Origin of the sequence: Alteromonas sp. 14N.309.X.WAT.G.H12, assembly GCF_036697315.1 — a bacterium.
Taxonomy (GTDB): Bacteria; Pseudomonadota; Gammaproteobacteria; order Enterobacterales; family Alteromonadaceae; genus Alteromonas.
This window is the reverse complement of sequence record NZ_JBAHZB010000002.1, coordinates 137,384-195,054: the sequence shown is the minus strand read 5'-3', so window position 1 is coordinate 195,054 and position 57,671 is coordinate 137,384. Positions and strand designations below refer to the sequence as shown.

The window sequence follows — 57,671 nt, the reverse complement described above, 5'->3', positions numbered from 1 at the left end:
TGTGTCTGATTACGATGGTGACGGCAACATGGATATTGTTATATCTCCAGGGGGGGGCGATGGCGGCAACCCAAGGCGGCCTATCTATTTCAGCGTGGATAAACAACGCCATATCACCAAGGGCGGTACATTTTCACACTTTAGTGCCAGCAGAGGACGAGCTATTAAATTTCTAGAGGCCAACGGTGATAATAAGTTAGATTTATTCACCACGGGGTTTGCGCCAAAAAACGTGAAGTCTTTGACGACAAATCAACTGTACTTTAATTCAGGGAAGAACTTTTCCCACCCACTAACCTTACCTATTCCTCATGATGCATTATCATTTAAAACGCTGATCACCGATGTGAATAACGACAATATCTCCGACATTATTACCTTTGGTGGTAGAGATATGACCTTATCAATAGGTCAGGGCAATGGAATATATGTTGATGGCACTGAACAAGTCCTAGGCGAATTAGCTAACATTCATAACGTGATTAATATTGCGGAAATAGATTATGACAACGACGGTGACTTTGACTTGTTTCTAACCCGCAGTCCATATCAATTTCAACAGGAGTCTTATTACGACCCTAAAAATAAAAACTTTGCGTTCTTCGTGTTCAGAAAAAAATTCATGTATGACGACATAACCATTGAAGGAGAGGATCTGATTCTTGAAAACATTCAGGAAACCTGGGCGACATATGATATTCAGCTTGGCAGCGAAGAGAATGTTGTTGAAGCCGAACGCACGGCGTCCAATATGGGGGGGCGTCTTGAGATTAAACCGCAAGACGCGATGGGCTGGCCGGAAGGTCAAGCGTTAAAAGGTTTACATATTGGTTATATGGGGAACGGTAAATGGCGCGTGGGCGGTGCAGTAAAGTCACGATTGTCGGCGGTCATAAAAAATGTCGTGAATCATCCTGAGGAAATGAAGAGAAAGCCCTTACCGGCGCGTTTATTAGAAAACCGTGACGGGCGTTTTGAAGATGTAACCGATAATTTAGGTATTAATATACAGGAACAAACCACCAGTGTTGCGGCGGCAGATTTCAATAATGACGGCTTTATGGATTTAGCCATAACGCCTTATGGTAATATGTCGCTTCCCGTTGAACATTACGTCTTGATGAATGAAAAAGGCAAAGGCTTTAAAAAGCTTCCACACGTAGGTTTAACCTCCGACGAAATAGGCGCTACCGGGGTTGGAATAACGGCTTTCGATTATGACCAAGATGGCCGGGTTGATGTGGTATATGGCAATGAAAGAGGTCGTTGGTATTTGGCTAAAAACCAAATTCCAAAGGATGTGTTGGGTAATTTCATCAAAGTAGAAGTTGGCGCATCCAAGGAACAACAGGCGCAGCCAACAGGCGCGAAAGTGACTATTACAGCCTGTGGTAAACAGCAAACGCAACATGTAGGTACTACGGGTGATGGTTTCCACCATATGCTTAATAGCAAAATGCACTTTGGTATTGGTGAATGTAACCATGTGGAGAACGTACATGTCATTTGGGCGAATGGAGAAGAAAAGTCTGTAGACAATATTGAAGTAGGAACAAATATAAAGCTATAGACTATGTACGGTTTATGTATAGATGCGCTGGATCGTGACGTTATATAAGCATGAGTGCTAATTGTCACCTTTGAAGTGTGCAATATTAAACGAGAGAAATGAGCGAATAGCGGACTGTGGTTGGCACAGCCGAGGCGGTCCGCTTCGATCTAATATCGTTGTTCATCGAACAAATTTAAACCATGACTGGTGTACTTATTATCTGAAATCGGGCGCTAAAATACATAGATGAAGGTATACAGATACCGTTACTAGAGCCTTTTGATATAGAGGGGTATCAGCAAGTCTACTTACTGTTCCCTCAAATTGAAAAACTCGAGCCTTGACTGGATATTGTATTTAAAAAGCGGGTAGCTTTTATCTCATATCTTCTGGCTTTTGCCACACTCGGATATATTCCACTTCGAAATCTACAACACCGTCATGCTTTTTACCTTCAGGGCTATTTTTTTCTAAGTCTTCTAAGCTGTTTGGGTAGCCGTGCCAAGGGAAGGTTTCCATATCTAGCCACAAATTAATAGGGCGGGTGGCAACATAGCCATCATAGTCATCTGGAAGACCTTCACGATTTTGTTTCGCCCAGGCCGTTACTTGTTCCGGGGTTACCGATGAAAAGAGTTCACCATCAATGTAGTAGTTTACACCGTGCTCGCTCCACTCTATGCCGTATACATGGAAATCATCGGCCATTCTAAAACCCAGTTGTTTTCTTTCCGTGTAGCTAGGCTTGCCGCCTACGGGTTTCTCCCAATCGCGAATTGACCACCAAAGTTCGCTGTCTAAGTGTTCTTTGTTAGGATCTTCACGACTATCGCCAAATGACTCGAAAAAATCGAACTCCATTTTTGGTCCCATGGCCCAAAACGCACTGCTTATCTCGGCATCGGCAGATTTACTTTTTATTTCGATGTATCCATAAGTGAACGAGCGGCGACCGATAAAGCAGGGGGTGGTGATGTTCTCGTGTTTCATGGGTTTACCAAATGTCGGCTTTCTAATCTCGTCAGTGAATGGGAAGTCTGGCTCCCAGCGCGCTTCAAGCATTAACCTTCCGTCTTCCAAACGGTAGTTGCGACCTGAAAATTGCGAAGGAGCTCGGCCCTTCCACACCCATTTATCGGGGTTGTCAGGATGCACATACTGTGGTTTACCATCTTTAAATTTGCCAACAATGAACCATCTGTCCTCGTCGATTTTATCAGCATCAAATTCGTCGCTTATTTCTGTGTTTAGTACCCACCCCCCTTTATTCATAGGGTCGGAAAGAGGGAGAACGGTGTCTGCTCTTGTATGATGAGATAGACATACACTCAGCAGGCACGTGCTCAAACAGACATTTTTTAAGTTTTTAGTTTTCATAAAACACTATCAACAATTAATACATTGTTTATTTTTTTCTTTCAAAGAAACGAACATAATCGACTTGTATTTGTTCGGGTAAGGCGCTGTCATCTATGGCTTGGGTGTTACCTAGAAATGTACCTAAACCGGTAAGCCAAATATTTACATCGTTGTGTTTATAGCGGGCTGCTGGAAACGCCGTTTCGCTTATCAGTTCTCCATCGAAGTAATAACGAAGGTGGGTCTCGGTAAATTCCATACCATAGATGTGAAAATCTGTAAGGGTCGTGCCATCGTTGAAGCGTATTTGTTTGGTACCTACCTTATTCTGTGTGCGTCCTTCATCTTCGGTGCCAGGTTTAGGTTTCCACTGATGAGCGTCAGTTTGAAAATGCGTAGGATCGATTGAATCGTTTTCGAAGGGGTCAAGCTCGATATGGCTATTGAGGGGAGAGGCAAGTGGGTCGAATGTCAGGCTATCACTATTTTCAGTTTTCTGGAGATATCGCATCATCCAGAAAGAGCTATGCCAACCTGCGCCAACTGGAGTCTTCAAGCGGGCTTCATAAAAGCCATAGCGAAAAAGGCGTTTAGAAATAATTCCACCACCAGAATATTGCACGACGCCAGCAGGTTCATCACCTTCTTTTTGACCTGGTTGTAGCCAATTGTTTTTAGGGCAAAGGACGCGCTCTTTTTTCAGCAAAATGCGATATACACCTCCGGAGACTACATTATTTGCTTTTTGTTGCTTGCTCCAATGCTTGCAGTCTAATCGATATTGCCATTTACTCTCATCAACAGCTGAACCTTCAAACTCATCATACCAAGTCAATTCGTATTCCTTAACCGTATCGGCTATCAGAAAGGGGCTTACATCTTGGCTATCCTCCATATTACATGCGCTAAGCAAGGCTCCTGACAACATAACTATCGCGCACTTCTTCTCTGCTACCATCCCATATCTCCACAAGCTTTTCAATTGTAAATAAATTGTACATTACATGTATTTAAACATATTATGATTGGTTGTGGTAATATTTTTCATATATCAAATAAAATGAGAGAAATGGGTGAGAAAAAAGTGTATTCAGATAGCAGCAAATTTCTTGGGTTTTTAATAAAAGAGACGGTGGATAGCTTAGTGAATAAAGGATTATTTACTTTTCAAAGGCCCAAGATCGCTTAACGACTAAAAAAAGATTTGAAATAAGCAAAAGATTCACGGTCTCACAGTCTTCTGTGAAAGGCCGTCTTTTAACACAGCGATACTTCTTTTCGTCTTACCAATATTATCTAAAACAAAGGCTGAGGCGGGCCATCTTTTTATCGCTTTCTATTAGGTTGCCGAAAGTCTAAGCCGTTTTTCAACAATAATGGGCATATCCTTACGCACTGCGGAAATGCGTACGCGCACACTCTTCGGATCATCAGACACCGCTTGATACCTCACCGACCGATCGCCGCTTATGCGGGTTAAATAAATGGTGGAACTATCCAATAGTTTTACGCCTTTGCTACTTACCAGTTCTACTTTAACGTTGTGGTAGTCCGGATGAATGTTGTAGTGAATGGTAAACGCACCCTTGTTCCCTGAAGTGTTACTGGAAGAAAGGGAAACATCTAACGGTACGTCTTTGGGGGGCTTAAAGTGTTGCAGCATCACCGGGTGCAGTGCCGGAGAGAGGGGCGGAAACTGGGGGATTTTACTGTCGCTGTAATCATGATACTGACAGCCTAGGCTCGATGCCGAAAACAGTACGCAACAGTACCCTAGAAAAAAAGTAAGTTTCATCATCGTTGTGCCTAATTAGTGTGTCGAGCGAAAAAGAGTGGCGTACCCGCAGTCAAAAACGCGTAGAAACACCCCGAGAGTGGTTTAGTCAATCCCGCAAACCCAGGAGCGATACGGTTTCTTTCATCAAATTTGGTGGCGACGAGCAACCCAGTTAACCAAAACGGTTAATTTCTAACCTAGCAAACAGGCGGCGTTATGGTCAAGGGCTATTCTCTTTGTGGCAGCTGGCCGAGGCTTTGATAGCCGTTAGGGGGCGCGGTATCGATGTGGGGGAGTAGGCAATGAGGTAGCGCCTACGCGCCCTACACTTCATGGGTATTATACAGTAGTATAACTTTTAGACTGTGGTATTTAAGTCTTTCATTTATGCGAACTTCTATTTAAGCGTGGTATTAAAATTGAACATAAATATAGCTGCAAGTCGTTGTTATGGGTATGGCGTGTTGTCATTGCTTTTTCTTCTAACCAGTTTTGCCCAAGCAGCGAGTGACCCCACTTATGAAGAAGTTGAATGGGTGGCGTTAATGCCAGAAAGTGATCTTGAAGCCTTGCTTGAACCACCGGAATTTTTAGGCGAAATTAAAGACGGCAGTGAGCAAGATTCTGTTGCTGCGCTATCGGAAATGGAAGGGAAAAGCGATAACGCCCAGCGTTTTCAGCAGGCCTTAACCTCTACCCGCGTCATTGACGATTTTGATCAGAAAAAAGTGCGTATTCCAGGCTTTATTGTGCCCCTTGATGCCAATGACGAGCAGCAAGTGGTGGAATTTTTCATTGTGCCTTACTTCGGTGCCTGTTTACATATGCCTCCGCCTCCACCCAATCAAATGATTCATGTTACCTTTGAGCAGGGCGTGGATTTAGAACGGCTCGACATGGCGTTTTGGTTTGAAGGCACCATTAACATTGAAACCACCAGTAATGACACCGGCATCGCCGCGTATGCAATGACTTTGGAGAATCTTAAAGAGTATGATTTTTAGCGCCAAGCATCGCTTTTGGCATGAGTTCGCAAACAGAATAAACAAAGCCCTTTTTTAAGGGCTTTTTTGTGATGGGAGCCAGCGTTGTGATTACGGAGAAGCAAAGCATAATTTAGCTAGTACATTAAGAGGCTTTAAATGTCCTTAGGTTTACAACTTATGCAGGCTGTTCTGGAAAAATTGTATACTGAACAGAGAACTATACTTAGTAGGCTAAACTATATTTCAGGAAATCTTTGTTGTCAGAATGAACAAACAGATGTTATTTTGTTAAATAAAAGGCTAACTATAAGGATGTAGAATGCGTTTCCACGATGTATTAAGCGTATTGTCCAAATCTTCCCCTTATGCAGTTTCTACTGAACGAAAAGACGCCATTTCAGCTGAGCTTGATGAAGTAAAGAAATATCTTTATATCGAAACAGATATTCAAAAAGACTTCGAAAAGTACCTTACTTCATTATCTGCGTGCAATAAAAAAATTATTTTTCTTTGCGGTAGTAGTGGGGATGGTAAGTCTGAAATCTTGACTCAATATGCATCAAAGTTTTCTCACAAAGCTACCTTTCATCTAGATGCAACGCATAGCTTTGAACCTGATGAGTCTGCAATATCAACCCTCGATAAAGTTTTTAATGACTATGAAAATAACGAGAAAGCGTTAGTAGTTGGTATCAATGTAGGCATGATGGGGAATTATGTCGAAGAAGGTAACAATGACAATGTACGCGCCGCAATCGCTAGTTACTTAAACTCGAAAGAGTCAACTTCAGAGTATGTGTTTTTAAACTTTGAGGACTATCCAAAGTTTATTTTAACCAGTGCTGGTCACTCTTCTGACTTTGTTAAAGCAATTTTGCAACGCATTACTAAGCATGAAGACAATATTGTACGGCAGTACTTTGATAAAGAACAAGCGAGTCATGACGGCAACAAGGTTCTTTGCACTAATTACCAGTTACTTTCGATTCCACACGTTCAAGATCGAATTATTGATGTACTCTTTAAAGCCCGACTGATTAAAGATCAGTTTCTTACTGCTAGAACGCTGTTGGACTTTGTTCACACATTGTTATCACCAGAGGGGGATCTGTTTGATAATATGTTCAATGCCTCTGATAACGAAATCTCATCCAAAATAGTAGATTTTGACCCTGCGAATGTTAGAACCGAAAACGTAGATAAGTTTCTTTTAAGTACTAGTTTGGGTTTGTTCGATAATCGTTTCGAACAATTTACTTCTTACCTGTCCTCTGAATTTGGGATTCGCCAATCTAAGAATTCTCACTCATATCTAAGGCTATTCTATCTTCTTGGGGAAGCAGACCTTGCTAACAACTATCACAAAGACTTTATTAAAGATTTTGAAGAACCTCTATTAGATAAGTACGCCAAATTGTGGAATTTACACACCCGCTATGTAGGTGATAAACAAGAAAAGAAAGAGCTAAAAGCCTTTTACAAAGAGACGATATTCTCTGCAATCCACACTTATATCAACAGAAACGCTAAATCGATAGCTAAAGGCAAGTTTCTTATCTCATCACATAATGGCTACCAAATTATGACAGATGTCGATATGGAGCCAGATTTCGATGCAATTCAACATGCACCGCCAACAAGTACATCTTACTTTGTAGCGCATATATCCGTTGAAGGTAAAAGTGTTTCAATGCAAGTTAATATCAACCTTCTTAATATGATGAATAGAATTATCGGCGGGTATAGGCCAAACAAACACGACAAAAATACAATCGTTATTCTAGATGACTTTGCTGACCACATAGCTGACATCGCATCGAGCAAAGATAAGCTCACCATAGTTAAAGACGGCTTAACAATGAGCCTACGTTATGACGATGATGAAATAGAAGTAAGTGGGGTTTAAAGATATGTTCAAACTCAAAGCAGAGCTAAAACCTCAAAACAACAAACTGACGTCTTTTTTTCCAATCAATACAAAGGATAGGAAAGGAATTTTTGATTGGGACATAGTACTTGGTCATTTCGTAAAGTACGCTTATCGAAAGAGTGTTGCGAACAACCAATTTGAGCAATTCAAATTAAAGTGCAAAGAGCGCTTCGAATCAAAACTGGACGAACCAAAGTTCTGGCAACACCTTGAGAAAATGTATTTCAGTGGCGATGAACTATATAAAATTAGTCCTGAGCTTTTATTATTCAAAGCACAAGACATTAAAGGTAGTTCAGCAAATAAAAGGTTAGGCGATTTATTCTTGAACTTATTGCAGGACCATCATTTGCAAAAATCGCCCAGTTTAAGCCTGAATTTTCTAGAGAAAGAAATCGTTGAGACGTTCAATAGTTTTACAGTCCCAGGGTCAAAAACTGGAACCGTTTCCAAAGCGGCAACAGAAGCGCCTTACCTCCCTTTTCTAAGAGATTTATTTATTGAAGACTTAGATTTCATTGCATCGAAGCCAAAGTACTTTATAGAAAACATAACGGACTTTTTAAAGCTTTACGCTTTTCTTTATACCGCGCAGATCACACTTAATCTGAGTGAGTGGAGGGCAGGCGTACCTACAGCAAAACCATGCTATTTCATTCTCGATACCGAAAAAGCTTCAGATGAGCGCAGCTATGTAAAAAGTTACGGCTATCGTCAGTTAGCTAAAAATTTCGATAAAGTTTTCCCATACTTGGCAATGAATGAGAGCCTTCAAGACGGTGCAGCTATTAAACAGCCACTATGGTCTATTACTAGTCTTCAGGATACGCAAGTAACACTAGATGCACTAAATGCTTATGCAATTGATTTCAAAGAAGAGCGACAACTGGGGACTGAAATAAATGAAGCAAGTAGCGTAGCAGATGCCGTCGATAACCTGCTTACGCTTTTCTATGCGCAATTTGGCAGGAGTGAAACACGCCACGACGTAAATGTTAATTTCTGCAAAGCCATTGAGTCAGAGCTATGTGGCCACTTTGTTCAGAGCCGAGGAAGAGCGGGCCGAGTTTTAGTATTTAATCAAGATTATATATTGCTTTTGACCAATATAGGCATTGGGAAGAGGGATCGCCTACGACTTCATGAGTTACTTAAAGAGTTTGAAGCTAGAGGTATCTTTTTTGATAAGCAAACACAAAAAGTGCTTGTAGAATTTTATGAGCGCATAGGTAACGTAGAGAGAATGAGTGACAGTGGAGATGCAGTTTATGTCAGAAAAACAGTTTGAGGATTTTTTAGCTGAAAAGCTTATAAACTGGGGCGCTGAGCATTTCTACAAAGGTTATCGTTACCAATTCCAGTCACCAGATAAGGGCAACAGTAAAAAACTATTTGACGCGCTTTGCGCCAGAAAAGCAGGTTTCATTACTATCAGGCAAGTTGAGATTCCCTTTATTCAAGTTGGGGAATATAAGCTTTTAATTGTCTTACACAGTGAAGAAAAAGGCGACGGCTGTAACGAAAACTTTATTTCTCATATTCGAGATGTAGTCGCTTCCCAGCAAAGTGAAGTGAAAGACTCCTGCCTTCTAATTATCCATAACTCAATGCTTGATACATTGATAAATTCAGCAGAGAACATCGCACAGCCAGGCTGGGTTTGGCACCCGCTAAAAATTAAAGAAGCATTAGAAGGGGAAATCGACCCGTTAAACGATAATAAGCTCGTTACTCAATGTTTACTAAGTCATCGATTTGAGCAAATTGTTGATGATGGTGCAACGATGTTTGGGTTTGAAGAGCTCTTTAATGCTCTTGTTGATGATGGTGAAATCAGTTTCCATGAAATAGCTCTGCTAAACGACCCTCTTCTAAAAGGTTGGGACTCTCCAAATCAGATTGCGAACAGGCTTGAGCAAAACAAGCAAATGTATGAAAAGCTCGACTATATTACGCACCATTTTCCAACAAGCTTGGAGGAAAAACTTGGGGAAGAAGATTTTAGCCCGTCTTTTGTTAAAAAGTATTTCGATGAGCAAGACCCAGAAGCATGGAAGTTCAATTTAGAGTTAGAAGCATGCTTGCAAGAACAAAAGAAGAATAAAGAAAACCTTCTAGAGCTTGAAAGAGAGTCTATTTCAGAGGGTAAATTACTAGTAAGAACGCAAGCAGATACAAAAGCAGGGCGGCGCACTAAGAACATCATTTACGTGATGCCAGAGGGTAGAAATACCTTCGAGCTTGAAATCAGCTTCATTGGCGGAAAAGTAGAGAAAAAAGAGTGCAAAATTCTCAACGCTAGCCAGCCAAGTGTTGATTTCAGTAACCCCGATAATGCGGGTGGAAAGCGCAGCCGCATAACTATTTCAGGCATTTATCATGATACTGCTACCTTTTTTACGTTCCGCGTTAAACGAGATAAATCCGCTGAAAACCACAACTTTAAGGTATTAGTACTTAAAGAAAACGAGTTTTATCTAAATTCAATAGAAAATAGCTTCCTCATAGACCCCAAGCGCCAGCTAGTTATTATTCAAACCGAAGAAAACAATCTTCAAATTGCCGAGCATGGTAAGGAAGAAACGCTCACTGAAAACGCGCAAGAGTTTGAAAACAGCACCGTAGGTGTAGTTGATTTTGAACAAATAGCGTCAGAATCTGACAATGTTGAATTTGTAGTAAAAGGAAAAGAAACACGGCTAAGCCTCAGTATCGAAGGATCCGTAGCAACTGATGCGCTATCACTACCGCTAATGTTTAATCAAGAGCGTTTTAATAAACTGTTTAGTGACGACTATTTTGCGGTATTTAATAAACGTAAGAGCAAGATCCAACTCGACAACCATGAAATAGCACCCAAAGGAAAGCGCTTAACTCTTTTACAGTGGGAGCAAGAGCTTCTTGATAACAATAGCTTGTATTGCCCTGCATCTGAAAATTTGCATGTGGCAGTTGCAGATATTGCTGCAAGTTACCCTGAACTGTCGTCAGCGTATTCTACCTATTTTACCTACCTGACCAATAATAATACATTGCCAAGTTTGAGCGGGTGGGGTGAAACTTACCAAAAGCTTGTTGAACATGTAGTGCGCACTTACAACGAAGCACTAAGAAGCATTCAGTACGATACTTTACTAAGTCAATCACAAAAGCAGTTAGTTAATATCGGTTTTGCAGAGTTCAACGGTGTTGAGTACATAACGCCATATCATCCTATGGTTCTAGCTTACCACCTGTATCTTGTGCAAAGGGTGGTACAAGACGAAACCAATAGCTTTAAGCAGTTGCCAAAAGTCACGCTTTCTAGATTGAACGCTCAAGGGTTAATGCCATTTATTTATGACCCAAATAATGAGTTCGGGTATTGCCAGTATGAGACAGACGATAGCATGTGGTTACGTATTGTCCCTCATCAAGAAACTAGTTACGGTTATGTACAGAAACTGGTAAGAGATAAGGTATCTGAGTTCAGAGATGCGTTTTCAAGTCTTTTTGAAAATGGCGAACGATCCAAGTTAATAATCAATTCCATAAACAATGGCCAAAACAAGGAAGTCTTTCTTGGCCTAGTGGACTTTATCAAGCAATACAAAAATAAAGTCTGCCAGATTCACGTAAATATTTATGATGATGAAATAGAGTATTGTGAGTTTGATCGTTTCTCAGACACTGCAAGTTACGACGTTATAAAAGCAGAATATGGCTTAAGCAAAGGAAGGGATAAGGACATTGCCGATACTGTAATTGACCTACTTAGAACAAGGTTGACTTACAGTAAGTTCGAAAACGAGAAGTTAGAAGACGGTACTTTTAAGCCTCATCATTACGCCCATATTTCCTTTTTTAAGAATAACGACAAAGTACAGTCTAGAGATCGCAACGTTAATGAAGAATTAAGCGGTGTTGTTGCTGAAGGCTTATTAGCCGGCGAGGCATCTTCTAGTGAGGAAGACAGTTATTCAACCGCCTTTGGCCTTAAAGGTATCGAATATGATGATAAGCCTCACCTGCAAATTGCAGAACGCTTAAATGGGCTTATAAAACCCGCGCGTAAGCCCGATGAGCAGTATTCCCGTTCTAAATCTACAGCATTAGTAGTAAGCGGTAAGTTTAGAAAGCTTCTTCAATGTGCCTATTCGAGTTCAATTTGGACGACAATTATTGACCCCAAAGTGACACTGGACTTCTTTGATAATGATAAAAACGTGGTGCTAATTCATTATTCAGATAACTACACCAACTCAATAAATTATGATGCGATAACCGTTACTGAAGAATCTGATTTATACAAAAAAGTCCTTGAGCGTGATCAGGGCGGCATCATTGAAGAGTTCAACGCATTCAATGGTGAGTGGCTTCTCAAAATGATCACCGCCAACGACAATGAGCGTAAAGAAAAGCGCGGAATTATTGGTGCTTACAAGTTTGTAAACTGCTTGCTTAATCAGTCTGATATTACTTGGGTTCCACTTTCAGTTGCCGAGATGTTGAGAGTTGCAGGTAACATTGGCTTGAAAATGTCAGAAAGTGACTTTTCAAAACGTAATATTGCGGGAACCATTAAGGGCGCTATTTCAGACGACGTTCTATTTGTAGGCTTTAAGCAAGATTCAATGGTGTTACTGCCTTTAGAAGTAAAAACAGGTAAAAAGCAAACACACAACAAAGGTGTACAACAAGCCAAAGAGCTGAAGCGATACCTTGAAGAAGACGTGTTGAAAGGAGACAGCTTAGCTGCTCAACTTTATCGAGGATTATTTGTAAGACAGCTGCTGATGCAAATAGATAAGTACAAGTTGTACAACCTGTACAGCGATAACTACTTCGATGAATTGCTTTCTCGTCGTGAATGGTGGCTACAGGGTAAGTATGCTATTGCTGATTTAGCAAATTATCCTGAAGGCTTCCTAGTATCGCATGTCGAAAATGACACTTTTTTTGAGCCTGCTTTTGAGTTGAAAGAAAATATACTCAAAATAGAATTGCCAATAGGCAACCTTTCTACATTTATAAAAACACCGTTATCACAACTTTTCGAACAGCAGCCCGAAAAGCTTTGCCATATAGCTAGTAAATACATTTTAAGAGGTTCTACACTACTTGTTGGTGGCGAAATACAGTCAAAAGAAGATACTTGTGTAAATGTAGGTGAGCAGAAAACTGACTACAACCCCAATGCTGAGCCGTACACCGAAAAGCCAGAAGAAAATGTAGCTGATGAACATAACGTGGAATCTAGCGAAACCTTGAAGGTGCTAGTTGGGCATTCAGTACAAAATCAAGAGCCAGTTTTTTGGGAGCCAACAAATACTGCCAAATTCATGAATACCAACTCTGGCATTATTGGAACAATGGGCACAGGTAAAACTCAGTGCACGAAATCTGTTGTTACCCAGATCCATCGTAATCAAAAAAATAATGTCGATGGCAAGCCTATAGGTATCCTCATTTTCGATTACAAATCGGATTATGTAGATGATAAATTCATCAATGCGACTAGCGGCAAAAAATACAATTTGTTTAGGCTCCCCTACAATCCACTGAGTTTATTTGGTTCTACGCCAATGCTGCCGGTGCACACTGCGCGCGGGTTCTCAGAAACAATGGGAAAAGCCTTTAATTTGGGGCAAAAGCAACAGCTGAAATTAAGACAACTAATTTCTCAAGCATACGATTTAGCGGGAATTAGTAAAGCAGATCCCTCAACATGGAATAAGCCAGCACCAACCATTGCAGATGTGTGGGCATTGTTTTTGGACAGCGAGCCAGCTGAAGATTCACTTTATGCGGCACTTGAAAGCCTTCACGAGCTAGAAGTATTCGAAAGCGATGTCAGTAAATGCACTAGTTTGTACGGACTGATAGACGGAATTACGGTAATTGAGTTGGCAGGTTACCCAAGCGAAATTCAAAGCCTTGTTGTTGCGTTAACACTCGATCTCTTCTATTCGCAAATGCAAAAGCAAGGAAAGCCGTTAGTCCAAGGCGACTTCAGACAAGTCACAAAGCTCATCCTAGTGGATGAAGCAGACAACTTTATGTCTCAAAATTTTCCTAGCTTACGGAAGATTCTTAAAGAAGGTCGTGAGTATGGCGTTGGCGTAATCCTGTCTACCCAAGATATTACTCACTTCAAGACAGGTGATAACGACTACTCTGCTTACATATTAAGCTGGATTGTTCATCGCGTTTCTCAAATAAGAAATCAAGATATCAAATCACTCTTTAATAAAGACGATAAGACTGATCAAGAGTATCTGATGAAGTCGATACGTGAGCTAGAAAAGCACCATAGCCTGTATGTAGATGGTGATAAGAAAATAACGAAAATAAAAGATAGAGCTTTCTGGGAAATAATAAAAAATAAGGAATAAACATGGCATCTTTAAATGATTTTAATTATTTAGAAACAAAATGCTTAAGTTACTTTGAGATGGCGTCAAAGGAGATTAATTTTAAGATATCTGACCTAGATAACGTAAAAAAAGCTAGGATTGGATTTTATTTCTTGCTCTTGGAGCAGTTGACAGGGATTAGTGATTTCTCGGAACTATGTGAAAAAATAACGGACACTGAGTTTAACAGTTTTTTAGGGGCTGATAAGTTAGATGATTTTGGTGTGGATGCAGTCGATATTGATGAAGATGAGAAAATAATAAGGCTTTTCAGTTTTAAGTATCGTGGAAACTTTTCTACTAAAATGCAGAGGATGAACGAAGCGCTACTTTCATCAAAATATTTTAATTTGGTTGCATCGAAAAATACACAAAATATAAGTGGGAAGTTGCGTTCATTTACGAGGAAAATAATCGATGCTCTTAATAGTAAGAAAGAATGGGCAATAGATTTCTATTTTATCAGTAATGACGGAGAAGAATTGAAAAAGGATGCTCACTTATCAAATTTTTCTGCTCAATACGATATAAGGTTTGTTCCCATTGCGCTCCCAAAATTAAAACAAATATTTAGTATAAGACCGAATCCTATTAATGCAGAGGTTAATCTTTTAAATGACGCCATAATGACTTATTGCGAAACTCAAAATTCGACTGACAAAAACTTTATTGTAAGAATGTCGTGTAGCGAACTGATAAGAATTACATGCTCGAACGAGGAATTGAGACTCAATGCGCAACTTGAAGACTACACAGTATTACAGGATGTAGATTTAGACTTCGGAGTATTATTTGACAATGTCCGTGGTTTCGTCACTAAATCAAAATTTAACCCTAATATAGCGGCTTCACTTGCAGATTCACCGAACAAGTTTTTTCTTTTCAACAATGGAATAACGATAGTTGCAAAAGACATTTCAACGAAAGAAATTAACGGCCGCACCAGTACAAAAGTGAAAATCGGAGATTTTCAAATTCTTAACGGCGGACAGACACTGCGCACAATTCATAAATTTAACCGGGATGATGGTTCAAACATTGATGGCGAGCTTTCGGAGGCACAGGTATTGGTACGTATATTTATGGTAAGGGAGGATGATAAATCACTTATAAACGATATTGCAGAATTCACGAATAGTCAAAATAAAGTACAACCATCAGACTTAAAATCATTGAGGCATGAGCAGCTATTAATTGAACGAATTCTCGACGACAACGAAATTGTATATTCTAGAAAGACTGGAGATACAGGATTAAATGCTTCTAAGGTCTATAGTACCAAAATATCCATGGAGACCCTGGGACAAATACTATACTCAATTGGGGGGAGTCCAGAGAAAGCGACTAGTGAAAAGCAAAAAATATTTAACGAACATTATGAAAGGGTTTTCGTAGATGAGTTAAATATTAAGCAAATCCCTGATATAGTTCGCCAGTTTGAAAGTGTAAAAGATGAGTACAAAAAATCTGATTTTAAAGGAGTAAATATTAAGTATTTTTATATTATGTTTTTACTTTATCGGTTTGAAAATTCAGAGATAGCGACGTTAATTGAAGAGCTTGAATATGTATTAAATACATTCGAGGTCGAAAACGAAATGTCGGATGTGAGGAAAATGGGTAGAACTGGTTTCAAAGATCAATTGATCCAACACTTACAAGCGGTTATTGTTTAAAGCCAATATTAAAAAAGCCTCATATGATCTCTCCATAAATGAGGCTTTTGGGATCTCAACCTATTGCGCAATAGTTTTACCCGACCACAACTAGCATATCTACTAGGTTTTTTGTATTTCTTATTGATGCGATACCATGCTCAACGTGAGCCGCCCATGCTTGTTGAAGCTGCTTACCTTCTAAATCAGGGTAGGTATGCTTCAACAAAAGTTCTGTTATTTCTTGGGTGCGCCCTAACCAAGTAATTTTGTCCAATGTAAGGCTACCGTTAGTAGTGTAGTCCGTTGCTGGGTCATATCTAAAATCAGATTCTATCGAACGGAAAAAAGCGATACGCGCTGATACATTAGGGGTTACCCCCGTGTAGCCTTTCAATTTTTTGAGTTGCTCTTCTACAGTACGTGATAATTGCATTCTATTAGGTAGCATTAGGCAATCTCCACTTTTTGAGTTTCCCAGAAGTAACCTTCGACTACTGAGGAGCAGCGCGTGGCTTCGTTAAATTTAATTTCAAACGCATGCGACACTTCAGGCTGTAAAATAGAATAGAAATCAGCATCAACTTCTGTATCTGTAGACAAGAGAATGACTTGCTCGCCAGCTTTTGGGAAATAGTGCTTTATTAACTTGTCTCTATGCTTAGAGTCGAGCCTGCCAAGTGGAGTATCTACAACAACAGGAAGTACTTTTCCTGATAATTTGCCAAGGGCTTCTAGTATTGCGAAAGCAAAAATTTGTTTTTCACCAGCAGAAAGCGACTTCCTATTAACTTCCAATCCGTCGAGGTCGACCAGTGCTACATCGAAAGTTTCTGGATTTATTTTAGCTGTTAGCTTCAAGTCTTCTTTTCTAGCAAGCTTTCGATAAGCTAAAGCGAATAGCTCTTCAAGTTGAGCAACCCTTAGCTGTGTTAACTGCTTAGAAAACTCCTGCAATGCACCTTGTGTTGAGTTCACTCGTGCAACCGCTTTTTGTAACGACTTCTCATTTTTTTGCTGGTTAAACAGCTTTTCTAGTCTTTTAGCTAGTTCCAGCGCTTTAGCCATCGACGTTTGTGCTTTTTGAAGTACGTTCTTATATATGTCTTTTTCTTTCGCTACTGCTTTGTCTAATTCTCGTAAGCGCTCATAAAGACCAACTAATTCTTTTTCGTCTGGCGCTCTTTGAATTCTAAGTGTTAGCGAGTCTAAGTCTGATTCAGCTGCAGTTAATTCAGAAAGGGTGTTGCTCAGCCTAGTTTTTGATTCATTTGCATCGTCGCGTAAGCTTTCAAGCTGATGGAATTCTCTGTCAGAGATATCTAGACTTATAGCGCCATCAGCACAGATACGCCCATCAGTTTCAACGTAGTTTTGAAGTAGCTCATTAATCTGCGTTTTATCCGATTCTAGAGCTGATGACAATGTAGATGCAAGCTTCTCAATTTGTGCTAGAAACTGCTCGTTGAAAGATTTTTTTGCTTTAAGTTCTTTCTCACGTGCAAGTTGTTGGAACAGCCTGTCTATGGCTTTTGGCGCTAATGATAAAGGAAATGCACCATCTAGTTCGTGAAGTACTTTACCTTTAATGGTATCTATTTCACGTTCTAGCGACTTTTGTTTACCCTTTTCTTCGTCCCTAGTAATAGCAAAAGCGCCACCACGTTCTTGAATGCTTTTTTCGATTTGGCTCATTTCAAAGCGAAGGCTGGTGATCTTCGGGTACAACTCATTCGCTTGCTCTTTGTAAGCGTCTGCTTCTGCTTTAAAGCTCTCTTTTTGTTTTTGAAGGTCTGTAATTTCTTTTTGGATAGAGGCTGATGCTTTACCTTCACTTTCTTTATTCAGATATATATCTAAATCAATATTCAGCCTTTCTATAATATCCAATCCCAGCAGCTTTTGAACGGCCTCTTTAAGGTAAACGCCGGTATCATCTTCAGCCAATTCTGCAATTTTCTCACCGTCAAAAAAGAACAAATCTCCTATACCTGGAGGGATCATTTCTGAAATAATTGACTGAATTTGTTCTGAGGTTAAATTTGAATCTTCGCCTGCGTGTTCAAAACTTATCTTTTCTTTACCATCAACGCCCCAAGTACGGGTGATAGTAAATACGCCGTGTTTACCTTGATGAGTATGTGTAAACTCTAGACTAATCGATGCTTTTGCAGAGTTGTCTTCTTTCTTTGCTTTATTATTTAACTGCTGGGAAAGGTAATCTGCATACTCTTTATTATTTGGAATAGAGCTAAGCGCGCGTCTTCCCAAAAGAAGCAGGCGTATGGCAGTAAGAATGGACGTTTTGCCAGCACCATTTAAACCACCGAAAAGAATGATTGGTTTAGATAGCATGCCATCTTTTTTAGGTTGCAAATCAAGAGAGTGCTCACCTTTGAACACTCTAAAGTTTTTCATGGTTAGCTTTCTAAAAATCATAACTGCATCTCCTTATTCAAAGATGCTGTGATGGCGGCCAACTCTGCTTCATAGTCTTGAACTTCTTTCGACTGATTAATTTGATTTTGCCTGCTGTCTTTATTTTGTTTGATGATTTCTTCGGCTGATTCCCAATCTTGCTGGATAAGCCTTCCTATTTTTTTATAAATACCAGTGCGTCGGGAAAGTCCAGACATTGAAATTTCTAAATCGATAAGCTTTTTAACTAGCTGAGGTGAAACACCGTATTCCGGCGCTATTTTGGTTATTAGGGCAGCATCTTCTCTACTAAACTGGTTAGTATCATCAACCGACCAGTCAAGGTCGTAACCAAAGACTTCGTTGAAAATAATAGGTAAATCATCGTCCCAATCAGGTTCATTAGGGTCGTTTAACCACTCATGACGGACCGCATGTAACTCAGGCACGGTGATTAGCTCTACGTCTCTACCCGAATCTGCTAATTGCTTTTGAATATTCAAAAGTAACCTTAAGGCGACTTTACGATACTTTAGCTTATAGGGGCCTGTGGTGTAATCGTCGGTTAAGATCTTCTCTCCATCTTCTCGAAGAGTTTTAAATGCTAACCTACCGTCTCTTCGAATGTGGCTGCGATATTTCTTTTTAAGCTTTGGAGAGGTGCTACGTGACAATATGTTCCTGTACTTAAGTAAAGGAAGCATCCACGTTTCACCATTTTGCACTAGGCTTTCCATGGCTCTGTCTTTTGTGACAACGGTGCATGTCCAACATCCAAAGCGAGAATTACCGCAAGACGGGGTCGTCTCATCAATAACCATAGGGCATTCGCCCTGACCAGAAGAGTCTTTATAAAGGTTCCATAAAACAAGGTTTTTACCACCCCATGGTGTTTCCCACTCAAGGTCGTACTTGTCGTACCATTTATTTTTCATGCCGTACGGAGTTTCTTGCTGCTCTAGATGACAAAAGCGAAGAATTTTCCAGACATCATCTACCGCCCACATATCAATTGGCGTGTAAATGAAAGCATTTGATAGCGTAGTGTGCTTCGCCAAGTCTGAACCATCAATTTTGTGTTTAGCTATAACCTGTGCACGTGAAGCACTTTCTTGCGACCTAGATCCGAGAACCACAATAACTTCATCGTACTGATTTACTTTGTCGGTGATAAACGTACTTACTGGGTCTATCTTCATTCGCTCAGTGCACCAGCGGAAATTACGTGTAGGTGCGGGGTAGCCTTTACCTAGAAGGTTCGACCAAAAAGTTTCGTTCGTTTTGGGAACGACCTTATGCGAAGTGATGGGTAATTTATCCCGTGCCGCGCCTCGCTGAATCGCTTCAAGTGAGCGATTTACGTGGTTTACGACAATAGGTGTTTCAACCAATGTATCAGATGCAACTACAAACACATGTTTATGGCGTTCTTCAGGTTTTAAGCCTAATAGCGCTAAGTAAACAAGTACCATTACAGCTGAAGAGTCTTTACCCCCACTGTAGCCGATTACCCACGGCCTAGTGTCTTGTAAATAAACGCGCTGAACGTTGGCTACATAGTCTTTGAGTGGGAGACCAGAAAACTCTTCCTGCTCGATGAACTCAATATAGTCTTCGAGATCGACTTGCTTGGCTAATGTCATGAATCTAATAAATCTTTTTCTTTTTGAAGGTCATCTTGAGATAACTCAAGCCCTAGTTGGCGCTTAATTTCTAATGCTGTAAGAAATATGTTTGAGCTAGCCTTAGATAGCTTGCCGTGCATCATTGCGCGTTTAATCCACTCTGGATTAGATTTTCGCCAGTTAACAGAGTTAAGCTTTTCTAACGTTGCTACTCTTTCTTTTTCAGCAAAGTCTAATAGGTGGTTTCCAACAATCGCAATGGCTTGAAGAGCGATACCGTGCGCTGTCAAATATTCTTGACGAAATTCTCCGACAGCAAGCTTTTTATCCTGCACTAATTGCCATTCGGTCATATTATCATTAATACAGTTCCAAAACTGCAAAGCGAACTGCTTTTCATCTTCTGAAATATCGTCTTTAGGGCCTTTTCCTAATAACGCTCTGGTTGCGTGTTTGATTGCACTTAGCGCGAAAATTTTATTGCTCTTTACTGGAATGCTTCCTTTTTCCATCTCGGTAAAGCCAATAAATGGCTTGGCGTTATTCGCAAGATATTTTGCTACGCGCGCACCAGGGTCTCTATCGTCGTAAAGCGTTGAAAGCGATGAGGAAGGGCGGATTGCATGCTGGTTTAAGTCAGCAAACATTTGCTGGCTTCTGCTTAACCCTTCATCGATGTAAAACACAATTGCTATATTGTCTTGACCAAGCTCAGGCTTATGCTTTATCGCCTCTTCAATTGCAGCTCTACGGTGTTGTCCATCATTGATTAGAATGCTCGTATTCATAGAGACTTTAAGTGTGCCGATGTTTGGTGCGTTTTCTTGTTCTATAAACGAAACCTCGCTGCCTACTGATGCAGTGAGTGCTGAAAAAACATAGTCATCTGGGTTATCAACCAAATATCTACTCATCTCTGGAATTCGACTTTTATTCAGTGTGCGCTGAGCACGTAACTCTGGCGGAACTTCTTCTTCATCGTAAATGAAGATTTTTGGTATGATACGAAGAGGGCAGGTTGCAATGTAAAATGGTCTTCCGGCTTGAACGCCACGAACTGCTGGAAAGGAATAGCAGAAGTCATTATCTAAAGTATTCAAAGTTTATCCTCCTTGATTGTTACGTAAAAATTTTACGTAATATTTTGTGGAAGTAAATATCTTTAATGCTATTACGTAAAATTTAATGATCGTAACTTAGGAGTATACATTTTTTAAGGTAAGTGATGATTTGAACTTTGGGTCGGTTTTTAACTGATGAAATCCATATTATTCTTTAGGGACGCATCGGCGTGCTCCTCGATGTAGTCAAAAAAGTCCACGTCTTGTTCCGCCATTTTGATTTTAACTCTTTCTTTTAATTTGGGGGTGCTGCTCTCATCAAAATCCTCATAGCCTAGTAAGGTCAGTTTACCTGAATTTATATGTATTTTAATCAACTGTATATCTTCTAGCTCACCGTAAAGCTGCAATGCTGAGCTTACATAAACTCTTAATAGTGGCGAGAGTAAGTCTAGGTATTGTTTATGGAAGGTTAGGGAATGCGGTTTCTCAAACTCTTCTGCCAATACGCTTTTAGGCAAGGTCTTGTGGGCTTCTAAGCACTCTGCCTCTATTTGGTTTACATCGGCTATTTGGAAGAGAAGTTCCTTAGCTAAAGCTTGAGCATTCTTGTTAGTATCGAAAAAAGCTTTTATGTCACGTTTTGTTTGCTCTGGCTGGTATTTGTAGGGTTTTCTTTTACCAAAGTGGCCTACAGCGAAGTAAACTAGCAAGTCTTCCGTTCGCATCTTTTGTGCAATATTAAGATCATCATTGCCATAATAGTTTAGACACAGCCTAAATGCTTTCTTCATTGTGCCAACTAGTTCTATTAATTTGTCAGCCTTACCAAATTCATCTTTCGCGGGGGCTCGCCCTAATAGTAAGCAAGTTTTCCAGTATTCCTCAAAAAGCTCAGCATGCTTAGTAAATAACAGTTGTGTATTAGCTTCTTTAATATCAATAGGCTTAGACTTCTGTTCCCAATTTCGGGTTCGCTTATGCCTATTTTGAAGATAATCTTGCTCTAGGTACTTATCTTTAAAAACGAAGTATATACCTGGTGCTACAGCAATAGCTGATTCGTCTAGACTTAGCTCAATGAACATTTTGAGTTCGCTTTGGGTAAAATACTTTTGGAAGGTATTACGGCTGGTAATAATACCGTCTTTATACGGTGTGAACTTGGCCAGGTAGTTCTCGTTTGCGAGCATTGCAGAGATAACAAGAAGCTTATCGGTAAGGGCCCATGCGCCTTGAATAGCTTCCATACGCTCGTTTCTTTCTTCAATTACATTAATTACAAAACCAATGTTAACCAAGTCGGCGTTTATTTTATCTGCGTCTGGTAAAAAGTTAGGGTCCCACCCAAGTGCATCTAGCCCATGAGCTTCCAGCTCTCGAAGGTCATCACCTCTACCGCAACCATAGTCAAAAATAGAGTATTGGCCTTCTAGAAAGCCATGCTTTGCTAATATTTTCATTGGGGCCGAAAGTTCGTATCGGACTATCGCTGTTCTATCGCGCTCTATTTTTGTGTTGCCGTTATCTAACAGAAGCGCTGAATTGCGAAATAAGCGGCCGTCTACAAGCTCATAACCGTGTGCATTTATCAGAGCTTCCCACGAAGCTTTAAAGCCAATATGGCGCGAATTTGCGTAAAGGCCTGCTTGCTCACCTTCTTCGGTAATTTGTTTAAATTCTTCGTACTGCGGATGGTCGGGCAAAACCATGGTTTCTTTGCGATGAAGAATCGGGGGGTTATCGTAGTTAGAATAGTCGGTAACTTTATGAGATAGCTTTTGAAGGTCTACCGTTACGCTTTGTTTTAATGCGGGGTAAGATTCTTCTCCGAACGTAGGGTAATGCAGCAAACTTAATGAAAACTGCTTTCTAGATAGCTTTATTAAATTCCACTGTTCCCGTGGGATCTTTAGGGCTTTACCAATAGCTAAAACTACATTGCGTAGCTTGTCCGGTAGTTGCGGTAATGTGCTGTCATGAATGTAAATAGCATCAGGAAGCTTTTTTCCCACATCTAATTTATCTACCAAAGATTTAAATAAAGCTGCATCCATTATAAACCCTCTGCCAATACTACTGCTTGCTCACCAAATGCTTTTTTACCTGGATAACGCCTACCATTTTCGCTTTCGCACATAATCTGCAAGTGCTTGAGCGGCTCAGTTAAATGAATACTGACATGAAGTGGCCTGTTATTACCATAGTAGTAGATACGATCATAATTGAGCTTTTGAGTAATAATGCGCACGATATCTGATGTTGGAACACTCTCTACGAAAAAATCACAAGCAGCACCGCCTCTGCTACATATCTGCTTACCAACACTATTTTTCTCATAGGCAGAATGTTGATCTATAGAAGGTGACGTGCCCCTAGGAGAATGTTTCTGGATATAGTTTTTTAATTCATGTGATGTAAAACCATAGGTTATTCTCGGCGCACTAAACGCTTGTTCAATTGGTAGCAATATTGTACTAACTAGTTGCTCCAAAGCTATTTTGGATTTGACGTTTTGGGGCATGTTCTCAAGGGTAAAATTGTGCTTATATCTATGCCAATTGATTAGTTTTTTACCTAGGGGGTGCTTAAGCAATGTATGATCCTCAGGAAGAGCATAAAAATATACGGGTTAAAATTTTTCAAACATAATTTCTTTTTGAGAGTGTAAATCCGAGAACTTTTTAATTTTGTCATATACTCAAAAGGTTATCTTTAGATAATACGTTAAGTCTTAGCTATCTATTACAAACACCCTCACCGCCTTTCCAACTTTCCATCGAAAATCGTGAACGTGCTTGTGGCCATGCTGGCGATTTCAGCATCATGGGTAACCAGCAGTATGGTGGTGCCTTGGGTGTTAAGGGTTTTAAGGATCTCCCCGATGGCAAGGGTGTTTTTGTGATCCAAATTACCCGTTGGTTCATCGGCAATAACCAGTGTTGGGTTATTAATTAACGCTCGGGCAATAGAGACTCGCTGTTGCTGGCCGCCTGATAACTGGCTGGGGAAATGGTAAAGCCGGTGATTAATGCCTAACTGTTCGGCCAACGTTTTGGCATGTTCGGTTTTCTCTTCACTGACTTTGCCATGTAAAAGCTTTGTTGGCAGCACAATATTATCTAAAACATTCAAATGGTCGATGAGTCTAAAATCTTGAAAGACAATGCCTACGTTAGACAGCCGGGTAAGCGCCAAGCTTTTCCGTGAAAGGCCATATAAGTCGGTGTCGTTATAAGTTACCGAACCTGAGGTGGGCTGTAATAGCCCGGCGGCCACGTTAACAAACGATGATTTACCGCTTCCTGAAGGGCCGGTAATGGCAATGAAATCACCGTCTGAAATAGTGAGGTTTAGCCCGTTAAGGGGGGTCGTTTTTACCGTGTCAGAAACATAATCTAAGGTGACGTCAGAAAACGCTATCATTTATCCTCCTATATTCAGTTTTACGAGACTTTTACTGTCCATTTGTGCCGGAGAGATAAGCACCACGGTTAATGGGCCAAGGGTATCCGTGGCTAAAACTAAGGCGTCTTGCTTTGCTTCAATCACCTTAAATTCGGTTAATTGCGCGGTGGCAGTGTGGTCATCAGCCAGTACATAGAGTTTAATAAAGTCCCCACCGTCAAACCATGATAGCCGGGGCACTTCTACTGCATTGATCAGTTTATTTGAGCGGATTTTAGCCGTCCATTCACTGCCAATGAGGGAGTCTACGTTATTCGACGCTGCCAGTTGTGCGCGAGCGACAAAATGGCCGTTTACGCTTATTTTATTCACCGTTGAAATGCGAAGATTAATCGATTTTTCCGTTTGAGGGTTATAAAAGCGCACTCGGTTCCCTACATCTATGGCGTTAAAATAAAATTCGGGAATGCTGATAGAAAAGCTTAAATTTTGCGGGTCGCTAATGTCGAATAAAAACTGGCCATTGGTTACGCTGTCCCCTACATTGACATTCACTTCTGAAACAATGCCGGTTAACGGCGATACTATTTTTAGTGCTTCGACTTTTCTTTTTACTATATCAAGGGCCCGTTTTTTTAAAGAAAGCTTCTTATTAAAGTTGTCTATTTGGTTTTCGTAGATCTCTGATTTCACCTTTTTAAGGTTAGTCAATGATGCCAATTGTGCGGTTAACCGTTTGACTAAAAACTCAGACTTCGTAAAGGTCAATTTTGAGTAAGAGCCGGTATCGATGAGCTCGATATACGCCCGATGATTAAGCTCGGCTTCCTCAAGCTCAAGTTGTGCTATGCCTATTTTGCCGTCTAAATCGATGATATCTTCATGTAATTCTGACTTTCGGATCTCCGAATTAACTTGCTCTGTTTCATATTCGTATAAGGCGGTGTCATAATCATCCACTAAAGCGCTGTTGACGATTTCCACCGCAATTTGTCCTTCCTCGATGGCAGAACCGCTGTTAACCGCTACGGTTTTAACAATGCCCGACGAGGAGGCCGCCACACTTCTGTAAGACGCAGATTCAAGCACCGCTGAAGCAACCACTACACTATTCGATGGCTTCGTTTGCAGCGATAAAACTTTGCTTTTAGGTACGTCTATGCGATCTGTCTTTAAGAAAAAGAAAGCCAAAACAACCACAACAAAAACCGCGATTAAAATGCGTGTTCTTAGTTTAGAGCGCGGCGCTATTACTACATCCATGGTTTAAAAATACCCTTATTTTACGTAAGAACATAAACAGAATAAAAATGAGAATGACAGAGACGACCGGGATAAATACAAAACAATAGACTTTAAAAGACGGCCATAAATTTAATCGGTATACAATAAATATCGATGCGCCAAAACAGGCAATGGTAGTCCAGGCTACCCGCCCCACTAAGTACCACAAGGTTTGGCTCTCAGAGGCACCAATGCTTAGCAGTGTATTTAAATTCGATTTATAAAAGTGTAATGTCGATTCCGCCGCCGCATAGCAGCCGAACACCGCAAGAAAAATAAGAAACCCAGACAGCAAGAAAAGGAAGAATAAATAGAAGAGTTGGTTAATAATTTCTTTATTTTTAAAGTCAGTATAATCGATGATTTTGGCTATTTTTAGTTCGGGTGGTAGAACGGATTTAATCTTTTCCACCACAAGGCTCAAATTGTTGGCGGTGGTATTGATGGCAATAAACTCTAACTGGGAAATGGACTTAAGCTTCTGGTAAGCCACCAAGTCAGTGTCATCTAGCAGGCCCGCATAGGGAAACTCAGCTTCAATGGCATTAATGTGCATGAGATATTTTTGTCGATTTGTGGTGCCTTTGTCTTCATCGAGGGTAAGGTATTCCATGTAGAGCTTTTGCGTTGTCGACTGGTTTATAAGCCGCTGTAATTGGGGTGAAGCATTGACATCAAAGCGCTCGTCGCTGTTTTTTACCACCTTGTCATAGTTGTCACTATTGGTGAGTATTTTGAAATAATCGCCATATATGGCGTTCATTCTTACGTCTATTTTCTTTCCATCTAAAATAAAAGGCGAAAGGAGATCCCTTGTCAGGTAGGGAAACATGGTAGACATGGAATAATCTTCAATAGCCTGGTTTTCCACCAATTTATCCAAGGCGCTAGTAATCGGTGCGACGCTCTTAGAAACTACGATATTGCCGGTGTTGTCAAAATTGAAGCTGTTGTTGTTTAAATCGAGAATGGCAATATTTTCTATATTCTCGTTAAAAATCCTATCTTTGAGAAAATCAAACTCACGTAAAGCGCTATATGTACTTAAAAGCAATAAGGTTACGATACTCACAGACAAGGTGACGTAGATGCCAAATTTAAGCTCATTGATAATTTTTACCGTAACACGGTGTTGTGTCACTGATGATGTAAAGAAGACGGCGCTAAATAAAGAAACGGCGGCAATAACGATAAGAATAAAAGGAATAATGAAAAAGAGTTGCTTATAAAGGTAAGGATAAACACCTGTGCCAAAAAGATTGATTGAAAATCTATAGCTTAAAAAGCTTAGGCCAAGATAGAATAGTAGCCCTACTAAAATGCTATATTTAACGAGTTTTGAGGTCGCAAATAGGAATGCGGTTGCGATAAACTGCGTCAGGGTTTTGTTTGTCCATCCTAATTTAGCGATTATGCCTATGTCTCTTCTAAAGGACGTATAAACGATGTATGAGAAGATCAAGCACTCCAAAATCAATAAGCCGTAAAAAAAACGTTGAATACTTTTGTCAAACAGACTGACATTTCTATCGAATTTATATTCTAACGAAGAATAGTAGATGCCATCAGTTACCACGACGTCTTCTGTCGGTATAAATTGTCCTATTTTCTCTATTAACTTATCCTGATTAACGGACAGATCTGGCTTTGCTTTTACAATAATCGATAGGGATTCAACTTCTGACTCTTCAACGATTGCAGAATAATCACTAATGATTATCGCTTCTGGGAGGCTATCGTCACTGTCATTTCCAAATGAACCATTGAAGTAATATTTTTTTTCGGCGATGGTAATAACCTGGTTTTTATCCACTTCTTTGGCTAATTTCCGGTGGATATCTTTTCTAAAATAGATGCACTTGGATGTTTTACAAGGATTGATATTTTGTTTGAACGAGGCTTCATTAGAAAAGTACAAGGCATTGAGTACGTGCTGGCGGCTTATGGTAAAGCTAATAAGGCTTTTTTTCGCTAAAATGATGCTGTCTTGTTCTCTTTCTAAGGTAGAGATTAAAGACAGAAGCTTGCTTTTTTCTATGGCACTTCCATTAAATATAATGCTATGTAAGCTCTCTTTTTCACTAAACAGCGAATTATCGTTTGAATCAATATTATGGCTGATAAATAGGGCACAAATATTGGTGGTGATGAGGAAGATGATCACCCTAAATTGAAGTGCGTTTTTACGATAGATGTTTTGTAAAAAGTGATGGAAAATCACAATTTTTACCCAGTGATTATAAACTGAAATACCGCCGCTTCATGGCTAAATTGGGTACGACGGATTTTCTCATCTATGGTTTTACATGGCGGGCAGGGCATAGCGTTGCTATCCAAGCTGATATAATACAGTTCGTATTTTGTGTCTCTTTCATCCTCTAGGTTAAGCAGCGCTTTTAACTTGGTGGTATTTTCTAACCTCTGGCTATGCTGGCTTAAGCATTCATCTTGAGTTAAGACGACGTTGCTATTCAGTTTGTTTTCAATGATAGAGCCCACGCCGTCGTAGACAATACAGGGGGCACTTGTATCAACAATAATGAGCCGGGGAACCTTAAAGTCAAAACCGAGATCCGTAATATCATTCACGGTTAAGTGAGTTTTGAAAGTAGCACTGGTGCATAGAGGTGCAAAAAAAGACGCGAGTAAAAAAATTATAAAACGTTTCATAAATTTCCCTGAAAAAACGTAGAGCGTAAAAGTCTGACTAACGCTCATTTTATTTTTATAATTAAGGTAAATTGACTACTTCACACTCAAGCCAATTACCGCAAATCCTCGATGGTCCACTATCGGTATCAGTAACTTGGCATTTATAAACTTCCTTACACCATAAGGTCATACCTGCACTAGCAATCCCAGGCATTAGAATTAAAGCGATAGCAATTATCAACTTTCTTTCTTAGCAAGTTATACATGTATTAGGCCCCTTTAATATTTAGTAAAGTATGCGGTGTACTTTAAAAGAGACTTTTGAATACTTAGCTGCGGGTAGATGGAAGATGCTTACAAACTATCCGTAGCGGGGTAACATCTCAATTCCCTTTGAGTAAGTACATAATTTAAACTAATGGATTTTTTTATTGGTTTCAAATGCTAATTGCATTTTTTACCTGCACACCTGCACACCTATAAATCTAAAAAAGTACTTAAAAACAATTGGTTAAATTTTATTGCTCATGATTTTTTCGTGTTAACACTGGTGGATTCTCGGGTGATCACCTTGCAATCAAACACCTTGTTCGTTTTCTCTACCGCGCGGTTTAAAACCCGATTAATCAATAACTCGGTACTGCGGGCCGCCAGCTCTTTTATGGGTTGCTGCACCGTGGTAAGGGGTGGCCATAATTGGCGGGATATGCGCGAATCGTCAAACCCTGCGATGGAAAGTTCGTCCGGCAATACCAACCCTTTTTGGCGGGCTACCTTCATGGTGGCTGCGGCCATATTATCGTTGCTGGCAAAGATGGCCGAAGGCGGTACCGCTTGATTTAATAATTCTCGGGCACAGATTTCACCTGACTCAAAGCTAAAATCGCCTTGTTTAATTAGGTTGTCATCCAGGGGAATATTGGCGGCGGACAGCGCATCTTTATACCCTTTTAGCCGTTCAATGGCACCGTTATGCTCTGGGTGGCCGGTGATAAAGCCAATGGCTTCATGGCCCAGGGCAATAAGGTGCTCGGTCATGGCTTTGGCTGCGGCTCTGTCATTGCTGTAAACGTACGGCGAGATATCGCTTTTATCGATGGGAGAAATACGAACAAACTGTATATTTCGTTCTTTTAACACCTGCAATAAACCAACATGATCAGTTAATGGCGGGCTAATAATTAAACCGTCAATTCGGGTGCGTTCCAACCAGTCATCGATATCGTCGGTCAGGGTTTCACTGGCGATATCATAAGGTTGAATAAGAATATTAAAGCCTTCCGATTCGCACACCGAAATAATACCAATTTGCAGGTCCAGCACGTAAACCGGGCTGCGGCTATCGTAAAGGAGTGCAATCACGTAAGCGCGGCTATTTCGCAGGCTTCTGGCGTAGGAATTCGGGTGATAATTTAGCGTTTCGATGGCGGCCAACACGGCGGCGCGCGTTTTCTCCCGAACTGACGATTCCTTATTGATCACTCTCGATACTGTTTTCGGCGACACCTTGGCTTTTTCTGCGACGTCGTAAAGAGTAGCCTTTTTCATTGATATACGTAACTCGCTCTGCTCTAAGCAATTCCACAAAGAAAGATCATTATTAAGCATCTTATTCGCAAACGCCATTTTTTATGAAATTGCTGGTTAACATTAGGTTGCTACTTGTAACCCACATGTTAAAAATATTATTGACATCGATGTCATTTGTTATTAATCTTCGCGCTAAATTACATCTTAGCAATATCCAAGGTGGATTGCTGACGGTGAGATTCTCTTTATTTTGGGGTTACCGAAGTGGTAAAAAAAATCGATTTCACGGCCGCGCAGGCTTGTAAAAGCTTCATTCGTTTGGCGCTGTTCTCTTCATTCTCTATGGGGTTGGCGGCCTGTGTCGCAAACACGCCTGCCTCTGACTCATCAACCTTTACCCAGCCTAAGTTAGGGTCAGCCAACGGTTTGCCTTACTTACAGCGTGATGGACTTCAGTTTAAAGATCTTAACAAAGACGGCACTTTAAACCCTTACGAAGACTGGCGTTTAAGTGCTGCTGAGCGTGCCCAGGATTTGGTTTCTCGAATGACCCTAGCGGAAAAAGCCGGGGCTTTATTGCATGGCAGTATGTCCACCTTTGGTGCTAAAAACTATGACATGACATGGGGCCATCATCTTATTTTAGAAAATAACATTGGTAGCGTTATTACCCGGTTATCCTTAAGTGCAGATCGAATGGCTCAGGGCAGTAACGATTTACAAGCCATGGCAGAGCAGCGCCGATTAGGGATCCCGTTGGTGATCAGTACCGATCCCCGCAATCACTTTAACTATTTGGCCGGGGCCAGCGTGAATGCGGCCGGTTTTAGTAAGTGGCCAGAAGCCTTAGGCTTAGCGGCAATAGGCGATGATGAATTGGTGCGTCAGTTTGGCGATATCGCACGCCAGGAATATCGTGCGGTGGGTATTCAGCAAGCCTTATCGCCCATGGCAGACCTTTCCACCGAGCCCCGTTGGCCCAGAATTGTGGGTACCTTTGGTGAAGACGCCGATCTTACCAAAAAGCTTGTTAAGGCATACATCGAAGGCTTTCAACATGGTGCTGATGGTTTACATCCAGACAGTGTGGCTGCTGTGGTCAAGCACTGGGTAGGCTATGGCGCCGCAAAAGACGGGCTGGACAGCCACAACTACTACGGCCGTTTTGCTACCTTTCCTAACAACAACTTTGCCTATCATCTCAAACCCTTTGAAGGGGCCTTTGCTGCCAAGGTAAGTGGTGTGATGCCTACTTATTCCATTTTACAGAATTTGGTTTATCAGGGGCATCCTATCGAGCAAGTGGGAGCAGGGTATAGCCGCTATTTATTAACCGATTTATTACGTGGCGAGTACCAGTACGATGGCGTTATTCTTTCTGATTGGGCCATCACCTTAGATTGCAACGACGCCTGTAAGTATGGCGAAGCCAATGGTCAAAGACAGGAAATTAAAGATTTATCCACAGCCTGGGGGGTCACCGAGCTATCACCGCAACAACGTTATGCCAAGGCATTATATGCGGGTATTGATCAGTTTGGTGGTGTAGAAGAACCGCAACCTTTAATGAATGCGGTCAAATCAGGGTTAGTGTCTGAAGCGCGTATCGATGAGTCTGTCTACCGCGTCATGCTGCAAAAGTTTGAGTTGGGTTTATTTGAAAATCCCTTTGTTGATGTTGAACGTGCAGCAGAGATTGTGGGGAATGAAGACTTCACTAAACAGGCTGAAGCCGCGCAAGCCAAAGCACTTGTGCTGCTGGAAAACAAACAGCAGCTTTTGCCATTATCCACGGCGGATAAAAAAGTCTATCTTTATGGCATTGATGCTGATATTGCTAGAACGCTTGGCTTTACTGTAGTGGATAATGTTGAAGAGGCGGATCTGGCCATTCTGCGATTAACGGCGCCTTTTGAACAGCCGCATAAAAACTATGTGTTTGGCCGTCGTCACCATGAAGGGAATCTTGCGTTCCTGCCGGGTAATCCAGACTACGACGCTGTGATAAAAGCCAGTAAACAGGTCCCTACCATTGCGACGGTTTTCTTAGAGCGGCCAGCAATCATGACGGCCATACAAGATAACGTTGATGCACTTATTGGTAACTTTGGTGTGTCAGACAAAGTCTTGCTTTCCGTTATTTTGGGGCAAGCCAAGCCTGAAGGCACCTTGCCCATTGAACTTCCCTCATCCATGGCAGCCGTGGTTGCACAAAAAGAAGACTCGCCCTTTGACAGTGAAGCCCCTTTATATCCCTTTGGTTATGGACTTTCTTATGATGAATAATATGAAAAAACGTTTCGCCAAGTGCACCACAGTAAAACCCTTGCAGGTGCTGTTTTTGGCAACCGCTGCGCTACTGTCAGGTTGTGATAAGTCTGCTGATACAGAACAAACTGGTGCAACCGACAGTGCCACTCATAAGCAGCCAAACATTATTGTCCTGTTTACTGACGATATGGGATATGGCGATCTGAGTAGCTATGGCAGTGCAACAAATGACACGCCAGAGCTTGATGAAATGGCACGGGAAGGGCAGCGCTGGACAGATTTTTATGTTGCCGCACCGATTTGTTCCCCTAGTCGTGGTGCCTTAATGACCGGTAATTACCCAGAGCGTTCGGGGTTGTACGGTAAAACCAAAGGCGTGTTGTTTCCTGGCGAGCCAGGGCGTATTCCCGATGCCACAGTGACAATGCCGGAAGCGCTGAAATCAGCAGGGTACGATACGGTGATGTTTGGTAAATGGCATCTAGGCGATCTTCCTGATGCCCTGCCAACGCGTCATGGTTTTGATGAATGGTTAGGCGTGCCCTATTCAAACGATATGGACTGGGCCGTGGGCCCCACCAGCCCCGAAATCTTTGCCCATGGCGCCAAAGGCGACAAAGCATTTGTTCGCCAGGCCATTGCAGATCGTAAAACTTACACCTTACATCCGAAAAATGAATACTGGGATATTCCCCTTATTAAAAGCTCAGTAGTTGCTGATGGTTATGAAGATAAGATCGTAGAGCGTCCGCCTAATCAAAGCCTGTTAACCAAGCGCTATACCGAAGAATCCATTAATTATATTGAGCAGCATGCGCACGGGGAAAAGCCCTTCTTTTTGTATCTTGCTTACAGCATGCCCCATGCCCCTATTTTTGCCAGTGAAGCGTTTCAAGGCAAAAGCGCAGGTGGCCGCTACGGCGATGTGGTAGAAGAGATTGACTGGAGTGTTGGTCAAATCCGCAAAGCCTTAGAAGCCCAAGGTATTGCCGAAGATACCCTGCTGGTCTTTAGCAGCGACAACGGCCCATGGACGTTAATGGATCAGCATTCAGGCTCCTCAGGCCCATTGAAAGGGGGGAAAGGAACCACCTTTGAAGGCGGCTTACGGGTGCCAGGCATTTTTTGGTGGCCAGGACATATTGAGCCTAAGGTGGTGCACGGTATGGGATCTGTGATGGATTTATATGCCACGGCCTTATCCCTTGCTGGCGCCGAACCGGCTGCCTCGGTGGTGGACTCTATCGATTTAAGTCCCACCCTTTTACAGGGTGAAGACAGCCCGCGAACCCGTCAGGCTTTCTACCGCTCTGGTGAACTGTACGCCTTTCGAAAAGGGCCTTACAAAATTCATCTCATTACACAAGGCTCTTATGGCATGCCGCCCGCACGTACCGAGCATAAACGCCCTCTGCTGTACCACCTGGGTGAAGATCCCAAAGAACAGTTTAACCTTGCCGAAGAAAGACCTGAGGTATTGGCCGATATGTTAAAGGCCGTTGAGTTGCATCGTTCAGGTATGCAAATCGCAGAATCTATTTTTGAGATTGGTCGCTAATTGCCCAAATGCCTACCACTTTGAGGATACACCTATGGAATTAACAGGTACGACCCACGCAGCCACTACGCAAAATAATGGTTCGCAGAATCATCTTTTTGCACTGAGTGCACTCACCAGTTTGTTTTTCATATGGGGCTTTATTACCTGTATGAACGATATCCTGATCCCGCACCTGAAAAACGTATTTGCACTTAGCTATACCCAAGCCATGTTAATACAGTTTTGTTTCTTTGGGGCTTATTTTTTGGTGTCGATCCCTGCGGGGATCCTCGTTAAGCGTATCGGCTATAAGCACGGCATTGTCAGCGGCCTAGTGGTAGCGGCCATTGGATGTTTGCTGTTTTATCCTGCCGCCGATACCCACCTTTATTCTCTGTTTTTAGCCGCTTTATTTGTGCTGGCATCGGGTATTACTATTTTGCAGGTGTCTGCCAATCCTTATGTGAACATACTGGGGCCTTCTGAAACCGCCGCCAGTAGGTTAACCCTCACCCAGGCTTTTAATTCGCTGGGCACCACCGTTGCGCCCTTTTTTGGTGCCGCGTTAATTTTATCGGTAGCTGCGGCGGGCTCTGCCGAAATGAGTCAGGCAGAACTTGTGGCTTTCAAAGCTGAGGAAGCCTCGGCGGTACAAATTCCTTACCTTATTATTGCTGCCACCTTATTCGTTTTGGCCGCCGTTTTTGCATTGTTAAAGCTGCCAACCATTGCGTCGACGCCGGACCCTAAGGTAACGGCAAACGCCCATCAGTCATCAATTTTCAGTTATCGTCATTTGGTACTGGGAGCTGTAGGCATTTTTCTCTACGTGGGCGCAGAGGTTTCTATTGGTAGTTTTCTGGTGAGCTTTTTAGGGCAAGAAAACATTGCGGGCATGAGTGAAGCCCAGGCCGCTAATTATATTGCCTACTACTGGGCGGGTGCCATGGTGGGGCGCTTCATTGGTGCGGCGGTGATGCAAAAACTTTCTGGTGGTGTCGTACTGGCGTTTAACGCCTCCGTAGCCGCAGTTTTACTGCTTATTGTGATCATGGGGCAGGGCGCATTGGCCATGTGGGCCATTCTGCTTATTGGTCTTTTCAATTCCATCATGTTCCCCGTTATTTTCAGCCTGGCGCTCAATCAGCTTGGTGAGCGCACCAGTGAAGGCTCAGGAATTCTGTGTTTAGCCATCGTGGGCGGTGCCATCGTGCCTTTATTACAGGGCGTTCTGGCCGACCATCTGGGCTTACAACTGGCCTTCGTTTTACCTTTCTTCTGTTATCTGTTCATTGTTTTTTATGGTGTTAAAGGCTCAAAACCAGCTTCTTCAATGGTGACAAAAAAAGGCTGAGTTTTGGAAATGAGATGACATCGATATCACCTTGCCACTAGTGGCGGCAAGGGCGGGATGTCAGGAAACGTTTTTTGGGGAAGGTGGAAAGTGCAGTGTGAATTCTACCTTGCCGTTTTGTACAGCTGAGTATTTGGCTCAGCACAATACACTCATGTGTTCAGAACATACTTGGCTAACTTTATCAAAAAGTTACTAACGCAACCTCGGTGCGACTGATGTTCGGTTCACGCTCTTAATATTAGAAAGATTAGAGGACACAAAGCATGTTGGTAACTAAAAGACGTAAAAGCTATTTGGCTGTTGTCTCTGCATTGGGCATGGTCAGTGGAACGTTTTCTTATTCTGCATTTGCGCAAGAAAAAACCTTGGATGAAGATGGTTTTGAACAAATCATCGTCACGGCTAGCCGTACCACATCGGTTGCATCGAAAACCCCCGTCGCTTTGGCGTCGGTAGGGGCTGAAGATTTGCGTAATGCCGGCGTCACAAACCCAACTACCCTAGGGGATGTAACGCCTAACCTGTCTATTGATAGAAACAATGGTTTGCAAATTACCATCCGTGGTGTAAGCAGTTCTGATAACACGGAAAAAGGTGATCCGTCGGCGGCCTTTTTACTTGATGGCGTGTATATTGCCCGCCCCCAAGCCCAGGAGGTTTCGTTTTTTGATGTTTCTCGTGTTGAAGTGTTACGGGGGCCCCAGGGAACCTTGTATGGCAGGAACACCACTGCAGGGGTGGTGAATATTATTACCAACAAACCCATCTTTGATTATGAAAGCTCCATTGATATGGCGTATGGCAGCTACAATGCCCTGCAAGGCACTGCCATGGTGAATCTGCCTGTGAACGACGATTTTGCATTGCGATTTGCCGCCAATATCGACCGTCGTGACAACTACCTGGAAACCGATGGTGTAGATGCAGATGTCGACACATATAAAGACAACCGTTCGTTACGGGCGACAGGTTTATATAATATTTCTGACGATGTGGAAGTACTGGTACGTCTGGATTACAGCGATATGTTAGGCAATCCCAATGAGTCTGCCTTGCTAACAAACTTCTACGATATGCCTGATGAGACGGGCATAGACCCAACCTACATAGATAATAGCTCAAAAGCGTTACGCCAGTTTGGTTATGATACCATCGGCAAACAAGATCGTGACAACAGTACCTGGGGGGTGGAAGGGGATGTTAACTGGTATATCACACCGGAACTGACCTTAAACTATCTTGGCTCATACCGAGAATTTACCCGTGATGAAGAAGGATCCCGTGTGGTTGGCCAATTCACTGCTGACAATTCCGTCAAGAGTGTTCGCTATACTTGGGATGGCGAGTATGAACAGCATTCCGAAGAACTCCGCTTAGCCTACGATAACGGACAACTGCAAGCGCAGGCGGGTTTATACTACTTCCGTGAAGAATCCGGCATCGCTTTTATATTATACGGTTTATTAGCCGATGAAGGTGAAGACGGCTATATCTTTGGTTTCCCACAGGATCCGACGATTTCTCAATCGGTGGCTGCTTTTGGTCAGGCTACCTATCACCTTACCGATGATCTTCGGGTAACAGCGGGTATTCGTTCTACCAAGGATGAGAAATCACGCTTTGGTGCTACGATTCGTCATACAACGTTGGATGAAGAATATGATTTTGAGAACGGAGATACTCTAAATTACGCCGACAGAGAATTCTCCAAAGTCACTTGGAAGCTAGGGTTAGATTATGATCTTGATTCTCGCACCTTGGTATACGGTAGTGTGGCAACAGGCTACAAGGCCGGAGGCTTTAATGGTGGGTGCTTGGAAGGGGTTGAAGGCTGTACATCACCCACCACCGAAGAAGCCCTGTATTATAACCCTGAAACCCTGGTGGCCTTTGAAGCCGGTTTAAAAACCCGCTTCCCTGAATACAAACTGCAGCTCAATACCAGTGCATTCCACTATGATTATGAAGACTTGCAGCTTAGTGGTGTTGTTGATGTCGACGGCGCGCCTTTAAATGTGACGACCAATGCAGCAGAAGCGGATGTTGACGGTGTTGAAATCGAGACGGTTTGGACTCCGACCGCCGATGATAAGCTAAACTTGGCCTTAACTTGGTTGGATGCCCGCTATGCGAGCTATCAAATGTCAGAGACCGCGAGTTTTGATGGCGACCCTCTGTCACGCTCACCGAAGTTTTCGCTGACTGCAGGTTATAAGCACACCTGGGAATTAAGCTCAGGGGCCACGGTGGACTTCGGCTTAAACACTAAGTGGAGTTCTGAATACTACATCTTGAACAACACCATTGAAGCTTATTTCCGTCAGCCTGGGTATACCAAAACCGATGTTACCTTGACGTATTATTCTCAGGATACCAGCTGGTATGCACAAGTGTTCGCAAAAAATCTGGAAGATAACGTAACCGTTTCATCGGTGTCCGTAGCCAGTAGCTTCCCCACCTTAACCGGTGGTACTGCAACCTTCTCTGATCCGCGTACCTTCGGTATTCGGGCCGGTTATCGTTACTAAACGGGTTTTATGACTTGCTTGGTGGGTGTTTTTTGTTTCCCTTCATGCCCACTAAGTAAGTCATTACTTACATGTTATTAGTTCACTGATATTGCTCCGGTCAATGTAATGTCGATCTTCAGTATCAGAATAGACGAATTCCCCTGCCCACGATCTATTCTTGTTCGCCACCCGTGTCAAACTAATGATGGTGTTCATAACAATGCTCATGGCTTTGCTAATGGAGCTATCTACATGGGTATTAATGGTCACTTCACGCTTGAGTTCATCGTCAATCAGGGGAATCAACTTTACCAATCCTTTTTCCGCCAAATGATAGGACGCTGAAGAAGGCGCAATCATAATGCCTCTACCTTGGACTACCACGCGCAAAGCCGTAGATAACTGGCCAAATCCCGCCAGTAATTTTAGCTTCTTCTCTTTTTTAACTTCCATGTTTTTTAAGGTATCGAGCAAGGTATCTTTGTGACCGGGTGCCAGCATGGCTAAATGACAAATAGCATCAAAGGACAGCGCATCTACCGACAGCAGATCTTTGTAAGTAACGGCATCTCGGGTTCCGACGATAACGAAGAGATCTTCGCGAATGAGTGGCTTACGTATAATATTGGCAGTAGGCACTTCTTCTTTGTAGCTTAGGGCGATATCGATCTCTTTGTCTGCCAATGCTTTATTTAAGCACTTGGAGGGTAAGGTGGTGATCTGTACCTTAATATCCGGAAAGATTTTTGAGATTTCATTTACAAGGGGAATGGCAAGAATATTGTCAATGGATTGGGTAAGCCCTAAAGATACGGTACCACTGGGGTATTTCGCCATATCGGTAATGGCGTTTTTGGCAAAGATCATACGATTAAGCAGCTCGGTGGCGTGGGAATAAAACACCCGCCCGCTTTCTGTTAAATGTACCCCTTTATAATTGCGCTCAAACAGGGTGTTTTTTAGTTCAAATTCCAAATTGGCTAGTTGCTGGCTGATGCTTGGTTGAGCCACGTCCAGCTCCCTTGCCGCAGCGGTAATACTTCCATGTTTTGCCGTTGATACAAAGTATTGAAGTTGTTTGAAATTCATCAGTCACTTTCCTTTCTACCTGGTAGTTCACGAGTTCCATGAAGCAGCCATTTCATCGGGTTAGGCGTTTCGGCAATGTGCCGGTACTGCTGGCAAAGTCCTGAGTGTTAATGTTTCAAAAAATACTTAATTCCACGGATAATGCGCTGGTAACGTTATGCCACGTTTTTCCAGTCGCTTGGCGATATCTCTGCGCAATTTTACTAAATCGTCTGGGGGTTGCTTGCGAAGCTTAGCAACTTGTTCCGCGGTGAATCTATACGTTGAATTAGGGACGCTTTGTGACCCAAATGACGTAATGACATAGTTCATGATATCTGCCGCATCTTGATCACTGATACCGGCGCTCATAACGCCGCCCACATTAACCATGTACCAGGCACCTTCATCGTCATATAAAAAGGCGCCAATGTTAGGGGGCATTTGTGGCACATCGGCTTTAATTTCGCCCATACCATCTAAGCCATGGCAACCACCACAGAAAAGAGCGTATTTGTTTGCTACCGGGGCATTATCTGAAATGCCGTGAATAGAGGACAAATTGCTATTAGCGACGGCAGACGTATAGATGAAAGAAACAGCCGTGGCTACGGCCAGGCAAAATACACGGGGTTTCAGAATAACCATTCTTTACTCCAAAAAAAGCCGGCCGCAGCCGGCAATAACGGAAATTTATGCTGTGCCTACAATGGCAGCAACGGTACAGTGATAAGCGTTTTTGTTATTCGCCATACACCAGTTAATGCCATTGTGAAGGCCCAAACGATATCCAGGACGTTCACGTTCGTGGTTACTACAGCGGCAACCGTTACAGGACATCTTGCCGCAACAGTCGTTATAACTGATGAGGTAGGATTTTTCGTCTACGGGGTTTTCACAGGTACCAATCCAGGACACTTTGGAAATGTCACTGCCTGGAGGGCATTCGGTGACTGAGCCGCCGCAACAAGTACAAAGGGTGCCCGACAGTGCACAATAGCGCCAGTATTCACACTGTTGGTCTTCGGCATCAAAGGCATTGTCACCTTTTTGCTTAAATTCTGCTGCAGAGGCCTCGCCAAGGCGGTCGTAGGGCAGCATGGGCACAACGGCCATGCCCACCATGGCTTGGCCAGCTTTGGCTAGAAAGCTACGACGCCCGGAATTAGTGGCCTGACGGCGGACTGATTTCTCCGTCATGCTATCTAATCTGTCTCGAAGTTTAGATAAAATATTGGTCATTGATTTCTCCTTGGGTATTATGCGTGAGCAGAATTTTCGGCCTGCTCAATGTAGGTCTGCACAGAGGCAATACCCATTTCTTTTGCGTTAAACAAACTTTCAATTTGTTCTCTGTTATTCACCAGCCCTTTTGCCAGTACGTTGCCGTTTTCACCAATTAACAGGGCGAAGGGTAAACGGCTTACACGAAATGCCATGCCAAGTTCAGTTGACAGTAAGTAAGGGAAAGCAGAGAGTTTGTGAGATTCAATAAACCGGGCATGTTCATCGGCCTTGCCGTCACTGGCTAATACCACTTTTAACCATGAACGCTCGTCATTTTGAATTTTGCTGAGCAAAGGGATCAGCTTTTTACATACCGGGCAGGTGGGTGACAGGAAAAACAGCAAGGTACTGTGGGACTGGGTTCCACCCACGCTAACGGCACCTGTTCCACTTAAGGATTGGATATCGAATTGGGGAGCCGGCTGACCTACTGCCGGGCCGCTGTCGGTAACCAATGCACCAAGGGGCGCCACGCGTTCGAATAAAATACCGGTTTGGCGAGCCAGCGCCCACATTGCAACAACCAGACCTAAAACTACGACAAATAAAACACCAACAATAATGTTAATCGCTTCCATAATATTTTCCTTATTAACGTAAATCTGAAACCACAATGTGGGCTTTAATTTTCAGTAATTGTTCAAACAGCATGACCGCACCCCACAACATAATGATGCTCATTACGCAGGTGGTGGCCGGTACAAAACCGCTTAGTTGTTCGACGGGGAGAAAGGCGGCAAAACTGGCGATGCCAATATAAAGCCCATTGCGCACCAAGTGCCAAGGCGTGATCCCCTGACCGGAGCCGCCGCAACCACAATCGATGGAAACGCGTCCACGTTTTAGGTTGATGCCAATGGCCGCCGCGTAGCCGGCTAACAGGCATATGCCTAAAAGCGCGCCCGTGCTTCTAAACGACGGAATTAACACCAAAACCACCGTTGCCAGTTCAAGGCTCAGCACCATAACCGCAAGTGCAGGGGCCATTTTTTCCGGTAATAATTTGTAGTCGCGGATAATGCCCTGGGTCTCAAAGAAGTTGAAAAACTTCCCCACCGCCGCTTTGGCGAAAATCAATGCGATTAACCCCGCGCTGATAACAGAAAGTATTGCGATACCTGAGTCCATAATCATTTCCTATAGCGTAAAGGCTGAAGGACGTTCCATCTTCATGAACTTGTCCCGACGAAGGGTATAAGCGGCATTCGGATCAACGAAATAGCGCACCAGACCGTGTTTCTTGGTGCCCAAAAACAGATATTTGCCATCACCGGAGTAGTACTGCACAGAAATACCGTCGGAAATGGTGCTACGGGATACAATCTTGTTGGTCTTGTAATCGTAAACCCAGGCTTCGGTGGCCGGTTCTATGTGTGAACCGTCCCATGCCTCTTCCTGCATGAGGATGTATAAGTAGCTGGTACCTGGAATTTTGCTCATTAACTGATAACCACTGGGCTTGTAATTTCCCGGAGTTCCCTCAGGTACAATGGCTTTTTTGCTTTTTAGTAATGGGCGTTCGCCACTGATATCAATGGTGTAGAAGTTGCCGTTAAATGAGACGAAAAACAGGGTGTCCCCTTCGCGCTCAGCAAAAACAAACAGCGGGTCGCTATCTACATCAAAAATAATGTCGCTTCGAACCGTTGAGCCATACTCGCCGCTTTCTTTGAGGGTGATAGCTGACAAACGTCCATCACCACACAATGAAACAAAGCGATCCTCATCATTCATGATGGGGTAGATTCCCCAACATCCCGGTAGGGGGACTTCTGCAGCCTGCTTTTTACCGGCCACATCAAATACGGTGACGGATGTGGCGGGGGTGGCATTTTGCAAGAATAACCATTTCTGTTTAGCCGAGCCTTGCATGAAGGGGATCTGCATGCCGGTCATGGCCAGTTTATCAACAATGGGGATTTCCACCGTGGGGGTGAGGGTTTCCATGTCCCAGAAACGTACATTGTCGTGTTTTGCCCCTTCCCGTCCTTTATCGTAATAGGTGCGGGTGGTGTATAAGGTTTTGCCATCTAACGACAATACCTTCTGAGTGGCTTCAGAGATGGTGCCCTGATGGCTAAAGGTTTCTGGATCTAACACATGGGAACGCCCATACTCTGACACAATCAGATGGGGAGTGTCTGGCAGAGTTTTAATAAGACCCACTTTTTCTATTTCCAGTTCGGCAACGGCGCTATTCGCAAAAGCGATACTAGAGACTGCCGAACAAACGGTGATCAGCTTTCGTAATTTCATAATTTTCCTCATTTAATTCAAAGACCCGTTACGCAATGCGTTTGATCCTTGGCCTTTAGCCGACAGCCATTGCTGTCTGTCGGCTAGTGTTATCAAAAGTCGTATTCAACGCTGGCATAAAGTGTCCGGGGTGTCCCCATCTTGTATGAACCGCCTCCGGTTTCGCTGGTGCTGATTGCCGATAGATAATCCTTATCAAGCAGGTTGTAGAAGGCGAGTTGGAAACGCATATTCGAGAAGTTGCTTAGGTCGTCGCCTTCCCAACCAATAGATCCATTCACCAGGGTGTAGGCGTCGGTTTCTTCCGTGTTGATGGAGTTGGCGAAGCGCGATCCGGTGTATTTCACATCCATGTTGAAGAAGAAGTTGTCTCCTTTGTAGGCGGCAACAAAGCTTCCTGTAACCTTGGGTTGGTCAAAAATATATTTGCCGGCCACCGGAATAAGGACATCCGAATCGGTATCCGCATCGTAGGTGTAATAATCGTCTTCAAATTTGGAGCTGTTGTAGGAAACTGACGCCGTATATTTCCATTGGTTGTTGGGACGATATTCACCGGAAAGCTCTGCACCGTAGGTTTCCATGTCGCCCACGTTGGTGTATGCCGAACCAGAAATGGTTTGGATATTACGGGACGAGATAGACACAATCCGATCCTGATAATCAATACTGTACAATGCGATATAGCCGCTCCAGGTTTCGCCGGAAGTACGTACACCTACATCAATATTGGTCGATTGCTCAGGTGAAATGTCTGGGTTGAAGACGGTAGATACCAATGCGGCACTCGGGGCACCGGCATAGTTTTCCGCATAGTTTGCAAATACCTGGGTATCGGGCGTGACGTAATAACTCACACCAAACTGAGGCTGAAACAAATCTTCGTTTTCAACACTGAAATCCCGGTAGGTGTTTGAGTTGTAGTCAGTAAGGTTTGCAATGCCTTCAAAGTGACGATCCACCATCAGGGCTTTTGCACCCACTTCTATGCTCAGATCATCATCGAGAAAACGCATGGTATCTTTAATATAGAAGTTAGTTGTTTGCGTATCGAAGTGACGGTCGTAGCTCCAACCAATGATCTCGTTGGTGATACTGCCATCTTCTAAACTGGAGTTTTGTAAAGGCAGGTTAGGATCATAGTCGTAATCTTCATACCAACCACCAAATTCCAGGGTGTTGGTCATGGATATTTCCCACACGGCGTTAACCGTTGTACCGTAGCGCTCACCCGGACGTTGACCATTACGTTGTGCCATTATGCCGTTGGGTTCGTACTCGATATCGGTGCGTCCACCGGCAATGGCGGCATCATAAAGTGCTTGGGCGTTGGCGGGTGTGACAGAAAACCAAGCGTAACCGTGTTTTTTCTCGTAATAAGGGGTAATTTTTACGTTAAGTGTTTCACTTAGCCAGAAATCGCCCACTAGGTTGTAGAGCCAAGTCCGTCGTCCGTTGCGCCAGTACTCGTAATACATCCAGTCGATTTCAGGGTCGCCGGTCAGACCATCAATAATGGTCCACCATGACGCAGGGTTACCGTCCAGGTCGTATTCCATATAATCGTGATCGTCACGGTTATCCCAGGTCATACGAAAGGTTAGGCTGTTTTCATCCCATGATTGTTTGATTTTGGCTTCAACGTGATCGTTGGCCAATGTGGCATTGTCGATTTCAAATGTGTTTGAGCGTAAACGTGCGCCAGAAATATAGGCCGTTGGTCCACCGTCCCACAGTTCGCCGGTATCAACGCGAACAAAGCTACGCTGAAAGTTAAAGGAACCCACAGTAAAGGATGCACTGCCGCCCACTTCGTCTTCTGGATCGCTACTGAAATAGCGTATTGCACCGCCAAGGGCGTGTTGTGTTGGCTGGCTTACGTCGCCAGAACCCGGTGAAACTTCCACACCTGCTAGGTTTTCACTGAGTACGTAACGTCCAATAGAGCCACCTTCACTGTTATCCACCGATTCAAGGGGAATACCGTCAACGGTAATACCCAACTGGCCGGCGTCAAAACCGCGAATGGACATGGTATTAATGAGTTCGTACATGCCGTATGGATCGGAGGTTTGTACCGTAACACCCGGCAGATCCCGAAGAAGATTCTGTGGGGCGATACCCGGTGCTTGGGCCTCTATGTACTCATTACTTATTGCTGCTGTAGTACGTGTTGTTTTTGCGCCGATAACGGCGATCCTTTCTACATCACTGATTTCAGAAGCATCAGTGTCAGACTCTTGTGATGAAGCATGATTAGCCGCTAATGCCAGACCTATCGCGCTTACCAACTTGAGTTTCCGTTTTGTGGTTAAAAATGGTGTTTTCTCTTTCATGGCAATACCTGTTATTTCTGACGGTTGAAGGTATGCCTGCAGTGGTCAATTGCGTTTTGGTACTAATTCATTATGTCTTTGCCTGTAATTGATAAAGACAAAATGTGGTTTCTATTTGACCTCTTGGGTATTTACATCGTATTGCCAGGACAATTCGTATTTTTATTATTCCTGCAGACTGTACTGCTAACACAAACCGCAAAATGTGAAACACATTTTGTGAAGCAGTCCGCATTACTATGACGACACCAAAGAACGGTGTGAAGAAAGATTACCCTATGGTAGTGACAGCTATTTGCTATGTACGTCATTTAGCCACTATGCAGCTTTTTAAAAGCTATTGTTTAATTGGCCGTTGACGATTAAGCCTTTTTTATGAAAAGGATACGAAAGGAGTATGAAAAACGGGAAAAAGTAGCATTGATAACGGGAAGCGAGTTGGCCACCCTTACAGCTAGTGTGTGTTACCTTTTTTGCATTCGTAGTTTCATATTCATAACGGGAAATTTTATGTCACATAAAACGTATTTTATTGCCATTCTTACTTTTGGAATGTTGCAGTCTGTACATGCAGAAGACACCCTTGAGAAGGGAAAGCAGGTTTATAACCAAGCCTGTGTGATGTGTCACGCTGCGGGCATTTCTAATGCGCCAATTGCCCACAACACCGAACAGTGGCAAGAGCGAAAAGAAAGTAAGGGCATGGATACACTACTTAAAAATGCCATGTCCGGTCTTAATCAAATGCCACCTATGGGGCTATGTGCTGCGTGTTCTGAAGAAGATCTAACCAGTGCCATTGAATATATGATGTCTGAAACCCCGTAATTGCCACATTCTGGGCTTATCGCCATCAATGTTTGTATAAGCCTATGATTTTTTGGTATGGCACTTTGCAAAAAAGTGATTTGCCAGTTGGTGTCTAGTCATCTACTTTGCAGACAGTCTCTGTTCATGATTATTAAGGAGTCTGCGATGTCAGCCTCAAATGACTGTGCCGCAACAAATTTACGAATTGACTTAGCCGCCGCATACCGCTTACTCGCTTTACACGGCTGGAGCGATAATATTTTTACCCACCTTTCCGCTCGTTGTCTTGATCATTCGGATCGCTTTTTACTCAACAGTTATGGCCTGCTGCCTGAAGAAGTCTGTGCCAGTAACCTTATCGAAGTGGATGTGCAGGGGGAAAACGCCGGTGTAGATGATGCGTCGGTAAACCCAGCGGGATTCACCATACATAGTGCGATTCATATGGCCCGCACCGATGCTCATTGTGTAATGCACACCCACACTATGGCGGGCATGGCCGTGGCGGGGTTAGAGGAAGGTTTACTGATGGTAAATCAAACCAGCATGGAGTTTTTCAACCGGGTGGCCTATTACGATTATCAAGGGATCCCGTTAGCCTGCGATGAGCGGGAAGCCATTGTGGCCGCCCTTGGCGATAAGCACAGCATGATATTGCGTAATCACGGCTTGTTAACGGTAGGGCGCACCGTCGCCGAAGCTTACTATCGCATGTATTATTTGAATAAAGCCTGTGAAATTCAAATAGAGACTATGAAAACCGGCGGGAAATTATTGCTCCCTGACGATGCAATTTGTGAACATGTGGCCCAACAAGCATCTAGTCCTCGTTATATGGCGCAAAGTATCGACCTAATTTGGCAGGCGATGCGCCGAAAACTCGACCGCACCGACCCAACCTACCGCGATTAATCCGACCGGTGTGTAAACGCTATTAAAAAAAGACCCGCTAAGTGCGGGTCAAAGGAGTTCGGAAGGTGGATTGAAGCCTTCCGGTTACACATAAATGGTTTCATTCTTACTCTCGACGGTGGACTAACAGTCCTCAGTCGGTGGGGCCCACACCTCGAACGGTGAGGTTCAAGTGTAAAGACAGAGTAAAGGAATTTCTAACAATAAAAATTTATACTGTCATGCGTTTTTCTCATGGCAGGTTGGCATTATTTTTACTGCTCGGTTTATCGACTTCTTTCTCCGCACCGGTTTCGATCAAGTTTCTGAATATTGCGTATACACTTAATTAACTTGCTGTATCACGGCGAACGGCACTTTCGTAACGCAGATTACCCGTGGCACGTAAAACCGACAATGCACCGACCTGTAAATAAGGGGAGAGCTATGACAACATCAGATAAACATCCACCACACGAACGGGAAATCACCCTGCCAGAAACCGATACAACAGAAGAGGATTATGATTCTGTTGCCGGAGAAGAAGATCCAGGGGCTGCCTTAGAGGATTTTGTGGAATATGATAAAACAGCGCCGCAAAAATAAACCGTTTCAAGGCGTCAATGACTAGCTAAATGAATTGGTACTGAGCGAGGGCGTGTTATATCTTTTAAACGCGTTGTAGTGTAGCTTAAGACCCCTTAAAATATACATTAAGCTATAAGCAGACAGAAGATAAGCCGTGAAAAAATACAAGTGTACATGTGGAAATGCATTATATTTCTCAAACAGTTTGTGTTTGTCGTGTCAGCGCCCGGTGGGCTTTTTGACCGACGCGCAGGTGATATCTTCCTGTGATGTAAACAGTGACGGACATTGGATAGCCACCGTCAATGGAAAGGCTTACAAGCAATGCGCCAATTATGCCCAATTGAATGTGTGTAACTGGCTTATTCCGCTGGATGACCCTAACCACTTATGCCAATCTTGTGTCTTAACCGAAACCATTCCCGATTTATCTAAACCCGATAACCTTAAGTTGTGGTTTCGCATGGAGCAGGCCAAACGTCACCTTATCTATACCTTAAATCAGCTAAACTTGCCTATTGTAGGTAAAAATAAAGCCAGTGACGGTCTATCCTTTCGGTTTTTAGAAGACGAAGTGGAAGAGGCGTTGTATGGTCGCGAACTGACTATCAGAAACACCGTTACCACCGGTCACAGCGACGGTGTGATCACCATCAATCTTAAAGAGGCTGAAGAAACCAAGCGTTTGGAAATGCGGGAGAAAATGAACGAAAGATACCGCACATTAATTGGACACTTTCGTCATGAATCCGGCCATTATTATTGGGATATCCTAGTTAAGCATAGCCCGCATTTAGATGAGTTTAGACAGCTTTTTGGCGACGAGCGGCAAGATTATCAACAGAGTTTAGAGCGTTATTATTCCCAAGGACCCGCCCCCGATTGGCCAGAACGCTGTATCAGTGCTTATGCCAGTATGCATCCGTGGGAAGACTGGGCTGAAACTTGGGCTCATTATCTGCACATGGTCGATACGTTAGAATCGGCTAATGAATATGGCACGAGTTTGGAAAATAAAACCCTGTCTAACCCGCTCATTAGCGATTACCCACATACGGCCACGTATTGCGATGAGAGCTTTAATACTCTCATCGAAGATTGGGATAAGCTGACCAATTTGTTAAATGCCCTTAATAGTAGCATGGGGTTAGATGATGCTTATCCCTTTGTTATCAATGATAAATCAAAAGAAAAACTGTATTTCATTCACCTGTTGGTGAAAGCCGTTTAGTTTTTCTCCCATTCATAACGGGGCAGTTGGTCGAAGGCTTTGCGCACGCCTTCAGTCCATTGTTTTTGCAACGACTTATACATAGGGCTATTGAGGGTATAGGTGTTGTGATACGGCGCTTCCAATGAATCTTTTTGGTACATGGCAATTTCGATGGGGGGACCAACGGAAATATTACTTCTGATGGTGGAATCTAGCGACACCATGGCGCAGCGTGCAGCATCTTCCAGCGTGGTGGTTTTCGATATAATTCTATCGAGTATGGGCTTACCGTATTTGGTTTCACCTATTTGCAAGTAGGGGGTATCTTCCGATGCGGTAATAAAATTGCCCTGGGGATAAATATGGAAAATTTCCGCTTCTTTCCCCGCAATCTGACCACCTAATATAAAATTAGATTCTGCACTGGCATTGGATTGTTCCATGGCTCTTGCATGGCGTTGTTGTTCTTGTTGGCTTAACTTACCGATGTATTGGGCAACCTCATATAACTGCTTTCCATGACGCAAGCTGAACTCGGCATCGGGGTTTGCTAAATCTCTCTCAATAGCGTGTATGACTGCTTGTGAGGTGGCCAAGCTACCCGAAGTCATTAATACACAAACCCGTTCGCCAGGCCAGGTGTAACGACGCATTTTACTGTAGGTCGCGACATGATCGACGCCTGCATTGGTTCTGGAATCTGAGCCAAAAATCAGGCCCCGGTTTACTTTGACTGCTAAACAATATGTCACGGTGTCTCTCTTTCTTAAAAATTCAGGCAATAAAATTAGAATAAAGGGAACAGGGCGTTTTCCTGTATTCAATAACACGTAAATGTGGTTATTCCCATTGCAATTTAATCGAAAACTCGCTTATATGGTATGAATAAAACACTTTTATTACGCTAGGGATTGTAGCATGGCAATAAGATGGGGAAATTATCGGGTAGGAGCGTTTTATGATGAACTTATCCGTGTAGCAAACAAACCACGGCCCGCAGCAGAGGAAATCTGTAAGTATTTAAGAAACCTCTCTGACGAGGAACTCACCGAATACACCACCGCAGCAAATACCGCGATCCATGTCATGGGGATTACTTTTACGGTATACACCGAAGAAGAAGGTTCCATAGACCGAGCCTGGCCATTCGATATCATTCCGCGCATTATTGAAAAAAAAGAATGGCTACAAATCCAAGACGGCTTAAAGCAGCGTGTTAAAGCGCTGAATATGTTCATTGAAGATCTCTATAACGAGCAGCGTATTTTAGAAGACGGCATTGTCCCACGGGATCTTATCGAAGCTTCCACCAATTTCTTGCCTGAATGCATGGGCATTAGGCCGAAACACGGCGTCTGGGCACATATTTGCGGTAGCGATTTGGTGCGTGATCACAACGGCACCCCCTACGTACTAGAAGATAACCTTCGCGTTCCCTCCGGCGTTTCCTACATGATGGAAAACCGCCATGTAATGAAGCGGGTTTTTCCCGATATGTTCGAGAAATACAATATCTTACCCGTGGATGATTATCCTTCTCAGTTGTATGACATGCTCAGCCAGCTTTCGCCTCGGGATATTGAGCAGCCTGAAGTGGTGGTACTGACACCGGGCATTTATAACTCGGCCTATTTTGAACATGCTTACCTGGCGCAGCAAATGGGCGCTGAGCTGGTGGTAGGTAGTGATCTGGTGGTCGACGATGACGATGTGGTGTACATGCGTACGGTTAATGGTTTATCTCGGGTAGATGTGATTTACCGTCGTATTGATGATGCCTTTCTCGATCCCGAAGTGTTCCGCGCCGACTCCATGTTAGGGGTGCCAGGTCTTATGCGAGCTTGGAAGGCGGGCAATGTCAGCCTTGCCAATGCACCGGGGGCCGGTGTTGCCGATGATAAAGTCGTGTATGCCTATGTGCCGGAGATTATTCGTTACTATTTGAATGAAGAGCCTTTGTTGCCCAATGTACCTACCTATAAATGCGTCAATAAAGAAGAGCGTGACTACGTTATTGAAAACATCGATAAAATGGTGGTGAAACCGGCGAATGAATCCGGTGGATACGGCATGTTAATCGGGCCACACTCAACCAAGGCTGAACGAGAAAAATTTGTAAGATTGATTCGCAGAGATCCACGTAATTACGTGGCTCAACCCATGTTGTTGTTGTCTACCGCGCCAACGTTAATTGGCACAAAAGCGGAGCCGCGGCACTTGGATTTACGACCGTTTATTTTAAGTGGTACAGACATTAGTGTCACCATGGGCGGACTGACCCGGGTAGCAATGAAAAAGGGATCGACGGTGGTGAATTCATCTCAGGGCGGTGGCAGCAAAGACACCTGGATTGTCGACATGGAGGAGGATTAATTATGTTATCGAGGGTTGCCAATCATATTTACTGGATGGAACGCTATTTGGAAAGAGCTGAAAACACAGCTCGTTTAATACAAGTAAACACTCACTTGCTTCTCGATCTTCCCCGTCATATCACCCTAGGCTGGGAGCCTATCATCGATATGCTGTCATTCCGTGAGGCCTTTTATGAGCATTATGAGGTGGCCGACGAAAAAAGCGTGATTAAATTTATGGTAACAGATACCGCCAACCCCGGTTCTATTATCAATTGTCTCGCCGCGGCCAGAGAAAATGCCCGTATTGTGCGAGAAATCATTCCGGCAGAGGCCTGGGAGCAAATCAATAATCTGCACCTTACAGCAAAAGCCGACGGCCAAAGCGTGCTTACCCGTCGCCATCGTTTTGCCTGCTTACATAAAATTATTATTGGTAATCAGACAATCACAGGCCTACTCGGCGGTACCATGTTGCGCGGCGAAGGCTATGCCTTTTTACGTTTAGGGCGACATATTGAACGCACAGATATGACATCGCGTATTATCGATGTGCGCTCGGCATCATTGCTACCTGATCTCTCACCGGAACAGTCGGCGTTTGAAAATATTCAATGGATGGGCGTACTTAAGTCGTTAACCGCTTACCAAATGTACCGTCAGGAAATGCGCATTCGGATTAACCGTACCGATGTGCTGAAATTTTTGTTGCAGTATAAGCAGTTTCCCCGTTCGTTAAGTCACTGCTTACAGCAAATGGGAAAATGTCTGCTTGAACTGCCAAAGTCAGAGCCTATTCAGGAGCAAGTAAAGTCGCTGACAGACAACCTGCAGCAGCTCGATACCTTCGAATTAACCCAAGACAACTTGCATGAGATGATTGATGAAGTTCAGCAGGGATTGGTGAGTATTCACCAAGCTATTAACGACGCCTACTTCTAAGGTAAAAAACTGGCACCCTAACGGTGCCAGTGATATATATTTTCCTACTATTTGTTCTTTGTTTCTTCATCCTTGCTGGGATAACGGTCAAACCACGCCAATACGTGTTTTACTTTGGCGATAAGTTGACTAGGGCGCTTAGCAATAAAATGAAAGGCTCCGGGCATTTCCACAAGTGCGGTATCAATTTTCCGAATTTTAAGGGCATTGTAGAGTTGCTTTGACTCTGACAGTGGGGTGCGCATATCGGCATCACCTACCATTACCAGTGTAGGAGTATTGATATTGCCCACCAACGAAAGCGGTGAAAACTTCCAATATTCCTGCATGTTTTCCCAAGGTTGACCGGCGTAACGGTAATTCGCATAGCCATAATAATTATCCGCGGTAAGGGTTTTGCTTATCCAGTTCATCACCGGCTTGACCACTGCGGCCGCTTCAAAACGGTTATTTTTACCAATTATCCAGGCGGTCATGATCCCGCCAGCACTGCCGCCGGTAACGTATAGCTTATCTTCAGTGGTATAACCCAGGCGGATCATTTCGTCTACACCATCCATCACATCCTGATAATCTTCACCGGGGTAATTGCGATACAGTAAGTTTGCAAATTCTTCGCCGTAGGACGTGCTGCCACGAGGATTAGGATAAAAAACGATGTAACCGGCACTGGCATAAAGCTGGATTTCAGGTGAGAAACGATCGCCATAGTTGGAAATGGGCCCGCCATGATTTTCAACAATTAAAGGGTAGGTTTTGCCCCCTTCGTAGTTTGGTGGAAACACCACCCAGCCTTGTATTTTTCGACCGTCAGCGGTGGATTTATACCAGACACTTTCAACCTTGCCTAAGGTGCGATAAGCAAGCAGATCTTCATTGAGCCCGGTGATTAATGAGGGGGCACGGCCTTTTTTCGTTATCACGGCCACATCTGATGGGCGATACGCCGTGGTATGGGTAAACGCAATTTGTCCTTTGGTGTTGACTGAAAAGCTGCCGCCACCGTAAGGACGGCTAACCGCTGTGCCGCCCATATTGTTCGCAAGGGTAGTGACACGCCCCGATAGGGTGGTTTTCGCTAGTCGTGTATTGCCTTCACTGTCATAACTAAAATAAAGCCCGCTGGGTTGCCAGGTAAGCTGACTGATGCTGCGATCAAGTTTGGTCTCGATTTCGTGTTTATTACTGCCGTCGATGTTCATAACGTATAAACGGGTGACTTGATAGGCTTGGACTTTGTCGTCAAATCCCAACCACGCGATCTGTTTTCCGTCGGGAGAAATCGCCGGCGTATGGTCTGGCCCTTTGCGTTCGGTGAGGGCTGTAATGTCGCCGCTGGCTACATCCACCTGATAGATTTCAGAATTACGAAAATCGTGTTCAAAATCGGCCTGTCTGTTGGCAGAAAACACCAAGTATTTTCCATCTGGCGTCCATTGTGGCGTACCTTTGTGATGAAAATTGCCGGAGGTAATTTGGCGAGCCGTACCACCTTCTGCTGGTATAACAAATAAATGATAAAAGCCGGTTTCCATATAACCGCGACCATCTTGTTCGTATTTAAGGCGGGTGGTTATACGAGGCGCATCGGCCCATTTCGCGCCTTTGGGTTTGGCCGGCATACTCACCATTACCGGTGGTTTTTCTGGTACCAGCATAGAAAAGGCGATGGACTTACCATCAGGCGACCAGCTTAGCCCTGAAGGTGAACGTTCCAGTTCTGTTAATCGCGCGGTTTTGCCGGTTTCTACCCAATAAACGTAAATTTCACTACCGTTTAGGCCCTTGCTGGTATAGGCCAAACGTTTCCCATCCGGTGACCATACCGCCGCACCTTCACTGGTATCTCGCTCGGTAAGTTTTGACAAATTACTGCCATCGGTTGATACCATCCACAACCTGGATTGACGGGAATCGGTCATCACATCCATATAACTGCGATTAAACACAACGGTTTTACCGTCAGGTGAGATAGCGGGGTTGGCTGCCCACTCCAATTCGAATACGTCGCTATCTTGAAAAGCGGGCTTAGTTTGTGCCGAGGCTATAGTGGATACGAGAAGCCCAAATAAGCACAGTGCGCTTATGCCGAAGCGTTTTTTCATCGCCAGTTCCTTTTTTGTGTCGTTTTTTTTGTATTTTTAAGGGTGTAAACCCTAAGAAATCCAATGTCAAAATACGTATTGGTGGTTTCTATTAATCTCTTATTTAACAGAAAACCCTTTTACCTTACACGAATACTGGCGCTTTTTGAGGATCCGTAGTTTTTCTTTTAACCGCTCACCTTGTTTAACGGTGTAACCACTACGCAGCTGAGGGCGACTTGTTGTTTTCCTTTCTGTTGTAGTGCCAAAGGGACATTGTGAGATAAAAAATTTAATGATTAACAATGTTCTAGATGTTTAGTATCGTTAACGTTAATACGAAATGGCTAAAAAATAAAAATAACACTATTTCGTTCTTGCCTGAAAAATCAATTCCATAGGCTAAGACCGTGACACGGTCACTTAGCAAAACGCACAATTACGCTGTTTATGCGGGGAACACCATGTTCAGTTTTAATAAAATACCGATAGTTCAGCGGGTAATCACCGCTATCGCTCTTTATGTTGCATTGTTTGGCAGTGCCGAGGCCGAAACCATCTTTATCAATGATGTAACTGTATTCGACAGTACCGGCAGTGCGCCCTATCAAGCCGACGTGATTGTGGAAGATGGCCGCTTTTCTCACATTGGGCCTGATCTTTTAGTTCCAGAAGGGGCCATGGTTGTGGAAGGTGATGGTGCCAGTCTGTTACCGGGGTTGATCGACGTACATGTTCACTGGACAGCCAGCCGTGCCCAGGTGTCTACCGCCTTGCTGAAGCATGGCATTACCACCGTCACCGATTTTCATTCCTCGCCAGATTCCTACGCTGCAAAACGTCAATGGCATCAACAATTAATTTCTCCTCATGTAGCCTATGCGGCGCGTATCGCCCCGCCGGGTGGCCATGGCGCAGACTGGGCTGACGAGAGGATGACGCGCTTGGTTGCTTCGCCTGAAGAGGCGCGAGCGGTGATGACGTATTTAGATAACTACCAACCGGATCTCATTAAAGTCTTTGCGGACGGTTGGCGCTACGGAAACGACAAAGAAGATAATGATATTAGCTTACATGCGCTAAAAGAAATTACCTTGCAGGCCAACAAACGGGGCTGGCCGGTGGTTACCCATACGGTTACCGTTGACGGCGGGAAACGGGCAGCGCTCGGGGGCGTTACTGCCGTAGTACATGCTATTCAAAATGAACCGGCCAGTGATGAGTTGCCCGGTTTGATGGTAGAACATAACCTGTACTATGCGCCTACATTGGCGGTATATGAGATGCGCCCGGATAAAATCGCCCGTTACAGCGAGGCGCAAATTGCCGCGGGGAAAGCAAGGCAAACCTATTCTGAGCAGAACCTGAAAACCTTTATGGCAGCAGGTGTGCATTTGGCTTTAGGTACCGACTCCGGTATTGGAAATACGCCCTTTGGTGAATCCAGCGTGCATGAGTTGGAATTAATGACCGATTTTGGTGTGCCTGACAAAGACGCCATAATTGCCGGTACACGAGGCAGTGCGTCTGTATTGGGGGTGAGTGATGATCGTGGCACCATCGAAGTGGGCAAACGGGCGGACTTCGTGCTGGTAAACGGTAAACCCTGGGAACAGGTATCCGACTATCGAAATATTGACTCTGTGTATGTTGACGGAAAGCTTGTGGTAAAAGAAGGTGAACTGGTGGGCATCCAAGGGCCAGATTTACCGCCGGCAATACCTGCAACAGCGCTAATTGATGACTTTGAACGTAGTGACGATAAAACCCAATATGGCACCTTAAGAAAGCAGGATATCGACTTTAGTTTCCCCCGAAGTCATGTGTTAATGCAAAGCAAAGCGGAAAAACCCGGCGAAAATAAGATCCTTGATGTTTCAATCGAACTGGAAAATAAGCCCAAGCCGAAAGCGGGCGTGATCTTCCCTCTTTCCGAAGGCAGTTTTTATCCGGTAGATGCAACGGCATTTAAGGGTGTGGCTTTTGACATCAATGCAAAACCGGGCACCTACATTGTCGCCCTTAACAGTTATGGCGGTAAAAGCAGTGTGACTATTGATGTGCCCGGTGGCTGGCAAACACGGGTTTTACCCTTCGATAGCTTTCGCGGCGATGCGCAATTGGATACGGGTAAATTAACGTCTGTTTCTATTAGTGTGCAAGGACAAGGAGAAGAGACTTACTGGATAGAGCTGGATAACGTAAAATTCACTCGCTAGTTAGCCGTGTCAATGCTTTAACGTAAGTACAGGTTTATGAAGACAAAAAGAGGGAGCACCGAGTGTGCTCCTTCTTTTATCTTGCCTAAGGATCAGTTACATCCTGTCGCCATTGTTCATTTTTCATCAATGTGCGGTTAACGACTTCCACAGAAAAGAAGGTTCACAGCTAACTCACTTTTAGTATGATGGTAGGTAAGTCTCCAATGCATCTAATAACACTATGTCTCATACGTCACCATTAGTACCTTGTGCAAAGGCCGCTTGGGAGCGCAATGAACATGCGCTATTTCGGTGGCTGTTAAAGAAAACCGGCGATGAAGAAGTTAGCCGGGATCTTCTGCAAGATGTCTTTGTGCGAGTGATGCAGCAACGTGACCGTTTTTGCGAGGTCAAAAATAGCCGAAGCTGGTTATTCACGGTGGCGCGAAATCTACTGATTGATTTGGTGAGAGAGCACCGCGTTGAATCGGTAGACGATGACATTGAAGATGAAGAAACCGTGTATGACGCCATTGATCTGTTGGCGCTTAGTTGTCTATCCCGGGTGCTTGAAGAATTAACGCCTCAAGAGCGGGACTTAATCACCCAGTGCGATTTACATGGCGTGCATCAAAAAGAGTATGCCGAGCAGCATGGGTTGTCTTTGTCAGCGGTGAAATCCCGCCTTCGGCGGTCCCGGGAAAAACTCAAACGCCAAATGGAAATATCCTGTCAGGTGCAACTTGATGAGGATCACCGTGTCTGTAATTTTACCGCCAGAAGCCAGCCCGTTTAATTTATTTTACATTTTTGCGCATCCTTTTGTCCTGTCGTCCGTCTTTAATAAATAGAGACAACGAATAAGGATGAAAGACGTATGTTTGCCATATTTACCCACTTCGCCAGTTGGCTGGTTTATGATGTGCTGGCGTTGTCCCCCGATACCAAATTGGCTGATGCACTGCACTTTTTCGTTGAAGACACCACCAAAATATTCGCCCTATTATTGGTGATGATCTATTTCATCGCCTTGATCCGCGCTTCTTTAGACATTGAGCGGGTGCGTGATTATCTGGCTAGAAAGAATCGTTTCTTAGGCTATTTTCTTGGCGCTTTTTTTGGTGCTATTACCCCGTTTTGTTCCTGTTCCAGTATCCCGGTTTTTTTAGGTTTCACCTCTGCGGGGATCCCCCTTGGGATCACCATGGCATTTTTGATTACCTCGCCCCTCATCAATGAAGTGGCTGTGCTTTTGCTCATTGGCCTGCTTGGCTGGGAGTTTACCCTGCTGTATATCGCCATTGGTATGAGTGTGGGAATTTTAGGCGGGTTATTTCTTGATGCTATAGGCGCTGAGCGCTGGTTACAGTCCTTTGCTGCCGATGCGCTTAAACATGGGCAGGCGACTCAGCAAAACGACGACAACGAAGACGTGGCACAAGCCCTTACCATGGCTCAGCGTCACGCCTTCGCCAAAGAAGAAACCAAGGATATTTTTGGGCGGGTATGGAAATGGGTGATTATTGGGGTAGGACTTGGCGCCGCCTTGCACGGTTTTGTCCCCGACGGCTGGATAGAAGCCCATTTGGGGGATGGCCAATGGTGGTCTGTTCCCGCTGCGGTGTTGCTGGGTATTCCCTTGTATTCCAATGCCACGGGGGTGATCCCGGTGATGGAAAGCTTACTGGTGAATGGCCTGCCTGTGGGTACGACGTTGGCATTTTGTATGAGTACCGTTGCGGCCAGTTTCCCCGAGTTCATTCTGCTTAAACAGGTTATGCAGTGGAAACTGCTGGCCATTTTGTTTGTTGTTTTGCTATTTGCGTTCACGTTAGTGGGCTGGTTTTTTAATTTTATACCGCTTTAGAGAAAGGAGAAGGTAATGAAAGTCGTTAAAGTATTAGGTTCAGGCTGTAAAAATTGTATTGCTACCGAGCAGGTGATTAAAGAGGTTGCGGAAAAAAATGGGATTGAGGTGAATATTGAGAAGGTCACCGCACCACAGGACATTATGCAATACCGCGTAATGAAAACCCCTGCGGTGGTGATTGACGAAACCTTGGTACACAAAGGCAGTGTACCTGATGCGGCCACCGTGACAACCTGGCTTACGGCATAGCCAGGTTGGGATCTTATGGCTTACCCTGGTAGGCCATTTAAACATTGTTTACCATCAGTTCGGCCAGCGCTGCGCCAGAAGAGTGACTTGGCCGTATTTATGTTCTATTTGCCCAGCTTGCTAGGCAGCGTTAATGCACCGCTAGGCGTCGACTATTTAAAAGCGACCTAGTACCGCTTTCGCCACCGCTTCAGAGCTAGCCGGATTTTGGC

44 protein-coding genes (2 of these 44 running past the window's edge) are annotated in these 57,671 nt (G+C 43.6%); 20 read left to right on the top strand and 24 right to left on the bottom strand.

The features are described 5' to 3' along the window. Positions 1-1,570: the 3' portion of a CRTAC1 family protein gene (locus V5298_RS02255; RefSeq protein ID WP_332929888.1), read on the top strand. 362 nt of this gene lie to the left of the window's left edge; only the last 1,570 of its 1,932 coding nucleotides appear in the window; the start codon falls outside the window, past its left edge; the stop codon is at positions 1,568-1,570. A 357-nt stretch (positions 1,571-1,927) separates the two neighbouring features. Here the strand turns inward: V5298_RS02255 and V5298_RS02250 are convergent, their stop codons facing one another. The 3 genes from V5298_RS02250 to V5298_RS02240 all read right to left on the bottom strand — a co-directional run bounded on the left by V5298_RS02250 (position 1,928) and on the right by V5298_RS02240 (position 4,709). Continuing rightward, a complete protein-coding gene (locus V5298_RS02250; RefSeq protein WP_332929840.1) occupies positions 1,928-2,824 on the bottom strand; it encodes a family 16 glycosylhydrolase in 897 nt (298 codons plus the stop codon). Between the two features lie 133 nt (positions 2,825-2,957). After that, positions 2,958-3,869: a glycoside hydrolase family 16 protein gene (locus tag V5298_RS02245; protein WP_332929839.1), complete on the bottom strand. Its 912-nt coding sequence runs from the start codon at positions 3,867-3,869 to the stop codon at positions 2,958-2,960. A gap of 381 nt (positions 3,870-4,250) precedes the next feature. Next, entirely contained in the window at positions 4,251-4,709 is a 459-nt protein-coding gene (locus tag V5298_RS02240) for a hypothetical protein (RefSeq protein WP_332929838.1), read from the bottom strand. Between the two features lie 398 nt (positions 4,710-5,107). Between V5298_RS02240 and V5298_RS02235 the strand changes: the two genes are divergently transcribed. The 5 genes from V5298_RS02235 (at position 5,108) to V5298_RS02215 (ending at position 15,675) form a co-directional block, all read left to right on the top strand. Continuing rightward, the gene (locus V5298_RS02235) at positions 5,108-5,692 is read left to right on the top strand and encodes a DUF3299 domain-containing protein (protein ID WP_332929837.1); all 585 of its coding nucleotides are present in this window, start codon (positions 5,108-5,110) and stop codon (positions 5,690-5,692) included. Positions 5,693-5,993: 301 nt separating this feature from the next. Continuing rightward, positions 5,994-7,580, top strand: coding sequence for a DNA phosphorothioation-dependent restriction protein DptF (gene dptF, locus V5298_RS02230; RefSeq protein ID WP_332929836.1), 1,587 nt, complete (start codon positions 5,994-5,996; stop codon positions 7,578-7,580). Between the two features lie 4 nt (positions 7,581-7,584). Then, on the top strand, positions 7,585-8,892 hold the full coding sequence (gene dptG / locus V5298_RS02225; RefSeq protein WP_332929835.1) for a DNA phosphorothioation-dependent restriction protein DptG: 1,308 nt from the start codon (positions 7,585-7,587) through the stop codon (positions 8,890-8,892). Beyond that, complete coding sequence (gene dptH / locus V5298_RS02220) at positions 8,873-13,978, top strand: DNA phosphorothioation-dependent restriction protein DptH (RefSeq protein WP_332929834.1); 5,106 nt, start codon at positions 8,873-8,875, stop codon at positions 13,976-13,978. Before dptG ends, dptH begins: the two co-directional genes overlap by 20 nt. Before the next feature lie 2 nt (positions 13,979-13,980). Beyond that, positions 13,981-15,675 (top strand): AIPR family protein, encoded by a 1,695-nt coding sequence (locus V5298_RS02215; protein WP_332929833.1) that lies wholly within the window; start codon positions 13,981-13,983, stop codon positions 15,673-15,675. Positions 15,676-15,751: 76 nt separating this feature from the next. Here the strand turns inward: V5298_RS02215 and dndE are convergent, their stop codons facing one another. From dndE to V5298_RS02160, 11 genes are all read right to left on the bottom strand, one after another. Beyond that, positions 15,752-16,105, bottom strand: a complete 354-nt coding sequence (gene dndE, locus V5298_RS02210; protein WP_332929832.1) for a DNA sulfur modification protein DndE — start codon at positions 16,103-16,105, stop codon at positions 15,752-15,754. Next, positions 16,105-18,093 (bottom strand): DNA sulfur modification protein DndD, encoded by a 1,989-nt coding sequence (gene dndD, locus V5298_RS02205; RefSeq protein ID WP_332929831.1) that lies wholly within the window; start codon positions 18,091-18,093, stop codon positions 16,105-16,107. The genes dndE and dndD overlap by 1 nt, the downstream gene beginning before the upstream one ends. Beyond that, positions 18,090-19,715, bottom strand: a complete 1,626-nt coding sequence (locus V5298_RS02200; protein ID WP_332929830.1) for a DNA phosphorothioation system sulfurtransferase DndC — start codon at positions 19,713-19,715, stop codon at positions 18,090-18,092. Before V5298_RS02200 ends, dndD begins: the two co-directional genes overlap by 4 nt. Next, positions 19,712-20,797, bottom strand: coding sequence for a DNA sulfur modification protein DndB (dndB, locus tag V5298_RS02195; RefSeq protein ID WP_332929829.1), 1,086 nt, complete (start codon positions 20,795-20,797; stop codon positions 19,712-19,714). Before dndB ends, V5298_RS02200 begins: the two co-directional genes overlap by 4 nt. A gap of 149 nt (positions 20,798-20,946) precedes the next feature. Continuing rightward, entirely contained in the window at positions 20,947-22,815 is a 1,869-nt protein-coding gene (locus V5298_RS02190; protein ID WP_332929828.1) for a DNA phosphorothioation-associated putative methyltransferase, read from the bottom strand. After that, positions 22,815-23,354: a hypothetical protein gene (locus tag V5298_RS02185; protein WP_332929827.1), complete on the bottom strand. Its 540-nt coding sequence runs from the start codon at positions 23,352-23,354 to the stop codon at positions 22,815-22,817. The genes V5298_RS02190 and V5298_RS02185 overlap by 1 nt, the downstream gene beginning before the upstream one ends. A gap of 161 nt (positions 23,355-23,515) precedes the next feature. Next, the gene (locus V5298_RS02180; protein WP_332929826.1) at positions 23,516-24,184 is read right to left on the bottom strand and encodes an ABC transporter ATP-binding protein; all 669 of its coding nucleotides are present in this window, start codon (positions 24,182-24,184) and stop codon (positions 23,516-23,518) included. Beyond that, the gene (locus tag V5298_RS02175) at positions 24,185-25,429 is read right to left on the bottom strand and encodes an efflux RND transporter periplasmic adaptor subunit (protein WP_332929825.1); all 1,245 of its coding nucleotides are present in this window, start codon (positions 25,427-25,429) and stop codon (positions 24,185-24,187) included. It abuts the gene before it with no gap. Continuing rightward, positions 25,401-27,671 carry a hypothetical protein gene (locus V5298_RS02170; RefSeq protein WP_332929824.1) on the bottom strand — a complete coding sequence of 757 codons (2,271 nt, stop codon included), beginning with the start codon at positions 27,669-27,671 and terminating at the stop codon, positions 25,401-25,403. The genes V5298_RS02175 and V5298_RS02170 overlap by 29 nt, the downstream gene beginning before the upstream one ends. Before the next feature lie 5 nt (positions 27,672-27,676). Further along, positions 27,677-28,120, bottom strand: a complete 444-nt coding sequence (locus V5298_RS02165; protein WP_332929823.1) for a hypothetical protein — start codon at positions 28,118-28,120, stop codon at positions 27,677-27,679. A gap of 507 nt (positions 28,121-28,627) precedes the next feature. Beyond that, a complete protein-coding gene (locus tag V5298_RS02160) occupies positions 28,628-29,650 on the bottom strand; it encodes a LacI family DNA-binding transcriptional regulator (RefSeq protein WP_332929822.1) in 1,023 nt (340 codons plus the stop codon). 246 nt (positions 29,651-29,896) lie between these two features. On the opposite strand from V5298_RS02160, the gene V5298_RS02155 reads away from it, so the two are divergent. The 4 genes from V5298_RS02155 (at position 29,897) to V5298_RS02140 (ending at position 37,328) form a co-directional block, all read left to right on the top strand. Next, positions 29,897-31,918 carry a glycoside hydrolase family 3 protein gene (locus V5298_RS02155; RefSeq protein ID WP_332929821.1) on the top strand — a complete coding sequence of 674 codons (2,022 nt, stop codon included), beginning with the start codon at positions 29,897-29,899 and terminating at the stop codon, positions 31,916-31,918. Beyond that, positions 31,908-33,461, top strand: a complete 1,554-nt coding sequence (locus tag V5298_RS02150; protein ID WP_332929820.1) for a sulfatase — start codon at positions 31,908-31,910, stop codon at positions 33,459-33,461. Before V5298_RS02155 ends, V5298_RS02150 begins: the two co-directional genes overlap by 11 nt. A 34-nt stretch (positions 33,462-33,495) precedes the next feature. Next, positions 33,496-34,797 carry an L-fucose:H+ symporter permease gene (fucP, locus tag V5298_RS02145; protein ID WP_332929819.1) on the top strand — a complete coding sequence of 434 codons (1,302 nt, stop codon included), beginning with the start codon at positions 33,496-33,498 and terminating at the stop codon, positions 34,795-34,797. 266 nt (positions 34,798-35,063) lie between these two features. Beyond that, positions 35,064-37,328 carry a TonB-dependent receptor gene (locus tag V5298_RS02140; protein WP_332929818.1) on the top strand — a complete coding sequence of 755 codons (2,265 nt, stop codon included), beginning with the start codon at positions 35,064-35,066 and terminating at the stop codon, positions 37,326-37,328. 63 nt (positions 37,329-37,391) lie between these two features. On the opposite strand, the gene V5298_RS02135 is transcribed toward V5298_RS02140, so the two are convergent. The 7 genes from V5298_RS02135 to V5298_RS02105 all read right to left on the bottom strand — a co-directional run bounded on the left by V5298_RS02135 (position 37,392) and on the right by V5298_RS02105 (position 44,257). Next, on the bottom strand, positions 37,392-38,399 hold the full coding sequence (locus tag V5298_RS02135) for a LysR family transcriptional regulator (RefSeq protein ID WP_332929817.1): 1,008 nt from the start codon (positions 38,397-38,399) through the stop codon (positions 37,392-37,394). Positions 38,400-38,525: 126 nt separating this feature from the next. Continuing rightward, a complete protein-coding gene (locus V5298_RS02130; protein ID WP_332929816.1) occupies positions 38,526-39,026 on the bottom strand; it encodes a cytochrome c in 501 nt (166 codons plus the stop codon). Positions 39,027-39,071: 45 nt separating this feature from the next. Beyond that, positions 39,072-39,620, bottom strand: a complete 549-nt coding sequence (locus V5298_RS02125) for a methylamine dehydrogenase light chain (protein ID WP_332929815.1) — start codon at positions 39,618-39,620, stop codon at positions 39,072-39,074. A gap of 17 nt (positions 39,621-39,637) precedes the next feature. After that, positions 39,638-40,243, bottom strand: a complete 606-nt coding sequence (locus tag V5298_RS02120; RefSeq protein WP_332929814.1) for a redoxin domain-containing protein — start codon at positions 40,241-40,243, stop codon at positions 39,638-39,640. Positions 40,244-40,256: 13 nt separating this feature from the next. Continuing rightward, positions 40,257-40,793: a MauE/DoxX family redox-associated membrane protein gene (locus tag V5298_RS02115; protein WP_332929813.1), complete on the bottom strand. Its 537-nt coding sequence runs from the start codon at positions 40,791-40,793 to the stop codon at positions 40,257-40,259. A gap of 9 nt (positions 40,794-40,802) precedes the next feature. Next, positions 40,803-41,921 (bottom strand): amine dehydrogenase large subunit, encoded by a 1,119-nt coding sequence (locus V5298_RS02110; protein WP_332929812.1) that lies wholly within the window; start codon positions 41,919-41,921, stop codon positions 40,803-40,805. 92 nt (positions 41,922-42,013) lie between these two features. Beyond that, the gene (locus tag V5298_RS02105) at positions 42,014-44,257 is read right to left on the bottom strand and encodes a TonB-dependent receptor (RefSeq protein WP_332929811.1); all 2,244 of its coding nucleotides are present in this window, start codon (positions 44,255-44,257) and stop codon (positions 42,014-42,016) included. 510 nt (positions 44,258-44,767) lie between these two features. Here V5298_RS02105 and V5298_RS02100 point away from each other — a divergent pair. The 4 genes from V5298_RS02100 (at position 44,768) to V5298_RS02085 (ending at position 47,777) form a co-directional block, all read left to right on the top strand. Then, positions 44,768-45,085, top strand: coding sequence for a c-type cytochrome (locus V5298_RS02100; protein WP_332929810.1), 318 nt, complete (start codon positions 44,768-44,770; stop codon positions 45,083-45,085). Positions 45,086-45,232: 147 nt separating this feature from the next. Next, positions 45,233-45,979 (top strand): class II aldolase/adducin family protein, encoded by a 747-nt coding sequence (locus V5298_RS02095; RefSeq protein ID WP_332929809.1) that lies wholly within the window; start codon positions 45,233-45,235, stop codon positions 45,977-45,979. Between the two features lie 426 nt (positions 45,980-46,405). Continuing rightward, positions 46,406-46,564: a hypothetical protein gene (locus V5298_RS02090; protein WP_332929808.1), complete on the top strand. Its 159-nt coding sequence runs from the start codon at positions 46,406-46,408 to the stop codon at positions 46,562-46,564. A 136-nt stretch (positions 46,565-46,700) separates the two neighbouring features. Beyond that, on the top strand, positions 46,701-47,777 hold the full coding sequence (locus V5298_RS02085; protein ID WP_332929807.1) for a zinc-binding metallopeptidase family protein: 1,077 nt from the start codon (positions 46,701-46,703) through the stop codon (positions 47,775-47,777). Here V5298_RS02085 and V5298_RS02080 read toward each other — a convergent pair. After that, positions 47,774-48,511 (bottom strand): peptidase, encoded by a 738-nt coding sequence (locus V5298_RS02080; protein ID WP_332929806.1) that lies wholly within the window; start codon positions 48,509-48,511, stop codon positions 47,774-47,776. The genes V5298_RS02085 and V5298_RS02080 overlap by 4 nt on opposite strands. Before the next feature lie 166 nt (positions 48,512-48,677). Here V5298_RS02080 and V5298_RS02075 point away from each other — a divergent pair, with 166 nt between their 5' ends. Beyond that, positions 48,678-50,132 (top strand): circularly permuted type 2 ATP-grasp protein, encoded by a 1,455-nt coding sequence (locus V5298_RS02075; protein ID WP_332929805.1) that lies wholly within the window; start codon positions 48,678-48,680, stop codon positions 50,130-50,132. Positions 50,133-50,134: 2 nt separating this feature from the next. Further along, positions 50,135-51,055, top strand: a complete 921-nt coding sequence (locus V5298_RS02070) for an alpha-E domain-containing protein (protein ID WP_332929804.1) — start codon at positions 50,135-50,137, stop codon at positions 51,053-51,055. 47 nt (positions 51,056-51,102) lie between these two features. On the opposite strand, the gene V5298_RS02065 is transcribed toward V5298_RS02070, so the two are convergent. Further along, a complete protein-coding gene (locus tag V5298_RS02065) occupies positions 51,103-53,160 on the bottom strand; it encodes a S9 family peptidase (protein WP_332929803.1) in 2,058 nt (685 codons plus the stop codon). A gap of 443 nt (positions 53,161-53,603) precedes the next feature. On the opposite strand from V5298_RS02065, the gene V5298_RS02060 reads away from it, so the two are divergent. The 4 genes from V5298_RS02060 (at position 53,604) to V5298_RS02045 (ending at position 57,459) form a co-directional block, all read left to right on the top strand. Further along, a complete protein-coding gene (locus V5298_RS02060) occupies positions 53,604-55,358 on the top strand; it encodes an amidohydrolase family protein (RefSeq protein WP_332929802.1) in 1,755 nt (584 codons plus the stop codon). Between the two features lie 223 nt (positions 55,359-55,581). After that, the gene (locus V5298_RS02055) at positions 55,582-56,136 is read left to right on the top strand and encodes a sigma-70 family RNA polymerase sigma factor (RefSeq protein ID WP_332929801.1); all 555 of its coding nucleotides are present in this window, start codon (positions 55,582-55,584) and stop codon (positions 56,134-56,136) included. Between the two features lie 81 nt (positions 56,137-56,217). Then, positions 56,218-57,207, top strand: coding sequence for a permease (locus tag V5298_RS02050; protein WP_332929800.1), 990 nt, complete (start codon positions 56,218-56,220; stop codon positions 57,205-57,207). 15 nt (positions 57,208-57,222) lie between these two features. After that, positions 57,223-57,459, top strand: coding sequence for a thioredoxin family protein (locus V5298_RS02045; RefSeq protein ID WP_332929799.1), 237 nt, complete (start codon positions 57,223-57,225; stop codon positions 57,457-57,459). 156 nt (positions 57,460-57,615) lie between these two features. Here the strand turns inward: V5298_RS02045 and V5298_RS02040 are convergent, their stop codons facing one another. Further along, a protein-coding gene (locus V5298_RS02040) for a type 1 glutamine amidotransferase domain-containing protein (RefSeq protein WP_332929798.1) crosses the window boundary here: on the bottom strand, positions 57,616-57,671 show its 3' portion. 619 nt of this gene lie beyond the right edge of the window; the window shows 56 of its 675 coding nt (coding positions 620-675); the start codon falls outside the window, past its right edge; the stop codon is at positions 57,616-57,618.

What these genes read in the sequence shown, in the direction of transcription:
- V5298_RS02250 (WP_332929840.1), bottom strand. Translation starts at nt 2,824, where the DNA reads ATGAATAAAGGGGGGTGGGTACTAAACACAGAAATAAGCGACGAATTT.
- V5298_RS02245 (WP_332929839.1), bottom strand. Translation starts at nt 3,869, where the DNA reads ATGGTAGCAGAGAAGAAGTGCGCGATAGTTATGTTGTCAGGAGCCTTG.
- V5298_RS02240 (WP_332929838.1), bottom strand. Translation starts at nt 4,709, where the DNA reads ATGATGAAACTTACTTTTTTTCTAGGGTACTGTTGCGTACTGTTTTCG.
- dptF (WP_332929836.1), top strand. Translation starts at nt 5,994, where the DNA reads ATGCGTTTCCACGATGTATTAAGCGTATTGTCCAAATCTTCCCCTTAT.
- dptG (WP_332929835.1), top strand. Translation starts at nt 7,585, where the DNA reads ATGTTCAAACTCAAAGCAGAGCTAAAACCTCAAAACAACAAACTGACG.
- dptH (WP_332929834.1), top strand. Translation starts at nt 8,873, where the DNA reads ATGTCAGAAAAACAGTTTGAGGATTTTTTAGCTGAAAAGCTTATAAAC.
- V5298_RS02215 (WP_332929833.1), top strand. Translation starts at nt 13,981, where the DNA reads ATGGCATCTTTAAATGATTTTAATTATTTAGAAACAAAATGCTTAAGT.
- dndE (WP_332929832.1), bottom strand. Translation starts at nt 16,105, where the DNA reads ATGCTACCTAATAGAATGCAATTATCACGTACTGTAGAAGAGCAACTC.
- dndD (WP_332929831.1), bottom strand. Translation starts at nt 18,093, where the DNA reads ATGATTTTTAGAAAGCTAACCATGAAAAACTTTAGAGTGTTCAAAGGT.
- V5298_RS02200 (WP_332929830.1), bottom strand. Translation starts at nt 19,715, where the DNA reads ATGACATTAGCCAAGCAAGTCGATCTCGAAGACTATATTGAGTTCATC.
- V5298_RS02190 (WP_332929828.1), bottom strand. Translation starts at nt 22,815, where the DNA reads ATGGATGCAGCTTTATTTAAATCTTTGGTAGATAAATTAGATGTGGGA.
- V5298_RS02180 (WP_332929826.1), bottom strand. Translation starts at nt 24,184, where the DNA reads ATGATAGCGTTTTCTGACGTCACCTTAGATTATGTTTCTGACACGGTA.
- V5298_RS02175 (WP_332929825.1), bottom strand. Translation starts at nt 25,429, where the DNA reads ATGGATGTAGTAATAGCGCCGCGCTCTAAACTAAGAACACGCATTTTA.
- V5298_RS02165 (WP_332929823.1), bottom strand. Translation starts at nt 28,120, where the DNA reads ATGAAACGTTTTATAATTTTTTTACTCGCGTCTTTTTTTGCACCTCTA.
- V5298_RS02160 (WP_332929822.1), bottom strand. Translation starts at nt 29,650, where the DNA reads ATGAAAAAGGCTACTCTTTACGACGTCGCAGAAAAAGCCAAGGTGTCG.
- V5298_RS02150 (WP_332929820.1), top strand. Translation starts at nt 31,908, where the DNA reads ATGATGAATAATATGAAAAAACGTTTCGCCAAGTGCACCACAGTAAAA.
- fucP (WP_332929819.1), top strand. Translation starts at nt 33,496, where the DNA reads ATGGAATTAACAGGTACGACCCACGCAGCCACTACGCAAAATAATGGT.
- V5298_RS02140 (WP_332929818.1), top strand. Translation starts at nt 35,064, where the DNA reads ATGTTGGTAACTAAAAGACGTAAAAGCTATTTGGCTGTTGTCTCTGCA.
- V5298_RS02135 (WP_332929817.1), bottom strand. Translation starts at nt 38,399, where the DNA reads ATGAATTTCAAACAACTTCAATACTTTGTATCAACGGCAAAACATGGA.
- V5298_RS02130 (WP_332929816.1), bottom strand. Translation starts at nt 39,026, where the DNA reads ATGGTTATTCTGAAACCCCGTGTATTTTGCCTGGCCGTAGCCACGGCT.
- V5298_RS02125 (WP_332929815.1), bottom strand. Translation starts at nt 39,620, where the DNA reads ATGACCAATATTTTATCTAAACTTCGAGACAGATTAGATAGCATGACG.
- V5298_RS02120 (WP_332929814.1), bottom strand. Translation starts at nt 40,243, where the DNA reads ATGGAAGCGATTAACATTATTGTTGGTGTTTTATTTGTCGTAGTTTTA.
- V5298_RS02115 (WP_332929813.1), bottom strand. Translation starts at nt 40,793, where the DNA reads ATGGACTCAGGTATCGCAATACTTTCTGTTATCAGCGCGGGGTTAATC.
- V5298_RS02110 (WP_332929812.1), bottom strand. Translation starts at nt 41,921, where the DNA reads ATGAAATTACGAAAGCTGATCACCGTTTGTTCGGCAGTCTCTAGTATC.
- V5298_RS02105 (WP_332929811.1), bottom strand. Translation starts at nt 44,257, where the DNA reads ATGAAAGAGAAAACACCATTTTTAACCACAAAACGGAAACTCAAGTTG.
- V5298_RS02100 (WP_332929810.1), top strand. Translation starts at nt 44,768, where the DNA reads ATGTCACATAAAACGTATTTTATTGCCATTCTTACTTTTGGAATGTTG.
- V5298_RS02095 (WP_332929809.1), top strand. Translation starts at nt 45,233, where the DNA reads ATGTCAGCCTCAAATGACTGTGCCGCAACAAATTTACGAATTGACTTA.
- V5298_RS02090 (WP_332929808.1), top strand. Translation starts at nt 46,406, where the DNA reads ATGACAACATCAGATAAACATCCACCACACGAACGGGAAATCACCCTG.
- V5298_RS02075 (WP_332929805.1), top strand. Translation starts at nt 48,678, where the DNA reads ATGGCAATAAGATGGGGAAATTATCGGGTAGGAGCGTTTTATGATGAA.
- V5298_RS02070 (WP_332929804.1), top strand. Translation starts at nt 50,135, where the DNA reads ATGTTATCGAGGGTTGCCAATCATATTTACTGGATGGAACGCTATTTG.
- V5298_RS02065 (WP_332929803.1), bottom strand. Translation starts at nt 53,160, where the DNA reads ATGAAAAAACGCTTCGGCATAAGCGCACTGTGCTTATTTGGGCTTCTC.
- V5298_RS02060 (WP_332929802.1), top strand. Translation starts at nt 53,604, where the DNA reads ATGTTCAGTTTTAATAAAATACCGATAGTTCAGCGGGTAATCACCGCT.
- V5298_RS02055 (WP_332929801.1), top strand. Translation starts at nt 55,582, where the DNA reads ATGTCTCATACGTCACCATTAGTACCTTGTGCAAAGGCCGCTTGGGAG.
- V5298_RS02050 (WP_332929800.1), top strand. Translation starts at nt 56,218, where the DNA reads ATGTTTGCCATATTTACCCACTTCGCCAGTTGGCTGGTTTATGATGTG.
- V5298_RS02045 (WP_332929799.1), top strand. Translation starts at nt 57,223, where the DNA reads ATGAAAGTCGTTAAAGTATTAGGTTCAGGCTGTAAAAATTGTATTGCT.